The organism is Burkholderia sp. MR1-5-21 (assembly GCF_053427715.1).
In genome coordinates this window covers 227,802-283,197 of record NZ_JBSAXD010000006.1, presented here as the reverse complement: position 1 = coordinate 283,197, position 55,396 = coordinate 227,802, and the positions used below count along the sequence as shown (strand labels likewise).

Below are 55,396 nucleotides of genomic sequence, written 5' to 3'. Positions count from 1 at the left end.
GGTAGCCAAGCGCGCGCGCCGCGGCCATCACGCGCTCGCGCGTTTCGGGTGCGATGCTGGCAGTCGGCGAGAACGCCCGCGACACTGCCGAGCGCGACACGCCGGCCCGCACCGCGACATCGGACGCGGTCACCCATGGTTTCTTCTGTTGGTTTGTCATCGGCTCATGATCCTTCCACGCCACGATTCACGCCTGCCGCTCGCCGACTGGATGTCGGCGCTCGACGACGGGCAACCGCTGCATAGGCTGACCGTACCGGGCAGTCATGACACCTGTGCGTATACCGTCGACGATGCGCTCGTTCGTACGCAGCATGCGCCGCTCGATGCGCAACTGATGCACGGCGTGCGGATGCTCGACATTCGCTGCCGGCACGTGCGCGATACGTTCGAGATTCATCACGGCGGGATCGCGCTCGGCATGACGTTCGACGACGTGCTCGCGAGCTGCGCGCGCTTTCTGGCCGCGCATCCGCGCGAGTGCATCGTGATGTCCGTGAAGGACGAATGGCCCGCACAGGCGTGCCGGCGCGGTTTCGATGCGACGTTCGATGCGCATCGGGCGCGTCATCCGGCGTTGCGCTGGCATTCGGGCGGCGCCATTCCCGCGCTGGGCGACGTACGCGGCTCGGTGGTGCTGCTGCGGCGCTTCCGCAGCAGCCGTCCGCTCGGCATCGACATGACCGCGTGGCCGGACAACCAGACCTTCATGATCGATCATCCCGATTCGGCGTTCCTGATCCAGGATGAATACCGGGTGCCGGTCGCGGCGTCGATCGAACACAAATGGCAGGCGATCGATGCGCTGCTCACGCACATGCCGTCTGCCGACAGCGGGCGCTGGGCGATCAATTTCTGCAGCGGCACCGGGATGGGCGCGAATCCGTCAGTCGTTGCGCGCGGCGACGGCAGAGTCAAAGGGATTCATGCGCGGCTCGCGCAACGGCTGCGTACGCATCGCGAGCCGTGCGGGATCGTGCTGCTCGACTTCTGCGATGACGACGATTGGGCGCTCGTGCGCGAACTGGTGGCGCGGAACGGGTAGCGATGCCCCGTGCGCGCACGACGAGTGTCGGCCGGACGTGTGCGGCCTGTTTCGACGTCGAGCGGATCACAAGGAATGGTCGCGATCCGCGACACATCGAAAGGCAGTCCGTCCCAACGCGTCAGTCACCACCACGCGGACTGAACGTTCGCGGAAACACCACGACCGTACCGCGATCCACGAGGCGATACCCGAGCGCCGGCCGGTTCGATTCCCCGGCGACATGACCGTCTTCCTTCAGGAATCCCGCCGCGAGCATCCGCGTGCGGAACCCGCTTTTGTCCACCGGCCGGCCGAGCACGACCTCGTACATGCGCTGCAGCTGCGGCAGCGTAAAAGGCTCCGGCAGCAGGAAAGCGGGCAGGGACGTGTACTCGACCTTGCTGCGCAGCCGTTCGACCGCCGCCTGGAAGATGTCGTCGTGATCGAACGCGAGTGCGTGCGTCTGCGTCACCGTATCGACCGCGAACCATCCGACCTCGGCGGCATTCGCCCCCTTCGCGAGCGTCACGTCCCGGGCCGGGATCAGCGCGAACCACACGTGCGTGGCCGACCAGCCGCGCGGGTCGCGCGTCGCGCTGCCCCAGCTGCCGAGCTGTTCCAGATACGGACTCTTCACGCCGGTTTTCTCGAACAGCTTGCGGCGCGCGCAATCCTCGAGCGTCGCGTCGACGGCCACGTCGACGAAGCCGCCCGGCAGCGCCCATTGCCCGGGAAACGGCTCGCCGGCATCGGCCGGCCGCTGCACGAGCAGGACCTGCAGCGTGTTGTCGAGCACCGTGAAGATCACGACATCGACGGTCGTGTAGGGCTGCGCAAACGCGAGCCCTTGCCCGGTGCGTCGTCCGGACGGGGGTTTCTTCTGGGTCATGGCGAACCGGCAAGAACTTGACGGCCCTCATTCTAGGTTGTATTGTGCAACTCATACAAGTTGTACTATACAACTCAAAGAGGAGCCCACCATGTTCGGGATTCGATTCATCAAGTCGCAGCCGACCGTTCACCTGATGCAGTTCCGCGCGGGCAAGGTGGTGCGGGAGGGCGCGGGGCTGTCGTTCTTCTACTACGCGCCGGCGACGACGCTGGTGTCCGTGCCGGTGGCGAGCCAGGACCGGCCGTTCATCCTCGAGCTCGTCACCGCGGATTTCCAGAGCGTGACGGTGCAGGGGCAGGTGACCTACCGTATCAGCGACCCGCGGCGCACGGCGGCGATGATGGATTTTTCGCTGGGAAAGGACGGCAGGTCGTACGTGTCGGAGGATCCGAAGCGGCTCGGCGATCGCGTCGCGATGCAGGTCGAGGTGATCGTGCAGCAGGCCGTGCAGGCGCTGGGCCTGAAGGAAGCGCTGCGCGCGTCGGCGGCCATCGCGCACACGGTGCAGACGGGGCTCGCGAGCCAGCCCGAAATCGGCGCGCTGGGCCTGGAGATACTCGGCGCCTCCGTGATGGCGGTGAAGCCCACGCCGGACATTGCCCGCGCGCTCGAAGCCGAAGCGCGCGAATCCAACCTGAAGGCGGCCGACGACGCGATCTATCTGCGGCGCATGTCGGCTGTCGAGAACGAGCGCGCGATCCGGCAGAACGAACTGGACACCGACATCGCGGTCGAGCGGAAGAAGCGGCAGATCCGTGAGACGCAGATGGACGCGAAGGCCACGCTGATGCGCCGGGAAAACGCGCTGCGCGACGAGCAGATGGCGGCCGACATCGCGCTCGAGGACAAGCGCAAGGCGTTCGTCGCGGGACAGGCGCACAACAGCCGGACGCTGGCGGAGGCCGAAGCGCACCGGGTGGGGGCCGTCATGCAGGCGCTGGAGAAGGCCGATCCGCGCATCGTCAACGCGCTCGCGGCGGCCGGCATGCAGCCGGGCCAGCTGATCGCGCAGGCGTTTGGCGGCATCGCCGAGCGGGCGGAGCGCATCGGGCAGCTCAACGTGTCGCCCGAACTGCTGCAGGGCCTGTTGGGCGCCGGCGCGCGGGCGACGTCATGAGCACCGGCGCTCGCAAGGTCGTGCTGGTGACGCGTCGCACGCGGCTCGACGAACTGGTTGCGCGGCATCACACGCTCGCGCAGGCGAAGTTCTACATCGAGCACCTCGGCGCGGATTTCTCCGATTACGTCGCCGAGCATGCCGCGTACGCAAGCAGCATGGCACTGACCGTGCGCGTGCTCGAAGGCTGGGGGCGCTACCAGATCGTCGATCGCAGCTATCTGCCGAACTTCGTCTTCGCGGCCGACGATATCGTCGTGTCGCTCGGGCAGGACGGTCTGGTCGCGAACGCGATGAAGTACCTGGACGGACAGCCGCTGATCGGCGTGAATCCGGAACCGGGGCGATGGGACGGCCTGCTGCTGCCGTTCGAGCCGTCGGCGCTCGGGACGGTGCTCGCCGATGTCGCGCGCGGCCGCCGTCCGACGAAGGCGGTCACGATGGCGGAAGCGCGGCTGTCGGACGGGCAGGTGCTGCGTGCCGTCAACGACCTGTTCATCGGCCCGCGCACGCATGCGTCGGCGCTTTACGAGATCGAGCTGGGCGAGCGGCGCGAGTCGCAATCGTCGTCGGGCGTCATCGTGTCGACGGGGCTCGGTTCGACCGCATGGCTGAAGAGCGTCGTGACGGGGTCGCTCGGCGTCGCGCACGCGATGCAGGACGCGGCCGGCGATGTCGAGTACCGCCCGCAACCGTGGGACAGCCGTCGACTGACCTTCGCGGTGCGCGAGCCGTTTCCGAGCCGGGCGTCGAAGGCCGGGCTGGTATTCGGTTACGTGGACGCAGGAGAGCCGCTGCGGTTGCGTTCGCGGATGCCGGAGAACGGCGTGATTTTTTCCGACGGGATGGAGGCCGACTATTTGCGGTTTACGGCGGGAATGGAGGCGACGGTGACCGTCGCGGCGACGCAAGGGTGTCTGGTCGTGTAGCTTCATTACACAACTTTAATGCGCGCCACATCGATATATGACGCCGTCTTTACGTGCTTTTGTCTAGGATTTCCTCTGTCGATAGCCGATCAACGGAGAGATCCGCATGCGAATACCCGAGGCCGCCAGCGGCGGCCAGTTCAGTCTTCCCCGCCGATACGAAGGGGCACCGGCAACAACCGGCCTGGCCCGCATCTGTCCTCGGGAGAACATCCTGCTCGATGTGCCGATCGAGAGCCCGAACCAGTTGTTCGAGCATGCCGCGCTGCACATCCAGAACCGCCACGGGTATTCCGCCGAGCGGATCAAGTCCCGGCTGACGGAGCGGGAACGGCTGGGTTCGACGGGCCTCGGCCAGGGCGTGGCGATTCCGCATGCGCGCGTCGGCGGGATCCGGTCCGCGGTCGGTCTGTTCATCCGCGCGCTGTATCCGTTTGTGTTCAATGCGCCCGACAGAAAGCCCGTGGGCGAGTTCATCGTGCTGGTCATCCCCGAAGAAGACAACCGGGAGCACCTTGAATTACTGGCCGATGCCGCCCGGCTCTTCGGCGACCGCAGCTTCAGAATGGCCTCGCGCGCCGCGCAGACGCCCGACGACATTCGCAGGCTGATGCAGCGCGCGCGTTGAACTTGCGCCGCACGGCCACAGGCAGCCGCACCTTCCATTCATCGAGTTCCACTCATGTCCCCAGACCCTGAAAACAAGCCGTTTTCACCACGGCAGGCGGCCGGACTGGCCCGCTCGCTTCCGTTCATGCAGGCACTGCACGAGCAAACCGTCGTCATCGTCTATGCCGGCCCGGCCGTCTTTACCCCGCGCTCCCGCATGTCCTTCTCGCAGGACGTGGCACTGCTTGCGCTGACCGGCATCCGTCCCGTCGTCGTGCACGGCGGGCTACCGCAACTCCGGAAGGCCTCGCATCCCGGCATGGCCGAAGCGCTCGCCGTTCACGGGGCCCGGGCCGCCATGGCCGAGGTCAACCTCGAACTGGTCCGGCTGATCGGCAGCCACGGCGTCAAGACCCTCGGTGTCACGGGGCAGGACGGCGGCCTGATGACCGCCGGCGCCGAGTCCGACGACGCGCACACGAGTCCGATCGAGCAATTCGACGCAGCCGTGTTCGACGCGTTCCGGCAAAGCGGGCTGGTGCCCGTCGTGATGCCCCTTGCACCGGATGTTGCCGGCGAGGACCGGTTGCTGTGTCCGCAGCGTCTCGGCAGCCTCGTCGCGCAGCGCGCGGGGGCGGTGACGCTGGTCATGATGGTCGAGCACGCGGTCCTGCACGAACTGGGCGACCTCGCGGGCCTTTACGGCATCACGGAACTGGAGCGATGGCTGGCCGAGCATCCGCTGGCCGACGCCGCGCGCTATGTCCGCGAAGCGCTCGTCGCGCTGACGCACGGCGTGCAGAACGTCCATCTGTGCGACATCGGGCAGCCGCAATCGCTGGTCGACGAACTGCTTACCGAAGAAGGCTCGGGCGTCGTGTTTTGCCGGCGAGGCAACGCGGACCTGCTGTCGGAAACCAGCCGCTACTTCGCCGACTCGACGAGCATCATGCGCGAGGGTTTCAGCGTCGAACGCAAGACGGTCGTGCGTTTCTGACCGGAACAGCCGTCTCGCCCGTCATCCGTATGCCGGTGTGCGCGCGGTGCTAGATCTCGACCCGCGCGCCGACCTCGATCACGCGATTGGCCGGCAGCTTGAAGAAGGCGGCGATATTGCCGACGTTGTGCAGCATCACCGCGAACAGGCGTTCGCGCCATAGCGCCATCCCGTGGCCTGGCGTCGGCACGACCGACGCGCGGCTCAGGAACCACGATGCCTCCGCCGGCTCGAACGTGAGCCCCGCCGCCTTGTAGTCGCTGAGCGTCTTCGGCAGATCGACTTCGTCCTTGAATCCGTACGTGATTGTCATCTGATGACAGCCGGGGCAGAGCAACTGCGCGCGCACGCGCTCGCTGTCGGGCACCCACGGCACATCCGCGGTGATCACCGTCACGAACATCACGCGTTCATGCAGCACCCGGTTATGCATCAGGTTGTTGACCAGCGCATGCGGCACGGCCTCGGGGGTCGGCGTCAGGAAAATCGCGGTGCCGCTCACGCGAGCCGGCGAGCGCGCAAGCAGCGATGCGAGGTAAGGCTTGAGCGGCGTCGTGCCGGCGCGCACGCGTGCTTCCGCAAGCAGCATTTCCCAACCGCGGCCCCAGGTCGCCATGATCGTGAACACCACCGTGCCGATCGCGAGCGGGAACCAGCCGCCCTCGACGATCTTCAGCAGGTTCGCAGAAAAGAACATCGCGTCGATCACGAAGAAGAACGCGGTCGCGAACACGCAGAGCACCCAGTTGTAATGCCATGCGTAGCGGACCACGAAGAACGTGAGGAACGTCGTGATCAGCATCGTGCCGGTGACGGCGATGCCGTAGGCGGAGCCGAGCGCGGTGGACGAGCCGAAGCCGAGCACCGCCGCGACCACCGCAACGAGCAGTGTCCAGTTGATGCCGGGTACATAGATCTGGCCCATTTCCTTCCCCGACGTGTAGACGATGTTCATCCGCGGCAGGAAGCCGAGCTGCATCGCCTGTTTCGTCATCGAGTAGGTGCCGGAGATCACGGCCTGCGACGCGATGACCGTCGAGACGGTTGCAAGCGCAATCATCGGGAGAAGCGCCCATTGCGGAAAGAGCAGATAGAACGGGTTCTTCAGCGCGCCGGGGTGGGCGAGCAGAAGCGCGCCCTGGCCGAGGTAGTTGAGCGCGAGTGCGGGGAACACGACGCCGAACCATGTGGCGCGAATCGGCCGTTTGCCGAAATGGCCCATGTCCGCATACAGGGCTTCGGCTCCCGTCAGCGACAGCACGACGGCGCCGAGCGCGACGAACGCGAGCCAGCGGTGATGCAGGCAGAAGCCGAGGCCGCGCAGCGGATCGAGCGCGGCGAGGATGGCCGGCGCGTCGGCGATATTGGCGAGGCCCGCGATGCCGATCACGACGAACCATGCCACCATCACCGGTCCGAACACGGCGCCAATTCCGCTCGTGCCATGCTTCTGCATGATGAAGAGTGCGATGAGGGCCGCCAGTGTGACCGGAATCACATAGGTTTTCAGCACCGGCGCCACGACCTCGAGGCCTTCGACGGCGCTCAGTACCGAGATTGCCGGCGTGATCACGCTGTCGCCGAAAAAGAGCGAGGCACCCATCACGCCGACGACGAGCAGCGTGCGGCGCAGCCGCGGGCGCGTCGCGACCGACGACGCGGCCAGTGCGAGCAGCGCCATGATGCCGCCTTCGCCATGGTTGTTCGCGCGCAGGATCAGTGCCACGTACTTCAGCGAGACGACCACCATCAGCGACCAGAAGATCAGCGACACGATCCCGACGAGATTGAATGCGTTGAGCGCCAGCCCGTTGACCGGATCGAACACGGTCGACAGCGTGTAGAGCGGGCTCGTGCCGATGTCGCCGTAGACGACGCCGAGCGCGGCAAGCGCGAGCCCCGGGAGGGCCGGCTTGTGAGGGCCGGGCATGCCGAGCCGCTCGGCCTCGGACGAGTCGGATACAGAGTGTCCCATCTGTCCCTCCGGATTCTGTCGCGCGGCAGCGAAATGGCTGCACGGACCGATGTGCTGCGTCGTGCGTTTCTTTATCGGGGTGCGATCCGAATGCCGACAACGTCGCCGCTCACGGCGCTGGGCGCTGCGGTAAGAGAAAGTATAGGAACAGCGGACCCAACATTGGGAATGGGAAGCGACGCGGCGGGCGGGGCGCTGGCCGCGAGGAATCCCTTTCCGGTGTCACGACCGGCGGCCGTCACACCGGCCTGGCTCCGCCTTCGAGCCCCGCGACGATCTCCTGCGCGGCCCGCTGCAGTTCGGGCACGAAGCGCCGGATCGCTTCGGCCGACGTGATCGCCTTCGACAGGTAGATCACGTTCAGGCTGCCGAGCACATGGCCGTGCGCGGCGATCGCCACCGCGACCGCGCCGATCTTCTTCTGCGCGCCCCAGTCGCTCGCATTGAGCCCGAAGCCGTCCGCACGCGTCTGACGGATCAGGTTCGCGACATAGGTGTCGTCGAGCGCGAGGCGGCGCTGTTCGTCGTCGTCGGCATTCACGCGCAGCAGCGCGAGGATGTCGTCGCGTTCCGCATCGGGGCAGGCCGCGAAGTACGCGCGACCGGCTGCGGTCAGCAGCATCGGCAGCCGGCGTCCGACCATCGACCGGTGAAACGACAGCGGGCTGAAACGGTGCGTGGTCTCGCGGATGATCATCGCGTCGCCGTCGGGCGTCGTCAGGTCCGACGGCCACACGACGCGCTGCGTGAGCTGCGCCATCACCGGCGGCGCGACCGTCGAAATCCATTCGTCATCCGTAAAGCCTTCGCTCAGCGCGCGCACGCCGAGCGTCAGCCGGAAGCTGTCGTCGGACGGGCTGCGCCGCACGCAGCCCTCGTCGACGAGCGTCTCCAGCAGCCGCCGCACGGTGGTCCGGTGCAGCCCGGTGGCCTCGCTGATCTGCTGGCTCGTCGCCCTGCCGTTCTCCATCGCATTGAGCGTGCGCAGCACCTGCAAGCCGCGTGCGAGCCCGCGCACGCTGGTGTATTTCGACACAATAAAGTCCTTATGAATCAACGATGTGCATCAGATGCACGTTCCGCTCAAATTGTTGAGGCGCGCGATTGCGCTCCTTAGACTTTGTTCGAAACCGGATGCCCGGGCAGCGAGGAAGGCCCGGTGGATGGCGTCGGCGAAGACCCGTTCATCGTAGCAGAGCCTGATTTGCCCGAGCCGGCCGGAAGGTGGAGACGCGCGGCGGCCGCATGCCGCGCCGGACAGAAACAGGAGACAGAGATGCCCGCCCAACACGAGGCTGCGCCCGCGTCGGCCAGCCCCCACGTCATCGCGACCGACGTCGCGATCATCGGCGCCGGCCCGGTCGGCCTGATGATCGCGAACCTGCTGGGCCAGCAAGGCGTCGGCACGGTCATCATCGAGAAACTCGAGCAGATCATCGACTACCCGCGCGCGATCGGCCTCGACGACGAGGCGCTGCGCGTGTTCCAGACCGTCGGCCTCGCCGACGCGCTGCTGCCGCACACGACCCCCGATCACTGGATGCGCTTCGTCACCGGCAGCGGGCATTGCTTCGCGTCGATCGAGCCGCGCACCGACGAGTTCGGCTGGTCGCGCCGCAACGCATTCATCCAGCCGCTCGCGGACCGCGTGCTGTACGACGGCCTGAAGCGCTTCGCGCACGTCGACGTGCTGTTCGGGCACAGCGTCGACACGTTCGCGCAGGACCGCGACGGCGTGACGATCGGCATCGTCGACGCGCACGGTGCGAAGAAGACCGTACGCGCCGCGTACCTGGTCGGCGCGGACGGCGGCAACAGCTTCGTGCGCCGCGCGCTGGACGTGCCGTTCGAAGGCCGCACGAAGCCGAACCAGTGGATCGTCGTCGACGTGCGCAACGACCCGCTCGGCTCGCCGCACGTGTACCTGCACTGCGACGCGGAACGGCCGTACGTGTCGGCCGCGCTGCCGCACGGGATCCGCCGCTTCGAGTTCATGGTGATGCCCGGCGAGACCGAGGAGCAACTGTCGCGCCCGGAAAACCTCGCGGCGCTGATCCGCAAGGTGGTCGCCGATCCGGACAAGGTCGACTACATCCGCAAGCGCGTGTACACGCACAACGCGCGGCTCGCGCGTCGCTTCGACATCGGCCGCGTACTGCTCGCGGGCGACGCCGCGCACATCATGCCGGTCTGGCAGGGGCAGGGCTACAACAGCGGGATTCGCGACGCGAGCAATCTCGGCTGGAAGCTCGCGATGGTCGCGAAGGGGCTTGCACGGCCCGAGCTGCTCGCGAGCTATACGCTCGAACGGCGCGACCATGCGCGTTCGATGATTCACCTGTCGGAAGTGGCCGGCGACCTCTTCGCGCCGACGACACGGTTCGGCCGCTTGGTGCGCGACGGCTTCGTGCGTGCGCTCGGCGCGGTGCCGGCCGCGAAGCGCTACTTCGTCGAGATGCGTTTCAAGCCGATGCCGCGCTACGAGGCCGGCGTCGTGATGCTGCCGCAACGCAGCAGGCGCGACGGCGGCGTGCTCGCGCGGCTGCTCGAACGCGCAGGCGGCACCGCGCCGGGGCGGTTGCTCGGCCTGATGAGCCAGAAGCGCGGTTCGTGGTTCGGGCAGCTCGTCTACGGCCGCGACGCGTTCGGCCAGTCGCCGGTCGGCCGGATGTTCATCCAGCCGCGCGTGCGCATGGCCGACGGCCGTACGGTCCGGCTCGACGACGCGATCGGCAACCGCTTCGCGGTGATCGGCTGGGGCAGCGACCCGACCTTCGGCCTCACCGACGCGGCGCGCGCGGTGTGGGAACGGCTCGGCGCGTGCTTCGTGCTCGCGAAGCCGGACGTGCAGCTCGACTATGCGGCGGACGTGCCCGACGGCGTGATCGCGATCGGCGATGCGACGGGCCGCCTGAAGGACTGGTTCAGCCGGATTCCGCAGTCGGTCGTGCTGCTGCGTCCGGACCGTTTCGTCGCGGGCGTATGCGCGCCGCAGGAAGTGTCGGATGCGATCGTCGAACTGGCGTCGCTGCTGCAGTTGTCGGACAGCGCGCCGGCCGTGCGGTCGGCGCAGGCCGAGGCGCTCGCGCATGCGGCGGCCGCGCAGCCGGCGGGAGCGTGACATGCCGATCCAGCTCGAATGCCTGTCCCATACGCCGCTGCATGGCTATTTCGATCCGGCGCCGGACGTGGTCGCCGAAGTCGAACGCGTGCAGGCCGCGGCCCGCGCGCGCGTCGAAGCGTTCGACCCCGAATGCATCGTGCTGTTCGCGCCCGATCATTACAACGGTTTCTTCTACGACCTGATGCCGCCGTTCTGCATCGGCATCGCTGCTGAATCGGTGGGCGACTACCGGAGCCTCGCGGGCCCGCTGAACGTGCCGTCCGTGCTCGCCCGCGCGCTGGCCGAGGCCGTGCTCGACAGCGATGTCGACGTGTCGGTGTCGTACCGGATGCAGATCGATCACGGTTTCGCGCAGGCGCTCGAAGTGCTGACGGGCGGCCTCGACCGCTACCCGGTGATTCCCGTGTTCGTGAACTCGGTCGCGGCGCCGATGGCGACGCTGCGCCGCGCACGGCTGCTCGGCGACGCGATCGGCCGTTTCATCGCCCGCACCGGCAAGCGCGTGCTCGTGGTCGGCTCGGGCGGCATCTCGCACGAGCCGCCGGTGCCGGAACTCGCGACCGCGAGCCCCGAGATGGCCGAGCGGCTGATCGCCGGCCGCAACCCGGACGCCGACGCGCGCGCCGCGCGCCAGGCGCGCACGGTTGCCGCCGCGCGCGCGTTCGCGGCCGGCGACAGCCCGCTGCACGCGCTCAATCCCGAATGGGACCAGGCGTTTCTCGACGTGCTCGCGCGCGGCGAGCTGAAGGCGGTCGACGGGATGACCAACGACGCGATCACGCGCGACGGCGGCAAGTCCGCGCACGAGATCCGCGCGTGGGTCGCCGCGTTCGCCGCGCTGGCGGCCGCGGGCCCCTATCACGCGGTGCGGGATTTCTACCGCCCGATTCCGGAATGGATCGCGGGCTTCGCCGCGATGCACGGCTGGTCCGCGGGCGAATCCGCGCCGCAATCCTCAGACAAGGAGTGACGACATGCTGACCCAACCACAGATCGACGCGCTGGCCGAGCGCCTGCGCGACGCCGAACGCGAACGGACCCCGATCGATCCGCTGCGCGCGCAGATCGGCGAGCAGAACGCCGACGACGCATACGCGATCCAGCAGGCGAACACCGCGCTGCGGCGCGAGCGGGTGGTCGGCCGCAAGATCGGCCTGACCTCGCTCGCGGTGCAGCAGCAGCTCGGCGTCGACCAGCCCGATTTCGGCACGCTGTTCGCATCGATGGCCTATGGCGATGCCGAACCGATGCGCCTGTCGCAGCTGATCCAGCCGAAGGTCGAAGCCGAGATCGCACTCGTGCTCGAACACGATCTCGTGCACGAGAAGCACACGTTCGCCGACCTGCAGCGCGCAACCGCGTATGCGCTCGCGGCGATCGAAGTTGTCGACAGCCGCATCAAGGACTGGAACATCCGCTTCGTCGACACCGTCGCGGACAACGCGTCGAGCGCGCTGTTCGTGCTCGGCAGCCGGCCCGTGCCGCTGAAGGACGTCGATCTCGCGGGCTGCGAGATGACGCTCGCGTCGAACGGCGAAGTGCTGTCGCGCGGCAGCGGCGCCGCGTGCCTCGGCAATCCGCTGAACGCGGCCGCGTGGCTCGCCGACCGGATGGTGCGGCACGGCACGCCGCTGCGCGCGGGCGACGTGATCCTGACCGGCGCGCTCGGTCCGATGGTCGCGGTCACGCAGCCCGGCACGTTCACCGCGCAGATCGCCGGCCTCGGCAGCGTGCGCGCCACCTTCATCGATTGAGGATTTCCATGAGCGTTCAGAAACTGAAGGCCGCAATCATCGGCTCGGGCAACATCGGCACCGACCTGATGATCAAGATCATGCGGCATGCGAAGCATCTCGACGTGGCCGCGATGGTCGGCATCGATCCGGCGTCGGACGGCCTCGCGCGCGCGGCGCGCCTCGGCGTCGCGACGACGCACGAAGGCGTCGAAGGCCTCGCGCGGCTCCCGGTGTTCGACGACATCGACTTCGTGTTCGATGCGACGTCGGCCGGCGCGCACGTGAAGAACGACGCGTACCTACGGACGTTGAAGCCCGGCATCCGCTGCATCGACCTGACACCCGCGGCGATCGGCCCGTACTGCGTGCCGGTCGTCAACCTCGACGCACATCTCGACGCACCGAACGTGAACATGGTCACCTGCGGCGGGCAGGCGACGATTCCGATGGTCGCGGCCGTGTCGCGCGTCGCGAAGGCCCACTACGCGGAGATCGTCGCGTCGATCAGCAGCAAGTCGGCCGGGCCCGGCACGCGCGCGAACATCGACGAATTCACCGAAACGACGTCGAAGGCGATCGAGGCGGTCGGCGGCGCCGCGCACGGCAAGGCGATCATCATCCTGAACCCGGCCGAGCCGCCGGTGATGATGCGCGACACCGTGTACGTGCTGTCCGAGCCGGCCGATCGCGCGAAGATCGCTGCCTCCGTCGAAGAGATGGCGCGCGCGGTGCAGGCCTACGTGCCCGGCTATCGGCTGAAGCAGTCCGTGCAGTTCGACGAGATTCCCGTCTCCGCGCCGCTGAACATCCCGGGTCTCGGCCGCGTGAGCGGGCTGAAGACGTCGATCTTCATCGAGGTCGAGGGCGCCGCGCATTACCTGCCTGCGTATGCGGGCAACCTCGACATCATGACGTCCGCCGCGCTCGCGACCGCCGAGCGCATGGCGCAGTCGCTGCAACGCGTGAGCGCGTAAGGAAGCTTCCCGATGAGCAAGAAACTCTACATCTCCGACGTCACGCTGCGCGACGGCAGCCATGCGATCCGGCATCAGTACTCGATCGACAACGTGCAGGCGATCGCGCGTGCGCTCGACCGCGCGAAAGTCGACAGCATCGAGGTCGCGCACGGCGACGGCCTGCAAGGGTCGAGCTTCAACTACGGCTTCGGCGCGCACAGCGATCTCGAATGGATCGAGGCGGTGGCCGACGTCGTCGAGCACGCGAAGATCGCGACGCTGCTGCTACCGGGCATCGGCACGATCCACGACCTGAAGGCCGCCTGCGACGCCGGCGCGCGCGTCGTGCGTGTCGCCACGCATTGCACGGAAGCGGACATCTCGAAGCAGCACATCGAATACGCGCGTGAACTCGGCATGGACACGGTCGGCTTCCTGATGATGAGCCACATGACGACGCCGGAGAACCTGGCCGTCGAGGCGAAGAAGATGGAAAGCTACGGCGCGACCTGCATCTACGTCGTCGATTCGGGCGGCGCGCTCAACATGAGCGACGTGCGCGATCGCTTTCGCGCGATCAAGGCCGTGCTGAAGCCGGACACGCAGACGGGCATCCATGCGCACCACAACCTGAGCCTCGGCGTCGCGAACTCGATCGTCGCCGTCGAGGAAGGCTGCGACCGCGTCGACGCGAGTCTCGCGGGCATGGGCGCCGGCGCCGGCAACGCGCCGCTCGAAGTGTTCATCGCGGCGGCTGAGCGCATGGGCTGGCACCACGGTACGGATCTCTACACGCTGATGGACGCGGCCGACGACATCGTGCGCCCGCTGCAGGACCGTCCGGTGCGCGTGGACCGCGAGACGCTCGCGCTCGGCTATGCGGGCGTGTATTCGAGCTTCCTGCGCCATTCGGAGGCGGCCGCGAAGAAGTACGGGCTGAAGACGGTCGACATCCTCGTCGAGCTCGGCAAGCGCCGGATGGTCGGCGGGCAGGAGGACATGATCGTCGACGTCGCGCTCGACCTGAAGCGCGCGCACGGCTGATGCCGCGAGGGGCCGCGGCGGCGGGGCCCTTCGGCTTGTTTTCTGAATCCGCCGCACATTCATCGACATCGCCGCAAAGAGCGATGCACTTCACATTGGAGACTTTTCATGAACACGTCGGAACACGGCCGCGCTGGCGGCGCACGCACGATCGGCTTATGCCTGCTCGTCGCATTGCTGGAAGGGCTGGACCTGCAATCGGCCGGCATCGCCGCGCCACGGATGGCGCACGAATTCGCGCTCGGCGCCGCACAGATGGGCTGGGCGTTCGGGATCGGCGCGCTCGGCCTGCTGCCGGGCGCGGCGCTCGGCGGGCGGCTTGCCGACCGTCTCGGCCGCAAGCGTGTGCTGATGCTGTCGGTCGCGCTGTTCGGCGTGTTCTCGCTGGCGACCACCCATGTGTGGAACTTCGAGAGCCTGCTCGCCGCGCGCTTCCTGACCGGCCTCGGGCTCGGCGCGGCAATGCCGAACCTGATCGCGCTGTGCTCGGAAGCAGCGCCGCCGCAACAGCGCAGCACGGCGGTCGGCGCGATGTACTGCGGCATGCCGTTCGGCGCGGCGCTCGGCGCCGCAATCGGCGTTGTCAGCACCGATCCGGCCGGCTGGCGGCACGTGTTCTACGTCGGCGGAATCGGCCCGCTGCTGGTATTGCCGCTGCTTGCGTGGTGGCTGAACGAGTCGGCGCAGTTCGCCGCGACGCGCACGGCGGCGGCGCAGCCGTCCGACGCGAGCGTTGCGCACGCGTTGTGGGGCGAAGGCCGCGCAGCGACGACGGCCGCGCTGTGGGTGAGCTATCTCGGCACGCTCGTCGTGCTGTATTTCCTGATGAACTGGCTGCCGTCGATGGTGATGACGCACGGCCTCACGCATGCGCAATCGAGCTTCGTGCAGATGATGTTCAACGTCGGCGGCGGGCTCGGCGCGATCGGCATCGCGAGCCTGATGGACCGCATCGGCCGGCGCCGCACGGTGGTCGGCATGTATGTCGGCATCGCGTGCGCGCTCGCGCTGCTGACCGGCGCGCGGGACGCCGCGTGGCTCGCCGGCGGCGCACTGCTGTGCGGGATGTTCCTGGTCGGCGGGCAGTCGGTGCTGTATGCGATGGCAAGCGCGATCTATCCGACGCGCATGCGTGGCACGGGCGTCGGCGCGGCCGTCGCGGTCGGGCGGCTCGGTTCGATCCTCGGGCCGTTCGTCGCGGGGCAGCTGCTCGCGCTCGGCGAGAGCACGACGATGCTGATGGCGTCGAGCATTCCGCTCGTCGTGGTCGCGGCGCTGTCCGCGCTGGCGGTGGTCGCGCGCGATCGTGCGGGCGCGCCCGTGCTGGCGGCCGAGTAGGGGTTGTCTTTCAGGGGACGAGGCGGCCGCAGCGCGCCGCTTCGCGTTTTTCAGTGGCGGATGCGCAAGCGTGCATTCGCGTGATCGATGCATGAACGAACGAGGTTCAACATGACGCAGCAAGGACACACATTGACGGAAGAAGGCACGAGCCGGTTCGTGCAGGTGAAGGTCGGCGAGCACGACCTGAAGCTGCACTACAACGACGCGGGGCAGGGCCGCGAAACAGTCGTGATGCTGCACGGCTCCGGGCCCGGCGCGAGCGGCTGGGCGAATTTCCACCGCAACGTCGGCGCGTTCGTCGATGCCGGCTTTCGCGTCGTGCTGCTCGACTGCCCGGGCTGGAGCAAGAGCGACACGATCGTGAACACGGGCTCGCGCTCCGAGCTGAACGCGCGCGCGCTGAAGGCGCTGCTCGATGCGCTCGACATCGAACGCGTGCACATCGTCGGCAACTCGATGGGCGGCCATAGCGCAGTTGCATTCGCGCTGCTGTATCCGCAACAGGTCGGCAAGCTCGTGCTGATGGGCGGCGGAACCGGCGGCCCGAGCCAGTTCGTGCCGATGCCGACCGAAGGCATCAAGCTGCTGCAGAAGGTGTATCGCGAGCCGACGCTCGACAACCTGAAGCAGATGCTGAACATCTTCGTGTACGACACGAGCAGCCTGACCGACGAGCTGATGCAGGCACGCCTCGCGAACATCCTCGCGCACCGCGACCATCTCGAGAATTTCGTGAAGAGCCTCGCCGCGAATCCGAAGCAGTTCACCGACTACGGCCCGCGCCTCGGCGAGATCGCCGCGCCGACGCTCGTGATCTGGGGCCGCGACGACCGCTTCGTGCCGCTCGATATCGGCCTGCGTCTGGTGTGGGGGATGCAGAACGCCGAGCTGCACGTGTTCAGCCGCTGCGGCCACTGGGCGCAGTGGGAGCATGCGGAGAAGTTCAACCGGATGGTGCTCGAGTTCCTCGGCGCCTGACGGCCTGCATCAGGCGTGACGGTCACGCATGACCGTCGGGCCGCGCCGCGTGCTGCAGCGTGCAGCATGTGGCGCGGCGTTCGCACGTCTGCATGCTGCGTTCAGCCGTGACGCCGGAACGGCGCACGGCGCATCAGGTCGATCAGCGCGTCGAGCTCCGGTGAATGCGGCTCGGTGCGCGTGACCATCAGCAGGTCGATGTCGGGCGTGGGCGGCGCAAGCGGGCGGCAGCACATCGATTCGCCCGCAAGCGCCTCGACATACGCGGGCAGCAACGCGACGCCGAGCCCCATGCCGACGAGGTTCAGGTTCAGCAGGATGTTCGTCGCGACCTGCACGACGTCGGGCTCGATCCGATGCTCGGCGAAATACCGCCCGACGATGTCGTAAAGCTGGCCCGCGTACGCCGGGTTGGTCTGGATGAACGGCTGGCCGTCGAGCATCGCCGCTTCGACCTGCGCATGCGCGGCGAGCGGGTGGCCGGCGGGCATCAGCACGACGAGCGGTTCGGTGAGCACGACTTCCGCATGCAGTTCCGGCGCGTGCACGGGCCGGCGCATGAACGCGATGTCGATGTCGCCGCGCAGCAGCGCGTCCTCCTGTTCCATCGTCGGCAGGCTGCGCAATTCGACGTGCACGCCGGGAAACTGCATGCGCAGCTTCGGCAGGATCGCCGGAAAGATCGCGACCTCCGCCGCGGGCACGAATCCGATCTTCACCGTCAGCGCCTGCTGGCGGCCCGCCTGCCGTGCGCGTTCGACCGCGCGATCCGCTTGCGCGAGCACGAGCCGCGCTTCCGCGAGAAACACGCGGCCCGCTTCCGTCAGGTCCACCTTGCGCTTCGAGCGTTCGAGCAGCTGCGTGCCGATCTCGTCTTCGAGATCGCGGATCTGCTGGCTCAGCGACGGCTGCGCGGTGTGCAGCCGCTGCGCGGCGCGCGTGAAGTTCAGCTCGTCGGCGACGGCCACGAAATAGCGCAGGTGTCGGAGTTCCATTCGGCTGTCATCGTCAAAACGTCTAACGGCAAACAAACAAACTATTTCACAACGGATGCTCGGCCGACGATCATCGTCGCGAGCCTGTCCGTATGGAACGGATGGTGCCACGGAGGAGACGCAAATGACAGAGAAGCTTGATATCGACGCGCTCGTCGACGCGAAGAACGGCCGCGTGACGTCGTCGATCTATACCGACCCGGCGATCTACGCGCTGGAGCTCGAACGCATTTTCGGCCGCTGCTGGCTATTCCTCGCGCACGTCAGCCAGATCCCGAACGCCGGCGATTTCTTCAACACGTACATGGGCGAGGATCCGGTCGTCGTCGTGCGACAGAAGGACGGCTCGGTGAAGGCGTTCCTCAATCAATGCCGGCATCGCTCGATGCGCGTGAGCTTCGCCGATTCCGGCAACACGCGCTCGTTCACGTGCCCGTATCACGGCTGGTCGTACGGCACCGACGGCGCGCTGATCGACGTGCCGCTCGAGGAACGCGCGTTTCCGCATGGGCTCTGCAAGCAGCATCTGGGGCTGCAGGAAGTGACGCGCGTCGCGATCTACAAGGGGCTCGTGTTCGGCAACTGGGACGCGGACGCGCCCGATCTCGACACATACATGGGCGACATCGCGTGGTATCTGGACGGCGTGCTCGATCGCCGCGCGGGCGGCACCGAGATCATCGGCGGCGTGCACAAGTGGGTGATCGACTGCAACTGGAAATTCCCGGCCGAGCAATTCGCGAGCGACCAGTATCACGCGCTGTTTTCGCACGCATCGGCGGTCGAGGTGCTCGGTGCGAAGGCCGGCGGCGGCGACAAGGCGCTCGGCGCGGGACAGACCGCGCGCCCCGTGTGGGAGACCGCGAAGGACGCGCTGCAGTACGGCCAGGGCGGGCACGGCAGCGGCTTCTTCTTCACCGAGCAGCCGGACGCGAACGTGTGGGTCGACGGCGAAGTGTCGCAATACTTCCGCGATACGTACGACGAAGCGAAGGCACGCCTCGGCGAGGTGCGCGCACGGCGGCTCGCGGGCCACAACAACCTGTTCCCGACGATGTCCTGGCTGAACGGCACCGCGACGCTGCGCGTGTGGCATCCGCGCGGCCCGAACCAGGTCGAGGTGTGGGCGTTCTGCATCGCGGACAAGGACGCGTCCGACGACGTGAAGGCCGCGTTCGAGCGCAGCGCGACGCGCGCGTTCGGGCCGGCCGGCTTCCTCGAGCAGGACGATTCGGAGAACTGGGTCGAGGTACAGAAGGTGCTGCGCGGCAGCCGTGCGCGCAAGACGCAGCTCTGCGTGGAAATGGGACTCGGCGGCGAGCGCGTGCGCGGCGACGGGATTCCCGGCATCACGAACTACATCTTCTCGGAGACGGCCGCGCGCGGGATGTACCGCCGCTGGGCCGACCTGCTGCTGTCGGAGACCTGGGACGAGGTCGAGCGGCGCACCCGCGAATACGAACAGGAGCTCGTGAAATGAACGACATGGCAACGATCGAACGCGAGCCGGTGACGCTCGTGCTGCATCACGACATCACGCAATTCCTGTACCGAGAGGCCGAATGCCTCGACGCGTGGTGCTTCCGCGACTGGCTCGCACTGCTGAGCGACGACGTTCACTACACGATGCGCACGACCGTCAATGCGCAAACGCGCGACCGCCGCAAGGGCGTGCAGCCGCCGACGACGTGGATCTTCAACGACACGAAGGCGCAGCTCGAACGCCGGATCGCGCGGCTCGAGACGGGCATGGCGTGGGCCGAGGAACCGCCGTCGCGTACGCGGCACCTGGTCACGAACGTGCGGATCGAGCCCGCCGATGCGCCGGGCGAATATGACGTGCAGGTCAACTATCTGCTGTACCGCTCGCAGAAGGAGCGCGACGAGACGTTCTACGTCGGCGCGCGGCGCGACCGCGTGCGGCGTGCGGACAACGCCGCCGGCTGGCAAGTGTGCCGCCGCGAGATCGTCCTCGACCAGGCGGTGCTGTCTTCCCATAACCTGAGTGTGCTTTTCTGATCATGGCTCGAATTCTCGTAGGCCCCGTCGATGCGCTTGCCGACGGCGAGGCGACCAAGGTGGCCGGCGCGCACGGCGCGATCGCGGTGTTTCATGTGCAGGGCGCGTTCTATGCGATGTCGGACCGATGCAGCCACGGCAACGCGTCGATGTCGGACGGCTACGTCGAGGACGACGCGACCGTCGAATGCCCGCTGCATGCCGCGCGCTTTTGCCTGAAGACCGGCGCTGCGCTGTGCCAGCCCGCGACGGAAGCGCTGCGGACGTTCCCGGTCGTCGTCGACGCGGGCGCGCTTTACGTTGACGAACCGGAGGTGGCATGACCTGGCTCCAGGGAGAAGTCGCACTGATTACCGGCGGCGGGTCGGGCCTCGGGCTCGCGCTCGTCGAACGTTTTCTCGCGGAGGGCGCGCACGTCGGCGTGCTCGAGCGCTCGGCGGAGAAGGTCGATGCGTTGCGAACGCGATTCGGGTCGGACGTCGAGGTCGTGCAAGGCGACGTGCGCGCCTATGACGACAACCGGCGGGCGGTCGAGTCGACCGTCGCGCGCTTCGGCAAGCTCGATACGTTTGTCGGCAACGCGGCATTGTGGGATCACGGCGCGAGCCTGCTCGACCTGCCGCCCGAGCGGCTCGACGCAGGTTTCGACGAGCTGTTCGCGGTCAACGTGAAGGGCTATCTGCTCGGCGCGAAGGCGGCGGCCGACGCGCTCGTCGCGTCGCAGGGCAGCATGATCTTCACGCTGTCGAACGCGGCGTTCTATCCGGGCGGCGGCGGTCCGCTGTACACGGCGAGCAAGCATGCGGCGGCCGGCCTGATCCGCGAGCTCGCGTACGAACTCGCGCCGCGCGTGCGCGTGAACGGCGTCGCGCCGTGCGGCATGGCGAGCGACCTGCGCGGCCCGGAGGCGCTCGGCCAGTCGCAGCAGCGCATCATGGATTCGCGCACGCCCGAGGCGATCGCGAGCATCCTGCCGCTGCAGTTCTTCCCGGCGCCGGCCGATTTCACCGGGCCGTTCGTGCTGCTCGCGTCGCGTGCGAACAACCGGACGCTGTCCGGCGTGATGATCCAGGCCGACGCGGGGCTTGGCATCCGAGGGATCCGTCATGTCGCGGGAGGCCTGCATGGATGACGCGCGCAAGAACGGCGATTGCGTGATCGTGGGCGCCGGACAGGCCGGCGCGACCGCGGCCGCCGAGTTGCGGCGTCGCGGCTTCGACGGTCGCATCGTGTTGATCGGCGATGAGCCGCATTTGCCGTATGAGCGTCCGCCGCTGTCGAAGGACGTGCTGCTGAAACCCGACGACGTGCGTGCGCCGCTGTTTCCCGCAGCGTTCTACGACGCGCAGCGGATCGAGCTGCGGCTCGGCACGCGTGTCGCGGCGATCGATCCGGCGCGGCACCGGCTGACGCTAGCCGACGGCACGTCGCTCGGTTTCGGCAAGCTGCTGCTCGCGACCGGCGCGCGCGTACGCCGGTTGCCGATGCTCGATCGTCTCGGTGACGGCGTGCATACGCTGCGCACGCTCGACGATGCACATGCGCTCGGCCGTGCGTTGCGGGCGGGGGCGCACGTGCTGATCGTCGGCGGCGGCGTGATCGGCATGGAGCTGGCGTCGAGCGCGGTCGAACTCGGCGCGCGCGTGACCGTGATCGAGCAGGCGCACGACGTGATGGCGCGTTGCGCACCGCCGCCGGTTCGCGCGCATCTGCGCGCGCTGCATCATGCGCGCGGCGTCGACGTGCTGACGGGGCGGCGGCTCGTCGACGCGTCGCGTGACGGCAATACCTTCGTGCTGACGCTGGCCGACGGAGCTGTGCTGCGCGGCGATGCGATCGTCTACGGCATCGGTGTCGAACCTGACGATGCGCTCGCGCGGGATGCCGGCTTGCGCACGGACGGCGCGATCCTGGTCGACCGTGCGTGCCGGACCTCGCATCCGGACATCTACGCCGCCGGCGACAACGCGGCCGAACCGGATGTGCAAACCGGCGCACACGTGCGCCGCGAGAGCTGGGACAACGCGAACCGGCAGGCGGCGCGGGCCGCTGCCGCGATGATCGACGTGGACGAAGATACGGCGTACGTGCCGTGGTTCTGGAGCGACCAGTGCGGCGTGAACGTGCAGTTCGCCGGGGACATGTCCGCGGACGAATGGATCGTGCGCGGCGACCTGTCGGCATCCGCATGCGCGCTGTTCGGGTTGCGCGACGGTGTGGTGACGGCCGGGGTGACGCTCAATCGCGGGCAGGACATGCGGAGCATCCGCACGTTGATCGAGCGGCGCGCAGTGCTCGCGCCGGACGTGCTGAGCGATCCCGCGCAGAACCTGCGCGCGCTGGCGAAGGGCGCATAGCGGCCGGCCCCCGCTGCGCGGACGCGACGCTTGCTCAGCGCGTCGCGATCGCGACGGCCGCGCCGGCCATTGCAGCCGCGCTCGTGCGGTTCGCGATCTTCATCGCGCGCCGCGTCATGATGAACTTGCGGACGCGCGTGGCGACGAACGCCCATGCGCAATCCGAGATGATCAGCACTGCAAGCATCGTCGCGACGAGCTCGGCCCAGCCGGTCACGCTGACGTGCGACAGGTCGATGATGGTCGGCAGCAGCGCCAGGTAGAAGAGAACGATTTTCGGATTTCCAAGCGTCACCAGCAGGCCGGCGGCGAACATGCGCGCGGCCGATCGGCCGCGGGGGATGTCGTCCATTGCCGGGTCGGTCGGCGCGGTCCACATCTTCCATGCGAGGAAGAGCAGATAACCGACGCCGGCGAGCTTCAGCACGTAGAAACCGGCCGCGAACGTGTGCGCAACGACGGCGAGGCCGCCCACCGCGCAGGTCAGCCAGACGGCTTCGCCGAGCCACATCGCGACGAGGAACGGCAGCACGTCGCGGAAGCCGTTCGTGAGCACGCGCGCGACGAGCGCGGCAACGCTCGGGCCGGGCGTGCCGGCCAACACGAACAGGGCGATCGCGAATGCGACGAGGCTTGAGGCGCTCATGGATCTCTGGCTCCGGAGGGGCTTGGCAGGCGATCAGGCGGCCGGGCCGGAATCGCGCCGGCCATCCGCATGGAAATCGTCCTGCGACCTGCCGGTGAACGCGGACACCATCACGCGGACCTCGCCGGCAAGCGTTCGAAACGTATGAAGTTTCGATTATAGTGACGGCCGTTCCAGCCGCCTACCCCCGACGCCATGACCGCTCCTGTCACGATCCGCCTGGCCACCCCGCACGACGCCGCCGCGATGGCCGCCGTGGAAGTCGCCGCCGCCGAGCGCTTTCGCGCGATCGGCATGCCGGATATCGCCGACGGCGAGCCGACCGACGCGGCGGCCGTGCGCGTGCGCATCGATGCGGGTCATGCCTATGTCGCGCTCGACGCGCACGGCACGTGCGTCGGCTTCGCGTTCTACCGGCTGCTCGACGCGCGGCGGCTGTATCTCGAGGAACTGGATGTCGCGCCGTCGCACGCGGGACAGCGGATCGGCGCGTGCCTCGTCGAAACGGTGGCCGCACGCGCGGCGGCGGACGGGGTCGACGAGATCGTGCTGTCGACGTTCCGCGCACCGCCGTGGAATGCGCCGTATTACCGGCGCCTCGGTTTCGACGATATCGATGATGCGACGCTTGACGACGCGCTGCGCGAGATCCGCGCGCATCACGTCGCGCGCGGCCTCGATGAAACGCAGCGCGTGTTCATGCGGCGCGGCTTGCGCGCATGAACACGCGCCGGACGGCCGTCAGGCCGCGTCGCTGAGCGCGGGGTAGTCGGTATAGCCCGTTTCGCCTTCCGCATAGAAGGTTTCAGGCACAGGAGCGTTGAGCGGCGCGTCGATTTCGAAACGGCGCGGCAGGTCGGGGTTCGCGATGAACAGCTTGCCCCACGCGATCGCATCGGCTTCGCCGCTTTCGAGCACCTGCTGCGCGCCGTCGAGCGAGAATTGCTCGTTCGCGATCAGCGGGCCGCCGAACGCCTTCTTCAGTTGCGGGCTCAGGTGATCGCCCGAGTACGACTCGCGCGTGAAGATGAATGCGATCTTGCGGCGGCCGAGCTCGCGCGCGACATAGCCGAACGTCGCGGCCGGATCCGAGTCACCCATCGTGTGTGAGTCGCCGCGCGGCGCGAGATGCACGCCGACGCGCCCCGCGCCCCAGACGTCGATCGCCGCGTCGACCACTTCGAGCAGCAGGCGCGCACGGTTCTCCACCGGGCCGCCGTACGCATCGGTGCGGTGGTTGGTGCTGTCCTGCAGGAACTGGTCGAGCAGGTAGCCGTTCGCGCCGTGGATCTCGACGCCGTCGAACCCTGCCGCCTTCGCGTTTTCCGCGCCCTTGCGGTACGCGGCGACGATCCCCGGGATCTCGTCGAGGTCGAGCGCACGCGGCGTCACGTACGGACGCTGCGGACGCACGAGGCTCACGTGGCCGCTTGCGGCGATCGCGCTCGGCGCGACCGGCAGCTCGCCGTCGAGGAAGATCGGATCGGAGATCCGGCCGACGTGCCAGAGCTGCAGCACGATGCGGCCGCCCGCGTCATGCACTGCACGCGTGACGCGCTTCCAGCCTTCGACCTGCTCGTCGGACCAGATGCCCGGCGTGCCGGCATAGCCGACGCCGTGCGGCGTCACCGCAGTCGCTTCGCTGATGATCAGGCCGGCCGATGCGCGTTCCGCGTAGTAGCGGGCCATCAGCTCGTTGGGGATGCGCGTGTCGCCCGCACGGGAGCGGGTGAGCGGCGCCATCACGATGCGGTTCGGCAGGGTCAGGTCGCCGAGAACAACGGGGTCGAACAGCGTAGGCATACTAAATACCTCTTCAGGATTGGCGGGGTGAAGTCCCGCTGGCCAGTCAGCCGGGTTAGAGTTCGCGGCGCAGCGCGTCGAGAAATGCGTCGATGACGGCTTCGTTGCGCTTGAAGAACGCCCACTGGCCGACCCGGGTCGACGTCACGAGGCCCGCGCGCTGCAGCGTCGCAAGATGCGCGGATACTGTGGACTGCGACAGCCCGCAGCGCGCGTCGATCTGGCCCGCGCAGACGCCGTGGTCGAACGACAGCGTCTGTTCCGGGAAATGCGCGCCGGGCGTGCGCAGCCACTCGAGGATGTCCCGGCGGACAGGGTTCGCAAGCGCCTTGAGGATCGCGTCGATATCGAGGTCGGTCGGCATTTGAGGGGAGATTCTTCAGGCAAATCAGCATCGTCGATGGACGAATCTTATATCGGATTTTGACGATATGCACGAAGACACTGTTTGCAATGGGGGTGATAGCTGTGGACCTACCGGGTCCGGCGTTTCAGGGGGCTGATCCCGGACCATTCAGCGATACAAATCTCGGCTTGGGCGCAGATCGACAAACGGGTAAGACTCAAGTAAGAATGGGCATCTACAGTCGGTTGATCCACGAAACACCATCGCGGCAGGTAGCAGGTCACTCTCATGGAAACGCCATTGAATCAGATGAAAGCGGGGCGCGTGGCAGGCCGGACGGCCATGAGCGATGTCTGCACGATTGCTCCCGACGGTACCCGGGTGAACTGGCAGCCGCCTTCGAAGTGGAAAAGACGATCCATCGCACCGTCGTTCTCCGCTGTCACGATCGACCACTACCTCGCGGGCGCCTCGGAAATCGTCGATCTGGAGACGACCGGCGCGATGTTCGCCATGTACCTGAGGGTACCGACAACGCTGGAGCTTCGAACGGACGGCAACGGGTGGGCCTCGAAGCGTCTTCGGACGCCGTTGATGTACGTGCCGGCCGGATTTTCGTTTTCCAGCAGATGGTCGAAGGAAACCGAATGGATCACGGTTCACTTCGAGCCGTCATGGTTGGCGCGATCGGGTCTGCCGATGAACGAGCAGCAACGCATCTCGACCGCGCCGCGCTTCGACGTGAGTGACGATCTGCTCATGCAGATCGTCAAAAGCATCCATGAAGACGCATTGGCGGGGATGCCACTGGGGCCGATGTACGCGGAAGCGCTGGGCGCGGCCGCCCTTCGTCGCGTGGCGTACCTGGAATCGAGGCCGCGGGCTCGAGAGTACGCCCATGCGCCAATGATGCAAAAGGCCATCGAGTACATCCAGGATAACTTCCAGGACGATTTGACGCTCTCGATGGTTGCCGATGCAGTGGACTATCCTGGCGATCTGTATTCGTTCATCAGAAGCTTCAAGAAGGTCAACGGGGTGACGCCGCATCAGTACATCATCGAAAGCCGCTTGCAAGCGGCGCGCACCCTGATCGTAAGTGGGCAGTGCGATATCACGGAAGCGGCGCTCACCTGCGGTTTTTCGACGGCCAGCCATTTCTCGGCAACGTTCCGCAAGCGGTGGGGGATATCTCCCTCCGAGCTCAAGCCAGGTGCCGCGATCATGACGCGAGAGGAAGCGAGAGAATCCATAGGCTACTGATCGTCAATGCAATTGTCGGAACAAGCAGTGGCAGTTGATTGAATGCGTCAGTTCCAGATGGCCGATGTCGGCAACGGATTCCAGCCGAGCCCGTGTGGATCGGACAAGCGCGCAATCGGCAACAGGGCGAAGCAACCCGCTCTTTATCGAACAATGGCCATGCCACCACCTGCGAATGGTGCGGATAGAATCCAGAGTCCGGTCGTCGTGTAGAGCAGCATGACGACGAGAGTCGGAAATTGACTGAGGGCCGCCATTCTTCCCGTACCAAAGATCTGCAACGCGATCCGGTGCGCTGAAATGATGCCGGCCACATGGCCGATCAATATCGCCGCGACTTGAACATGCCAGACGAAATTTGCAGGCAGAATGAGCGCGGGAAGATGGTGATCTGCAGTCCAGAATAGATTCCATCCTTTCCCGAAAGGATCCGAGGCGAGCCGGACGACATCGGGCCCTTGTGACGCTACCAGCGTGAAGTAATGTGCGACGTTATAGCCGACCGCCACCGGGATGATCGCCGGAGAGAACGCGCGAACGAGCAGGGCGGACGAAATCTCCGTCCTCAGCGCTGCCTTTCCGCATAGGCAGGCGAGCCAAAGCACGAACGCGAACGGCAGTGGCGACAGGAACAAGGCTGCGTACTGAAATGCATGGTATCCCGCCTGCAGAAGAGGAAAGGACTTCGTGATGTCCGAGCCGACAAAAGGTGTCAGCAGCCGATAGATGCCGACCCAGTAAAAATCGACAAACACGCGCGTATCACGAAAACCGTCGAACGCCGTTGAAGACAGCAGAAAGAGGATGCAGAGCACGAGCCCGGCAGGCGGGACGCGCAAGACGCCACCCTCCGCGCGCGGAACCATGATCGGACCGACGATCTTCATTCGTCGTTTCGACGGCCGCAGAAGCGAGAGTGAGCCGACGATGTTGAATACCACCTCGAACAGTTCAAAGCATCCGAACCAGTTCCTCGAGCCAAGAACGGCTGCCCCGAGCAAATTGATGGCGGTGTAGGCAAGCAATGCGATGCCGAGTTCTCGCGGGCTTCCAGTCCCGAACAACTCGATGCCAATCAGGCCGTACATGAAGACGAACGCGACATAGTATCCGCGAGAATCAACCGGACGCAGCGCATGCGCTTTCATCTCCGTGATTCCCGTCATTCGTGCGGCCGTCCGCCACGGATTGACGCTGCGATAGAGATTGCCGACGAATGCGCAAAGATACTGAAAGCCCAGAACAAAGATGATCCAGAACAACGTCATGCTGAGGTTCGCGCTGGCAACCTGCGACCCGGCAAGACCGCACACGATGCTCAGAAGCAGGGCGGCAACCCAGACAACCGGGAGTATCCGATGTCTTGGCATGCTGCGCCGGCGATTCCTGCGTTTGGCGTTGTCCGGCTTCAACCGGAGCAGCGAGCCGAACCAGAGCCCATCGCGTCCGATGCCAATCGCAATGGCAAATGACGCGACCAGTGCGGCGACGCATCCGTACAAATACAACCAGAGAGGCAGCGGAAGGGTGTAGGTTGCGCCGAATGCGTGCGCGTGCGCGGCAGCCGGGATGCCGCAAGGAATGGCGAGGAAGCCTTTCGCATATCCGCGCAAAAGGCTCCGCGTTCGATCGAGGATCTGCATTGCCACGGCCGGATCAGTGGACAGTCAGTCCGTTCGGACCGGCCGAGGCGGTGACGTGTGCTGCGTAAAACCCGCCATTCACTCCCGCGAACCAGATGTTTCCCGAGCGCGTGTCGTAATGAACGTCGCTCATCAGATACTCGTTCTTGGTTGCGCACATCAAGCCGCAGAATACGTTGTTGGGATGCGCCGGCGGGTTGTAGTAGGCAAATTCCTTGATGTGCAACGGATCCCGAATGTCGAGCAGGCGCAAGCCGGAGCCATACCATGTGACGAACAATGCGGTGGCATTCGCTACGTTGTCGACGCCGGTGTAGTGGCCCCAGTACGTTACGTTGTCGTTCGCCACCGCAGCCGCGTTTTTCGGATCGCTGGCCTCGGTTGTATAGGTCGCGGCCACTTTCATGTGCGCGGGATCGCTTACGGGAATGACGTGGTATTGCACGCCCGCGCACTCGGCCCCTGCGAAGATGTACGGTGTGCCGTTGACGATCGCGAATTGAACCGTGTGTCCCTGCGAGTCTCCGCAGTCCGTCCAGTCGACTTTCCCGAGCAGCTTGAACGAAGCATTGGCAGAGCGGTTCTGGATCGACGTGACGTCGAAGGTGCGGACGCCTGTGTGCTTGACCGTCTCTGTCGAGAAGCTCGCGACGGTTCCCCAGTAAAGCGTATTGCCATCTGCGCTGATGTCGCCGTCGTGCCAGGCTTCGGCGCCGGTGTTCTCCGGATCGTCGCTCCAGTTCCAGGTTGCGATGACCTTCGGGGCGGCGGGCACCGAGATATCGACGGCAGCGAGCGTGGCCTGTGATGCCGGCGCGGAAAACGCCTTGATCGTCGAAATATAGGCGGTCTTGCCATCCGGAGAGATTTTCAAGCCGTGGATGCCGCCGGGGAAAAGATCTCGCGTGTTCAGCGTGGCGACGCGAACGGGATTGCGACAGTCTTGCGAGAGGTCATAGACGTCCAGCGCGTCGGCGGCGATGCCATCGATGCTCGGATTGTCTGCACCGAAAAGGCTCGTATACAAAGGATTCGTGCGCGAGGTCGCGAAGGCCACCATGACACCGGTGGCCGAACCCGCTTCGAGTCCTTCCCAGCTGTTGCGCCCGGTCGGGCTCGACACGATCCTGACCAGGGAGGGCTTCGCCGGATCGCTGACATCGACCACCGCCAACCCCTCGAGCGGGTGGTTCCCCGCCGAGCCGTTGTCGAGGTACGCGCAGTTTTTGTACCACGCCATTTGCATGTTGCCGCCTCGATCCATCAGCGTTGACTGGCCGACGAGCGTCACGCCTTTGCGATAGCCCTCCATCGAACGGCCGCTGTTCTGGTCGGCAATGGGTACTTGCCCTTGAAGCCCCGTTTCCGGCAGGTCGTCTGCCGCAAGTGTCGAGGCGGTGATGTTGTCTCCGCCATGGCCACTGCAAGCGGCAAGGCAAGCGGCAATGACTGAAACCACCAACAGGGCCGTGGTTAGCGCCTTGTAACGTCGCATGAATGTCTCCCGGGAGTCGTCGCTCCATCTGGTTTTCGTGGCAGAACGCTGGTTACTCGTTCGATGACTGCAGATTTCCCCCGGTCAGCGGGGGTATATCTCGATCGTGGCGACCTCGATCTGGTCGCCCCTTCCGTTATGAAAATGGAGAGAAAAGCGCCCGGTGATGCCGACCGGGAAGATGTCAAGTGATTGCTCGCCGCCGGACGAGCAGGCTGCGAAGGCGCCGGGGATTTCATGGACCATCAGGACGCCGGCCTCGCGCGAATGCACGTCGAGATGCGCAGGCACACCTTCGCGAATCGCGATCACGGGGCGTTCCCAAGGTGCGTTGCTCCGGTCGACGTAGACCGAGAAGTGCTGTTGGTCCGGAAGCGCCGAGGCGGCCCAGGACAGGTGCCTTGCGACGCCGTAGGTGAGCATCAACGCCGCCGCGGTGGAGATCAGCGCGATGTACAGGCTCCGCTGCCGCGGCTTCGTTTGCTCCACACGGGTGTTTCGTTCCATGAACGCTCGCGCCACTCGATCGACTCTGTTGCCCGGCCCGCTACGAGGGCGGGTATCGTTCGATGGATGTTAGTGACCGGCGCGGCGCGGAGATATCTGCTTATTGCGAACTGTCGAGAAATTGCGTACTGAGTAACCCCAGTAGCTGCGGATCTGCATCAGGAAATCCGGACCGAAGCGAAGCTCGTTGTTCGCGTACCGGGAGGCCAGAGTACGCGGATTTGCGTGTCTTCAGACGGGACGAGCCGGCGTGATGTGCGTGGGTGCGCACTTTGGAGTGTGTTGACAGCCTCGCACGCGGACGGATCGAGCGAATCCCGAGGCAGGCGCGCGGACAGCCGGGGCGGCACATCCGCGCGTCGCGACGTTTGTGACAGAGCCGTCGCCGCTGCCCTGTTCGGGTACCGCGCCTACTGGCGGGTTTGCGTGGACATGCCTGACTGCGGGGCGGCGGCCGCCGCCGCCGCTTGCGCTGCCTGCTGCGCGGCAACCTTGGCTTCCGCGGCCTGAATGTCGGCGGGATAGTTGCCCTCGTCGCCGGCGGAAGGATTGTACCCGGCGGCTTCCAGCCGATACAGTTCTTCCATCACTTGCGCACGGGTGAGTGGCGCGGGCGACTGGGCCATGGCTGCGCGGCCCGCGAGCAGCGCGACAAAAATAAGAAGTGCGAAATGATATTTCATGATGATGCTCCTGGAACGTTGCGTGAGTCGGCACGACGGTGCCGAATCAACCCGCCGAGTCAACTGCCGAAATACGGCGTGCAAAAGCTCACGGGACCTGCGCACGGCGCCGTGCCCGGCATCGCCGGCTCGGTTTCACGCTTGCCTGCATCCGACGAACCGGCCGACTGGCTGCCTGATCCGCTCTGGTCCGGCTGATCGCCCATGCGCTCCGCCTGCTGCTGGAATAGCGGGCTCACATCGGGATAGGACGTATCGGTCACGAATTGCATTCCGTGTTGTTGTGCATCGATCAACGCCTGACGGACTTCGGCGCGCGTCCTGACTTGCGCCGATGCGTGCGTTGCGAATCCGGTCGCGGAAAGGACGGCAATGGAAAGGCCGATCATCAGATGCTTGCTCATGTCACGCTCCTTCGAAAAACGAACGATGGGTACTACATCCGTTTCAACTTCGCGTGACGCGCGTTTATTCCACACATGCAGCGTGCTGCGAGCATTCGTCGAATGCGTGCGGCGATCGGGAATAGAAACCGTGGTCCGGCGGTTATCACTTGTGCGGGTGCAGTTTCGATCAAGTGACGATCCGGGTTCGGAATGGACGAGCAATCTTCAGCCAGGCGCTTCGAGGTGCTGCTGCTGCCTCACATGAATTCCGCGTACAACGTCGCGCGATGGCTGGCCCGCAACGACCAGGACGCGCAGGACATCGTTCAGGACGCGTATATCCGGGCATTCCGGTTCATCGACCGGTTCGACGGCGACGACGCGCGTGCGTGGCTGCTGCGCATCGTTCGCAACGTGTTCTGTACGTGGTATCGGCAGAACCGGCGGCACACGGCCGAATCCCTGTCGCCCGACGACGATGGCGAGATGGACATCAGCGACGAATGCGCAGGCAGCCCGGAAATGTTGCTGATGCGCGATCAGGATCGTCAGCGGGTGATCAGTGCGCTTGCACGCCTGAGCGTCGAACACCGCGAGGTCATCGTGCTGAGAGAAATCGAAGGGTTGTCGTACAAGGAAATCGCGAGCGTCGTCGGCGTGCCGATCGGAACCGTGATGTCCCGTCTGGGGCGCGGTCGCCAGCAGCTTGCCGCGATTCTGACGAGCGTGGGCCAGGAGGCGTGATGGATCATCAACAGGCAGTTGACATGCTGTCCGGGTATCTCGACAACGCGCTGAGTCTGACCGAGAGCGCGGCGTTCGAGCGCCATCTGGCTCGCTGCAGCACATGCCGGCAGGCGTTCGAAGCGCAGCAGCGGGTCGGCGCGCTGATGAAGGCGTGCGGCCTCCGATTCCGCGCGCCTGACGCGCTGCGCGCGCGGATCGTCGCCGATCTGCGCGTGCACAAGACCGTCCTGCAGCGCATTTCAGGCTGGCTTGCGCCGCGCAAGACGATCGGCGTGCCGGTCTGGGCCCCGGCCGGTGCACTGGCCGTCAGTGCGTTCGCGCTGGTGTGGAGCGGGGCGTTTTACCTGTCCGCGCCTGGCGCCGATGTGCGGCTCAGGTCGGAACTCGTCGACAGTCATGTGCGTTCGCTTCAGGCGAGCCACCTGACCGATGTCGTGTCGACCGACCGGCACACGGTGAAGCCATGGTTCGACGGGAAAATCGATTTTGCGCCGCCGGTGCTGGATCTCGCGAGCGACGGCTATCCGCTTGTCGGCGGGCGGCTCGACTACATGAACGGCCACGCGATCGCGGTGCTCGTGTACCGCTACAAGCTGCATCCGATCAACGTGTACGTGTGGCCCGCGGACAGCGCGGCAGAGCCGACGCGCATCTATGTGCAGCACGGCTACCACCTTGCCCACTGGGTGGCCGCGCACATGAACTACTGGGTCGTCACGGACGCGGACGGCCGCGAACTGGGCGGATTCGTCGAACGCCTGCGCACGCGGGCCGGGTCGTAGAGGTACCTGGGAGGATCGCGTCGCACGCGATGTACTTGCGCGGCGGGCGGCGGGCACAGCCGACACGCCGTCCGGCGACGCATCCCGATGAGGAGTGCGCCGCCGGACGGCATGGACGGCGAGGGCCTGCGTCACTCAACCGTGATCGTCTCCTTCATGAACGGGTGGATCCCGCAGAACACCTTGTAGACCCCCGGCTTGTCGAACTTGAACGAGTACGTCTCGTCCTGGTCGAGCGCCTTCGAATGGAAGATGCCGGCGTCGTTGACGATGGTGTGCGGCTCCGCGTCGAGATTCTTCCATGTGAGCGTCGTGCCGGCCTTGATCGTGGTGGCCATCGGCGAAAACATGAAATTCTTGATCGTGACGACCGTGTCGTCCGTGTTCTGCGCGAATGCCGGGACGGTGGCCCCGGATGCCGCGAAGCAGAACGCGACGGCGATGACCGAACGGAATAGCGATTTTTTGTTCACGATGATGCACTCCTTGCGCCTAGGCGATCGTCGTGTCGCGAAGCGCCGACGCCACCGGATGGCCGGCGAACTCGACGGTGGTCACCCCGAGCATCTTCGCGAGCTGGTCGCGCGGCACCGTGAGCGGCAGCGGGCCGGGGCCGTTCCCGGCGGTGGGCTGCGGGTATGCGGTCGAACGCGCGGTGTGGAACGTGATGTTGCCTTCCACTTTCGAGACGATCTGATGGATGTGCCCGTTCAGCACGGTGACCGAACCGAAGCGCTTCAGGTTGTCGATTACCTGCGGCGCATCGCCTGTTCCCCATCCCCACGGCTCGTAGATTGTCCACATCGGCATGTGCGAGAACACGACGATCGGCGTGCTCGACGAGCGGCCCTTGAGATCCTGTTCGAGCCACGCGATCTGATCGGCGCCGAAGCTGCCGAGCCCGTTCGGCTTGAAGTGCATCACGTTGACGAGCCCGACGAAGTGCACGCCGTCATGATCGAAGCTGTAATAGCCGCGGTTGTCCGACGCCTTGCCGAAGCGGCTGAAATACTCGGCGCCGTTGCCGTCGGTGACGTCGTGCTCGCCCGGAACCGTATGAAGTTCGGGAATGGCCAGGCCAGACAGGATCTGCGACGCGAGATCGAATTCCGCCGGTTTCGACAGGTGGGTGATGTCGCCGGTATGAATCGCGAGCGCGGGCTTCACGGGCATTCCGTTGACGAGTTCGATCGTCCGCTTGAGCGTGCTTGCGACGTCCGGGTTGGCTTCCTTGTTGAAGCCGATGTGCGAGTCACTGATCTGCAGGAACAACGGCTTGCCGAGGTTGGCCGGCGACGCGCTGCCTTCCTGCGCCAACGCCAGGTCGAACGGCGTGAGGACGCCGCCCGACAGCGTGAAGAGTGTCCCGAGTCCGCCGAAGGCCATGCACTGCAGGGCCCTCCGACGTGACGGACTGGATGGATTCTGTGAAGACATGAGAGCCTCGCGAGCGATCGAGAATGGCGGACGGCCGGTACGTCCGGGAAGAAACCGGCGCCTTCAGCCGGATATACCGATGGGGCCGTCGATTTATTCCCGCTGCGCGAACGGAATGAACGCAAGTTCTGGTGAATGCCTGATGAATTCCCGGCTGGGGGCGAGGGGAGGTGGTGTCGGCCGGTTGCAAGCTTGCGGCGAGCCCCCTGCAACGGCGGTGTGGCGCGATCAGGCCGCCTCGGCCGCGTCGAGGCAGTCCGCCAGGATCATCGCGCCCGCATTCCCGGGCGTCGACCCGAGCAGTTGCGGGGAATACACGCTGTCGCCGATCTCGATCGGCCGTCCGGACAGCGCGCACGCGCCGCGGCGGCGCGTGACGAACAGCCGCCATTTCTGGTAGCCGTAGCGCCCGGTGCACGCGTCGCACCACGAAATCATCACGCTATCGGGCGCCGGCCGTTCGAGCACGCCGATCGTCGGCCGGCTCGACGGGTTCCACGCCGGCAGCTTGTCGCGCGTCATGCCGCGTCGCCGAGCCGCCGACGTCGTGACCGGCGGCATGCCGACGCTGCCGATCGCCGCGACGGTTCGAAGCCAGGGGGCTGAGCTGTCATCCATGATGTCTGTCCTTTCGAATCGATACGCGATGCGGCGCAACGCGGCGCTACGACAGCCTGATCCGCGGTTGCACGCGGCCGAGGCGGGTTGCGAACTGCAAACCGGCGATGCCGCCGCCGACGATGACAATGCGTACAGGTTCGGACATGGTTAAATCATCACGCGATGAATAAGGTATGATCCTAGCGCGTCGATGCTTGACGTGTCAATCGAAGGGGGAGACCGTCCGGTTCCGGAATTCGGGTCGGACGTGCGGTCGAGGCAGGTAAATACAGGAAGGGAGCAGGAAGACGTGAGTGATGTTTCTGAGCGGTCGCCGTCGAAGCGGCGCGCGCGCGGACGGCCGTTGCCGGGCGCATCCGTCGGTCCGGACGTGATTTTGCGGGCGGCGCGCCGAATGTTTGCGAAACGTGGCTACGACGCGACGAGCGTGCGCGAGATCGCGCGCGAACTGGACGTGGATGCGGCGCTCATCGCGCACCATTTCGGGACCAAGGAAACGCTGTGGCTCGCGGTCGTCGAACAGATCGCGGAACTCGCGGCGCCGCTGTTCGACGCGCTGGGCGCGTTGCGAACGTCGTCGCTGTCACGCCGCGCGCGGGTCGAGCGCGCGCTGGAGCTGGGCATCGACATGGTGTTCGCCGAGCCGGACATCGGCATGTTCTTTTCCACCGCGACGACGGAGGAGGGTGAGCGGCTTAACCGCCTGCTCGAACGGCTGGTGCGCCCGTACCATGCGGTCATGGTGCCGCTGCTGGCCGATGCCGCCGAAGCCGGCGTGATTGCAATGACGGATCCCGACGTGATGTTCTTCATGCTCGAGAACGCGATCGGCACGACGGTGGCGTACAGCCACCTGATGCACGAATTCACGTCGCTGCCTGCGCGGCCGGAGCAGTTCAAGGCAGCCGTGCTCAACACGGCGATCAATCTGCTGGGGCGGTGAGCGACGAGGGCGGAGCAGGCGTCGGCCGCCAGCCGCGGGCAGTCGTTCGCCGAAGCATCACGAGATGCCCCGGCGTCCGTTTCAATGAGCAGGATTCCGTAACGTGTGCGCCCGCACGATCGTCAAACCGGCGGCGGATCCCCCATCCACCGCCGCGCGCCCGGCCCGCGCCGGCCGGCCCGATCCTCGGGGTTCGTCAGCTTGCAGCGCTTCAGCGACAGGCAGCCGCAGCCGATGCATTCGTCGAGATTGATGTAGAGCCGCTGCAGTTCCTCGATGCGGTCCGCGACGCGCTTCTTCCATCCTCGTGACAGCCGCTGCCAGTCCTTGTTGGTCGGCAGCGTGTCGGCCGGCAGGCTCACGAGCTGCTCGGCGATCTCGTCGAGCGAATAGCCGATCTTCTGCGCGAACACGATGAACGCGACGAGCCGCAGCACGGAGCGCGGATAGCGGCGATGGCTCGAGCCGTTGCGCTGCGAGCGGATCATCCCGCGCGATTCGTAGAAGCGCAGCGTCGAGGCCGGCACGCCGCTGCGCGCGGCCACTTCGCGGATCGACAGCAGCGGCAATTTCGTGTCTTCGGTGATACCCATGAAAGCCTCCGGGAATTCTTGACTTAAAGTTAACTTCAACTTTTAAGCTACGCGGCAGTTTAACGTACCGCGAGGCTCCATGCTTTCTTTCCCTGTCCGCAAGGCGTTGTTTCCAGGTGCCGTCTGCGCGCTGCTGCTTGCGCTGTCCGGCTGCCATGACGGCAACGGCGATCCGCCGGCCCAATCTCCTCCCGAAGTCGGCGTCACGACGGTCGCGCCGCGCACGGTGCGGCTCGCCGACGAGTTCAACGGCCGCGTCGAGGCCGTCGACGCAGTCGAGTTGCGGCCGCGCGTGAGCGGCTATCTGGAACGCGTCGCATACAAGGAGGGCGATCTCGTGCCGCAAGGCGCGGTGCTGTTCATGATCGATCCGCGTCCTTACCGGATCGCGCTCGATCGTGCGACCGCGCAGCGTCAGCGGGTGCGCGCGGCGGCCAGTCTCGCGCAGGTGCAGTTCAAGCGCGTGCAGACGCTGATCGACGCGCATGCGACGTCGCAGGAAGAACTCGACAATGCGCGCGCGACCGATGCGCAGGCGCGCGCCGACCTGCAGGCGGCGGAAGCCGCCGTCGCCGACGCGCAGCTCAACCTCGGCTTCACCGAAGTGCGCGCGCCGATCGCGGGCCGCGTCGGCCGCGCGCTCGCGACGGTCGGCAATCTCGCGCGCGCCGACGACACGCTGCTGACGACGGTCGTTTCACAGGATCCGGTCTACGTGTATTTCGATTGCGACGAGCAGAGCTACCTGCGCTACAACGCACGGCGCGCCGATCCCGCGCATCGCGCGATCGGCGCCGATCCGGTGCGCGTCGGCCTCGCGAACGAGACGGGCTTCCCGCACGCGGGCACGGTCGATTTCCTCGACAACCGGCTCGATCCGGCGACGGGCACGATCCGCGCGCGCGTGCGGCTGTCCAACGCGGATCACACGTTCACGCCGGGGCTCTATGCGCGCGTGCAGCTCGTCAGCAGCCGTGACCAGGATGCGCTGCTGGTCGACGACAAGGCCGTGCTGACCGACCAGGACCGCAAGTACGTATACGTGGTCGGCGCTGGCGACAAGGCGCTGCGCCGCGACGTGACGATCGGCCGCGAGCTGGACGGCGAGCGGATCGTCGAGAAGGGGCTGCAGGCCGGCGACCGCGTGATCGTCGAAGGCGTGCAGCGCGTCTACTATCCGGGCGCGCCGGTGAAGCCGAAGGCGTTCGCCGCGCAACCGGTCGCCGCAACGCAGCCCGCATCCGCCGAGGCTGGCGCTGCGGCAGCGCAATGACGGGAGGCACGTGATGGATTTCTCCCGTTTCTTCATCGACCGGCCGATCTTCGCGGTCGTGCTGTCGATCGTCATCTTCGCGCTCGGGCTGATCGCGATTCCGATGTTGCCCGCGGGCGAGTATCCGGAAGTGGTGCCGCCGAGCGTCGTCGTGCGCGCGACCTATCCCGGCGCGAACCCGAAGGCCATCGCCGAGTCGGTTGCGGAGCCGCTCGAGGAGGCGATCAACGGCGTCGAAGGGATCATGTACATGAAGTCGGTCGCGGGATCGGACGGCAGCCTGCAGGTGGTCGTCACGTTCGTGCCGGGCGTCGACCCGGACACGGCCGCGGTGCGCGTGCAGAACCGTGTGAGCCAGGCGCTGTCGCGCCTGCCCGACGAAGTGCGCCAGTACGGCGTGACGACGCAGAAACAGTCGCCGACGCCGCTGATGTACGTGAGCCTGTACTCGCCGGACGACAGCCGCGATTCGCTGTACCTGCGCAATTACCTGACGCTGAACGTGAAGGACGAGCTGTCGCGGATCACCGGCATCGGCGACGTCGGCGTGTACGGTTCCGGCGACTACGCGATGCGCATCTGGCTCGACCCGAACCGGCTTGCGTCGCGCGGGCTGACCGCGAGCGACGTGATCGCGGCGGTGCGCGAGCAGAACGTGCAGGTGTCTGCGGGCCAGCTCGGCGCGGAACCGTCGCCGAAGGCCGCCGATTTCCTCGTGTCGATCAACGTGCGCGGCCGACTGCGCACGGTGCAGGAGTTCGGCGACATCGTGCTGCGCAGCGGCGACGACGGCCAGGTCGTCAAGCTGTCCGACGTCGCCCGGCTCGAACTCGGCGCGGGCGACTATACGCTGAAGTCGTTCTTCAACGACAAGCATTCGGCCGTGGTCGGCATCTTCCTGTCGCCCGGCGCGAACGCGCTCGACGTCGCGAAGTCCGTGTACGCGAAGCTCGACGAGCTGTCGAAGCGCTTCCCGCCCGGCATCGCGTACCGGCCCGTGTGGGACCCGACGGTGTTCGTGCGCGAGTCGATCCGCGCGGTGCAGCACACGCTGATCGAGGCGGTCGTGCTGGTCGTGTTCGTCGTGATCCTGTTCCTGCAGACCTGGCGCGCGTCGATCATTCCGCTCGTCGCGGTGCCCGTGTCGGTGGTCGGCACGTTCGCGTGGCTGCTGCTGCTCGGCTACTCGATCAACACGCTGACGCTGTTCGGGCTCGTGCTCGCGATCGGGATCGTCGTCGACGATGCGATCGTCGTCGTCGAGAACGTCGAGCGCAACATCGCACAGGGGCTGAGCCCGCGCGACGCCGCGCACCAGGCGATGCGCGAAGTGTCCGGCCCGATCGTCGCGATCGCGCTGGTGCTGTGCGCGGTGTTCGTGCCGATGGCGTTCATGTCGGGCGTCACCGGCCAGTTCTACCGGCAGTTCGCGGTGACGATCGCGATCTCGACGGTGATCTCGGCGATCAACTCGCTGACGCTGTCGCCCGCGCTTGCCGCGAAGCTGCTGCGGCCGCACGGCGCGCCGAAGGACGCGCTCACGCGCGCGCTCGATCGTGGGTTCGGCTGGCTGTTCCGTCCGTTCAACCGCTTCTTCGACCGCAGTTCGGACTGCTATCACGGCGTCGTCGGCCGCACGCTGAAGCGGCGTGGCGGGGTGTTCGTCGTCTATGCCGTGCTGCTCGGGGCGACCGCACTGCTGTTCAACACGGTGCCGGGCGGCTTCATTCCGATCCAGGACAAGCTGTACCTGTTCGCGGGCGCGAAACTGCCGGAAGGCGCGTCGCTGTCGCGCACGAACGCGGTGGCCGAGCAGATGACGAAGATCGCGCGCAGCACCGACGGTGTGGAGATGGTGCCGGGTTTCGCGGGGCTGAACGCGTTGCAGGGCGTGAACACGCCGAACATCACGACCTCGTACATCATCCTGAAACCGTTCGACCAGCGGCATCGCAGCGCCGCGCAGATCAACGCCGAGCTGAACGCGCGCTTCGCGGGCATCGGTGGCGGCATCGCATACGCGATGATGCCGCCGCCGATCCAGGGGCTCGGCAACGGGTCCGGCTACGCGCTGTACCTGGAGGATCGCGCGGGCCTCGGCTACGGCGCGCTGCAGAACGCGCTGGCCGCATTCCAGGCCGCGGTCGCGAAGACGCCGGGCATGCGCTATCCGGTCAGCTCGTACCAGGCGAACATCCCGCAGCTCGAGGTGAAGGTCGACCGGCTGAAGGCGAAGGCGCAGGGCGTTGCGCTGACCGACCTGTTCAACACGCTGCAGGTCTACCTGGGCTCGACGTACGTGAACGACTTCAACCTGTTCGGGCGCGTCTACCGCGTGATGGCGCAGGCCGACGCCGGCCATCGGCAGACCGCGGCGGACATCGCGAACCTGCGCACGCGCAACGCGAAAGGCGAGATGGTGCCGATCGGCTCGATGGTGACGGTCGAGCCGACCTACGGGCCGGACCCGGTCGTCCGCTACAACGGCTTTCCGGCCGCAGACCTGATCGGCGACGCGGACCCGAAGGTGATGTCGTCCGCGCAGGCGATCGCGAAGCTCGAGCAGATCGCGAAGGACGTGCTGCCGCCCGGCATCACGCTCGAATGGACCGACCTCAGCTACCAGCAGGTCACGCAGAGCAACGCGGCGATCGTCGTGTTCCCGCTCGCGGTGATGCTCGTGTTCCTGGTGCTCGCGGCGCTGTACGAGAGCTGGACGCTGCCGCTCGCGGTGATCCTGATCGTGCCGGTGTGCATGGCCGCGGCGCTGTTCGGCGTGTGGCTGTCGGGCGGCGACAACAACGTGTTCGTGCAGGTCGGTCTCGTCGTGCTGATGGGCCTTGCGTGCAAGAACGCGATCCTGATCGTCGAGTTCGCGCGCGAACTCGAGATCCAGGGAACGGGGACCGTCGAGGCCGCGCTCGAAGCGTGCCGGCTGCGGCTGCGTCCGATCGTGATGACGTCGGTGGCGTTCATCGCGGGCTCGGTGCCGCTGCTGATCGGCAGCGGCGCGGGCAGCGAGGTGCGCGCGGCGACAGGCGTCACCGTGTTTGCCGGCATGCTCGGCGTCACGCTGTTCGGCCTGTTCCTGACGCCGGTGTTCTACGTGGCGATCCGCAGGCTCGCGGGCGGCACGCCGGCCGTGTGGGGCGAACAGCACGGCACCCTCGAAGGAGAACGTCAATGAGCGCAGCTTTCCGTCTTTCCGCGCTCGCGATGTCGGTGACGCTCGCCGCTTGTGCGGTCGGCCCCGATTTCAAGCGGCCCGAAACGGCCACTTCCGCGCGGTTCGCGCGCGACACGCATCCGGCGACGCAGCAGGACGCGTCGCCGCCCGACGCATCGGTCGATGCCGATACCGCGTTCTGGCGCGGTTTCGGCGATCCGGTGCTGACGCGCCTGATCGACGCGGCGCTCGCGGCGAACCAGGATCTGCAGGTTGCCGTGTCGCGCTACGACGCGTCGAACGCGCTGCTGTCGCAGGCGACTTTCGACCGCTATCCGACGATCACCGCGAGCGGCCAGATCGGCCATCAGCTGATGAGCAAGGACCAGGCGTTCGGCGCGCCGCGCAGCCAGCGCGACACGCCGATTTCCAGCGTCGGGATCAATGCGGCATGGGAGCTCGACCTGTTCGGCCGCGTGCGGCGCTCGATCGAGTCGCAGCGCGCGGAAACGGCCGCGAGCGCCGCGGACGTTCGTGCGGTGCGTGTCGCGATCGCGGGCGAGGTCGCGAGCACGTACGTCGATCTGCGCGGGTCGCAGGAGCGGCTGCGGATCGCGCGCGAGAATGCCGGCAACCAGCAGCAGACGCTCGCGCTGATCAATGCGCGCGTCGGCGCGGGGCGCGGCTCCGAACTCGATGCGGCGCGTGCGCGGGCGCAGTTCGAATCGACGACGTCGCGGATCGCCGTCTACCAGGCCGCGATCGGCGTCGACGAGCACCGGCTCGCGGTGCTGACGGGCCAGCGGCCGGATGCGCTGATCGGGATGCTCGACGCACCCGCGCCGCTGCCCGCGCTGGCCGCCGACGTCGATCCCGGCACGCCGGGCGATCTGCTGCGCCGGCGTCCGGACGTCGCGGCCGCCGAGGCGCGGCTGCATGCGGCGACCGCGCGGGTCGGCGTCGCGACGGCCGACCTGTTCCCGCGCTTCACGCTGTCGGGGCTGCTCGGCAGCGCGACGAGCAGCTACGGGTTCTTCCGCGCGGGCAGCGACACGAACCTGATCGCGCTCGGCATCGATTGGTCGTTCCTCGACGTCGGCCGCGTGCGCGCGCGAATCGCCGCGAGCGACGCGGAGGCGGCCGGCCAGCTCGCGCAGTACCGTCAGACCGTGCTCGGCGCGCTGGAGGAAACCGAGAACGCGCTGCTGCGCGTCGCGCGCACCCGTGACGAGACGACCCACCTCGTGCGCGCCGCGGACGACAGCGCGCGCGCCGCGCAGCTCGCGCATGCGCGTTTCGCGGCAGGGGCGATCGACTACTACGAGGTGCTCGACGTGGAGCGCACGCTGCTGCAGGCGCAGGACGCGGCGGCCGACGGCCGGATGCGCAGCGCGACCGCGACGGTCGCGCTGTACAAGGCGCTCGCCGGCGGCTGGCCGTCGGGTGCGGGCACGGATGCGCCGTTCGCGCGGCAGGACGCGACGCAGGTGCGGTGACATGAAGCCGGCGCATGATCCGCGGCAGCGTGGATATGCGCCGAAGTCGCACCGTCGCGGGTGCGCTGAAGCATGTGCGCTGAAGGCCCTCCATCGGAGGGCTTTATTTGTCCGGAATCGGCCGGCCGTAGCAGACTCGACCCGGCGACTCGACCCAGCGACTCGACCCAGCGACTCGACCCAGCGGTTCAACCCAGCGGCTCAACCCAGCGGCTCAACCCAGCGACTCAACCCAGGTCGGCGCGCAACCGTGCGAGGGCGGCCTCGTGCGTTCGCTCGAACTTCAACGGGGTCACGGTGATATGGCCGGAACCGAGCGCCACCGTCTCCGAGTCGGGCGCGTCGTCAGTCGGGCCGCGGCTCAACTTCAGCCAGTGATAGTCGATGTTGCGCGGATCGCTGAGCGAGACCACTTCGACGCCCCGCAGCAACCCGGCACCTTGGCTTGTCACTTTGAGCGGCCCGACATCCTTCGCCGGGATGGGGGGGAAATTCACGTTGAGGCACGCATCGCTGTCCCAGCCCTGTGCGACGAGCCGGCGGATGACAGCCGGCGCGTGCTCCAGGGCCGTGTTCCAAGGCACCGCGTTGCGGTCCGTGAACGCCTGGCTCAGCGCGATCGCAGGGACGCCAATGAGCATGCTGGTCATCGCAGCGCCGACGGTGCCGGAAAACACCGTCTCCGTGCCGAGATTCGCGCCGCGATTCACCCCTGACAGCACCAGCTCGGGCGGGTGATCCGCCATCAGGCGGCCGATGGCGACGGCCACGCAATCGCCCGGCGTACCGCGAACCGCGAAGCGTCTTTCCCCTTTGCGATGGATCCGGAGCGGCTCGTGCAGGCTGATCGAATGCGAGGTGCCGCTCTGGTCCTCCATCGGCGCGACGATCCAGACTTCGCGCGCCAGCGTGATCGCGACTTGTTCGAGCACCTGCAGGCCGGGCGCATCGAACCCGTCGTCGTTCGTGAGCAGGATGCGGTCGAAAATCGGGCTGGTTCCTTGCATGGGAAGAATCCTCTCGGAGGTGGACAAAAAGGGGAGGCAAGCATTGCGACGCGTGATGACGATGCTATCATCACATAGCTATGATTATGTAGATAAATTCGAGGCCGACGTGGATATCTCGTTGTTTCGCATGCGGTTGAGCCGGTTGGGCAGACGCCTGCGTCAGGAGGCGCGCAACACGCCCGATACATGGACGCGCATGCTGGTGCTGAGCGCGGTCGACCGGCTGGGCGCGGAGGCGACGCCGTCCGCAATCGGCGCCGCCGAGAGTCTGAGGTCGTCGAATCTGGCCGCGTTGTTGCGGGATCTGGAAGCGGACGGACTGGTGACGCGCACGCGCGACACGATCGATCGGCGCAAGGTCCGGGTTCAGCTTTCTGCCGCGGGCAGGGCAAGCCTGCAGCTCAGTCGGCAACGGCGCGACGAATGGCTCGAGCGGGCGATCGGCGCTTGCCTGAATGACGACGAGCGCCAGCGGCTCGTCGCCATCGGTCCGATCCTGGAGAAGCTCAGCGCGTACAGCGAGCCGCCGGAGCAGGATCAGTGATCTTCGTTGCGAGGGGGAGCGGCACGCCTTCGTTGAATCCATGCGCACGACGGTACCCGCGATCACCTGCAACCGGCGTCGGCGCGACGCCGCCCGTCACGCCGCCTGACGGCCCTTGACCGTCATCCGGCAGACGGTCGCGAGCGCGAGCAGATTCGGGTCGCGCTCGCGGCGATGCAGGAAGCTCAGGCCGATGGTCTGCCGCATCGGCTGCCCGGCAAGCGGCACCAGCGCGATCTTGTGCGCGAACAGGTCGCGCACGCGACCCGGCAGCAGCGTATAGCCGACGCCGCCGCCGACCAGGTTGATCAGCGAGAAGATGTCGCCGACGCGCATCACGACGTTCGGCGTGAAGTCGGCGACGCGAAACGCTTCGACGAAACCCTGGTGGGTCGCGAAGCCTTCGCTGAGCGACACGAACGGCGCGTCGCGGCACGCGGCCAGATCGATCCTGTCGAGCTGCGCATACGGCGAATCGACCGGCGCGGCGAAAAACATGTCATCGTCGAACAGCTCGATCGATTCGACCTCGGCGTCCTGCCCGGGCACGGCCATCAGCGCCGCATCGATCGCACCTTGCCTGAGCTTGTCCAGCAGGTCCGCGTTCGAGCCGAGCACGAGTTCCGCCTGCAGCTCGGGCCGCCGTTCCTTCAGTGCGATCACGACTTCCGGCACGGTGCGGATCGTCAGCGAATAGAGCGAGCCGATCTTCAACTGTCCGGCGCCGTAGCCGGCGGCCTCGCGCGTCGCGCGAATGCCGTCGGTCATCGTCTTGATCACTTCGCCCGCGACTTCGGCGAGCACCTGGGCGGCTTCCGTCGGAATCAGGTTGCGCCCTTCGTGGCGGAACAGCGCGCAATGCATGCCTTCTTCGAGCGTGTGCAGCGCACGGTGCACGCTGACCGTGCTGACGTTCAGCGCGTCGGCGGCCTTCGCGAGGCTGCCCGTTTCCATGAAGGCGAGGAGCACTTCGAGCTTGCGGAAGGTGATCTCTTCGTTGATGCGATTGCGCATGGTCGGAGCGCCGGGAGGATGTCGACCGGAAATTCTGCCCCGGAACCGCGGCGACACACAATGCGGGCATTGCACGACCCCGCGCACTGCGTAACGGGCCTGGTGACGACGCGGTGCTCGACGGCCCAGGCGACGTCGCATTTGGGCCGATCGCAACGGTTTCGCGCAACGGCGGGACATTTAGTCTGCGGCTAACGCTTTGCCTTTCGGATTAATTGATGCGGCTTTTCGGCATGCCTATTATCGGTCGACGCCGGGCGTGCGCCGGCAGGTGGGCATGCCCACCGCACGCGCGCGCATATCGCGGTGCGGTATCGGGCGCGGGCGGCCCGTGCCGGTTCCATTGGACAGCATCGAAGGAGGGCAGACATGCGCACTGATTCGCATCGGAATCCGCGGCATCGGCAGGTAGTTGCCGCCGTCGTCGGCAATACGCTCGAGTGGTACGACTTCATCGTCTACGGATTCTTTTCCGGAATCATTGCGCGCCTGTTCTTTCCCGCCGAAAGCCAGTACGCGTCGCTGATGATGTCGCTCGCGACGTTCGGCGTCGGATTCTTCATGCGCCCGGTCGGCGGCGTGCTGCTCGGGCTCTATGCGGACCGCAAGGGCCGCAAGGCGGCGATGCAGCTGATCATCTTCCTGATGACGCTGGCGATCGCGCTGATCGCGTTCGCGCCGACCTACGCGACGATCGGCCCGGCCGCGCCGGTGCTGATCGTCGTCGCGCGGATGCTGCAGGGGTTCGCGACCGGCGGCGAATATGCGAGCTCCACCGCGTTCCTCGTCGAGAGCGCCCCTGCGCACCGGCGCGGCCTGTATGGATCGTGGCAGCTGATCGGCCAATGTCTCGCGGTGTTTGCCGGCGCGGCGATGGGGGCGTGGGCGACCCGCAACCTGTCGGCCGACGCGCTCGACAGCTGGGGCTGGCGCGTGCCGTTCGCGATCGGCCTGCTGATCGGGCCGGTCGGGTTGTGGATCCGCCGTCATATGGAGGAGACCGAAGCGTTCCTCGATGCGAGCAAGGCGGCCGGGCAGGCGGTGACCAGCGTGTCCGGCGTGCTGCGCGACAACCTGCGCGGCGTACTGGTGTCGATCGGCCAGACCGTGACGGGGACGGCCGTGTTCTACGTGATGCTCGTGAACTTGCCGACGTTTGCGCACAAGACGTTCGGATTGCCGCTCGACCAGGTCTTCAAGGTGCAGATGCTGGCGGTGGCCCTGCTGACCGTGACGATTCCGGTTGCCGCGTCGGTATCCGATCGCATCGGGCGGCGGCCGGTCCTGCTTGCCGGCATGCTGGCGCTGCTGACGGTGACCTATCCGCTGTTCTCGTGGCTCGCCGCGGCGCCGAGCATCGGTCGCCTGCTGGTCATGCAGCTCGTCATCTGCGTGAACATCGGCGTCATCTACGGCCCGGCACCCACGACGCTCGCGGAGCAGTTCACGACGCGCGTGCGTTCGACCGGCGTCGCGCTCGCGTACAACGTCGCGGTGATGCTGTTCGGCGGCTTCGCGCCGTTCATCGTCACGTGGCTGACGCAGGCGAGCGGCTCGCCGGTCGCGCCCGCGTGGTACGTGTTGTTCGCGGCGTTATTCGGGCTGGCGGCGAGCGTGTTCATGCATGAAGGCGCGCCCGCCGTCATCGAGCGCCGGCGGTTTCGCGGCGATACGATCGTGAGTGCCGAATAGCGAGGCTGATTTCCGGCGGATCGGTGGTCGCCCGGCGCGGGTTTGCGGTCGGCGTCCGATCCGTCGATGGGTGGTACGGGGTGCGTGCCGTCCTTTCCGTTGATGGACACGTCGCGTTCAATTGGCCCGATCCTTTCTGATGTTGTCCCGCAGGGCGCTGTCGCGCATTGCCGCATCGCACGACACTGGCGCCTCGCAGCAATCGCTGCGAACGGCGTGCGCCGGCGGATGTCCGGCGGCGCCGTCCTGTTCGATTCCAACATCGAGAGAGCTCGCATGCACCATCCCACCATCCGCACGATGGCCGGCGCGACTGCGCCGAAATCGATCGAGGCCGCCCGCACGGCGCTCTTCGTGATCGACTTCCAGAACGAATACTTCGGCGGCAGATTGCCGATCCCGGACGGCCCGCACGCGCTGGCCAATGCGCAGCGCGTGATCGCGCTCGCGGATCGCGCGGGCATCCCCGTGTTCCACATCCAGCATGTCGGAGCGGCAGGCGGCGGGTTGTTTGACGAAGCGGGCGACGGCTTCCGGTTCCACGCCGACCTGCAGCCGGCATCGCACCATGCGGTCGTGAAGAAGACGTCCGTCAGCGTGTTTCCGACGACCGACATCGACGCACGGCTGAAGGCGGCCGGGATCGATACGCTGATCGTGACGGGGCTGATGACGCACGCATGCGTGGCCGGAGCGGCACGCGACGCGGTGCCGCTCGGCTACGCGGTCATCGTCGTGGACGACGCGTGCGCGACGCGCGACCTCGATACCGCGGACGGCAGCGTCGTGCCGCACGACGTGCTGCATCGCGCGACGCTGGCCGCGCTCGACGATACGTTCGCCGATGTCATGACGACCGGGCAGGTACTGGAGCTGGATGTGGTCTGACGTCACGTGCGTGCGACATGGCCGCCGACGTGAGCGGGCGTGTCGCGCGCGGGGCGGTGTGACGTGTTGAAGCTGGACATGATCTGAGCTCATGTGCGCGCGACATGCCTGCCGAAGCGTGCGTGCGTGCGCGCGTGGCCCGCGTGGCGACGTGCGCGGCAGCTCATCCGGCATGCCGCGCATAGCCGGGCGCGGGCCGCCGCCCGGCCTCGCGCCGCAGGCCCGCTCGATCAGTCCTTCCAGCCCGGCGCGGCAAAGACCACTTCGCCGCGGAAGCACGTCTCGATCACGCGCGCCTGCGCAAATGTTTCGACCGGATGCCGGAACGGGTTGCGATCGAGGATCGCGAAGCTCGCATCCTTGCCGGCTTCGAGCGAACCCGTGTAATCGTCGAAGCGCAGTGCATACGCGGCGTTCACCGTATACGCCTCGAGCATCGTGAGCAGGTCGAGCCGTTCGTGCGGGTTCCACGGCGGGCAGCCGGGCTGGTCGATCAGCGCGTGCGTGACGCCGGTCTGGATGATCGGCAGCGGATTCATCGTGCTCACCGACCAGTCGGAGCCGGCCGCCAGCATCGCGCCGGCATTGCGCAGGCTGCGGAACGGATAGTTGCGCGCGGTGCGCTCCGGTCCGAGCAGGTCGCAATAGAGCTGCTGCTGTTCGGGGCGGGCGGCGGTCCACAGCGCCTGCATGCTCGCGATCGCGCCCAGCTGGTTGAAGCGGCCCATGTCGGCCGGATCGACGATCTGCAGATGCGCGAGCTGCGCACGCCGGTCGCGCACGCCGTTGCGGCGCTGCACGTATTCGAGCGCGTCGAGCGTCATGCGTACCGCGCGGTCGGCAAGCGTGTGGAAGTGCAGATCGAAGCCGGCCGTATCGGCGAGCAGGCAGATCTCGTTGAGCGCGTCCTGGCTCCACAGCGTGAGGCCGCAGTCGTCGGTGCCCGCGTACGGTTCGAGCAGCGCGGCCGTCTTCGATTCGGGCACGCCGTCGACGAAGATCTTCACCGTGTGCAGGCGCAGGTTGTCACACGCGTATTCGCGTCGCCATGCGACGAAACGGTCGATCTGCTCGCGCGGGTCGCGGCGCGGGTTCGCATACAGGCCCGCGCTCATGTACGCCTTCAGCGTGCCGGCGCGCTGGGCGGCGGCGTAGGCCTTGAGTTCGGCTTCCTCGACGCGTGCATCGAACCAGCCGGTGATGCCGAAGCCGTGCGCCATCGCATGCGCCTTCGCGAGCGATTTCGGATAGCCGGCCGGGCTCAGTTGCGGAATGATCGGGCAGATGCGATAGAACGCCGCCTCGTGCACGACGCCGGTGGGCGCGCCGGACGCGTCGCGCTCGTGCACGCCGCCGGTCGGATCGCGCGTCGCCGCCATGATGCCCGCGGCTTCGAGGCCTTTCGTGTTGAGGCAGCCGCTGTGCACGTCGAAGCCGACCACGAGGAGCGGACGGTCCGGCACGATGCGGTCGAGCAGTTCGCGGGTGGGATAGGCGCCGAACGCAGCGAGATTGGCGCCGCCGAGATACACCCACGGCTCGTTCGGCGTCGCGTCGGCGCATGCGCGGATGCGCTGCAGGATCGCGTCGGGCTCGTTGATGCCGGACAGGTCGAAGTCGCCGAGGATCTGATGGCCTTCGAGCGGATGCACGTGGCCGTCGATGAAGCCGGGCAGCATCAGCCTGCCGGCGAGATCCACGACACGCGTGGCCGGGCCGGCCAGCGGGCGGATGTCGTCGTCGCGGCCGATCGCCAGGATCTTGCCGTCGCGGGTCGCGAGCGCCTGCGCAAAGCGGCGCTGCGCATCGCCGGTGTAGAGGATTCCGTTCAGATAGACGGTATCGGCGTATTGCATGGTGTCTCCTCCGGTTTGAGGTCGATTTGCCGGGCGCACGCATCCAGCGGGCGGCCCGTCGGGCTCGTCCGGTCGCGTGGGTCCGGGAGGGGTGGGAATGCGTTGCGCGGCGGGTTGACCGCGCTGGCCGTCGGGGGGCGGCGCGTTACGTTCGGGGCGGCGTGGGCGTCGCGAGATCGCAGTGGCCTGACCGGTCACGGGCGGGCGGCATGGTTTGCCGGTCGCGGCACGTCGGCCGGCGGCCGGAGCTGGCGTCTGCGGCCGCGTGGGCTCGCATCGATCCGGTGATCGGCATCTATGTCTCCGTTGTGTACGACGTGTTCAGATCGTCGGGTGACTCAGATACTAGGGCCGGGGCGGTGGACTGTCTGTCGTCGATTTGAGGACAAGGCGCGACAAAGTGGATGGCGCGTTGGGGGGAAGGCAGAAGGCAGAAGGCAGAAGGCAGAAGGCAGAAGGCAGAAGGCAGAAGGCAGAAGGCAGAAGGCAGAAGGCGGGCCGACGCCATCCCGCATCGGCCCTGGCGTTCATTCGCGATTGACGACGCGCGCAAACGCGTCGCCGTCGGCCACGCACCAGGCGAACAGTCCGGCCCGGTTCGCGACGCCGAGCTTCGCGAGCGCGCGATCGAGGTAGGTGCGCACGCTGGACGGCTTGACTTCGAGCGTGTCGGCGATCCGCGGGACCGGCTGGCCCTGCAGCACCGCGCGGCACACGAGCCGCTCGCGCTGCGACAGCGCCGCGCCGCTCGCCGACAGGCGCTGTTCGAAGCGCTGCAGCAGCGCTTCGTCGTCGGAGCGCGGCGTCACGCTGGCGAGCCGCGCATGCTGGACCAGCAGCGGCAACAGGAAATCGCCGAACTGCCGCAGCAGGCTCAGTTCGGCGAGCGTAAACGAAGCCTGGCCGCGTCGGCGAAACAGCGAGAACGCATAGACATAGTCGTGCTCGCTGCCGAGCAGCGTGCAGTCTTCGCCGAGGTCGCCGAGCACGAAGCAGCGGCCGTACTCGGTGGCCGTGTCGATGTCCTGGTTGCACGAGAACACCAGTTGCGAATCGGTCAGGCGTTCGACATGGGGCAGGATCGCATCGGAGCGCCAGTCGCCGCGCATGTACAGGTCGAGCGCGTGGCGTGTGCCGTCGGGATCGTCGCCGCCAGCGAAGAACAGCACGTCGACGCCGTCGACCGAGCCGGACGGTGCGTCGCGCCGGTAACGGGTGGCAACGCTGTAATACGAATGCGGATCGACCGTCTCGCGCAGCCACTCCCACAGCCGGGCGGGAAACCGCGTACTGCCGAGACTGGCGACCAGGTCGCCGGCGCTGCTCAGGGAAATGTTGGCGGGGTTCATCGGTAACACCATCTTCACGAACGACGGCCGCCTGCGTTCAGCGTGGCTGTTCCTCCGGTGTGCACGGAGCGGCGGGCCGGGGCCGGCCCGGCCCTGCCTTGCGGCCTGCGCGGGACCAAGCCGCGCAGGCGATCTTGGCGGCGGGTTCGATTGTAGGAAACTTCGACGATCTCGAACACTTCCGCGCGCGACGTTGGAGGCGGCGGGCAACTGCCGGATCACTGGCTCTGGGTCCAGCGCGCGTGCGGATCGTCGGGACGGTGCCGGATGAGGGGCCGCGCCGGCCGTCCGGTCGTGTCGTGCATCCGATACGCGCCGGAGCGCGGGTGCGCGTGCGCCTGTGGAAGGGGATGCCGAACGCGCAGTATCAGAACATCGTGTTCGCGTTCGCGGCCTGCTCCGGTACGGGCTGGATCACGTCCCAGTGCTCGACGATCCTGCCGTCCTTCACGCGGAAAATGTCGACGATTGCCTGGCCGCGATCGCCCGGGTGCTCGGTCGAATGGACATGCAGACAGACACGGTCGCCGTCGGGCCGACGCGACCGCCGGCCCGGCCCCCGCGCCACGCTCAGCGCCAATACCCGTTGACGTACACCCAGAACTGTCCCTGGCGCCGCCAGTAACCGGGAACCCAGCGATGGCCGGGGTGACGCGAGACCCAGCGACCGGGGATCCATACATATTGTCCGCGCTTCCATCCCCAGTAGCCGTCGGTCCAGACATAGCCGCCCGGCCGCGGCGGCGGCGGGCGCCGTTCGTACCGCATCGGCGGCGGGGCGACGCGCGGACGATCGTCATATGGCGGACCGCCTGGATTGCGGTATGGGCCGGACGGTCTGTATACAGGGGGCGCAGGCTGTGCCGAGGCGGCGCGCAACCAGGTCGCGGTGCTGACGAACGCAGCGGTCAGTCCGAGGGCGCGCAACAACGAGCGTCGATTCATGGCGTGTCCTGTTGTGTTGTCGTGTTTCTCGTACCTTAGCGTGCCCGGCGACAGGCCGGGTTACGCACGCCGTTAGGGCTGTAACGGCGTGTCACGGCCGCTGCGGTGCAGGCCGCGGTGCCGGTCCGCACGGGCGTCCGGTGTGCGACAGCCGGACTCCGTCGATTTCCGGCCATTCCTCGGATGTTTCGCGCCTGCAGCATCCGTTGTGGAAGCGCAAAGCCCAATATTTGAGACGAAAACAGGTAAAAAATGCCGATTTCGAGGGGGTTGCAGGATTTCGCTTGTTGTTTCTATGCAACCGTCAAGACGATGACATGTAAGAATGATGGGATGAAGGTGGCCAAAAAGCGGCCGTCAAGAAGCCAAAAACAAACGTCAAAACAAATACTTATAAGGCGTCCCCATTTCTATTATTTCTAGTTCTGGAAAAGCTTATTTCTTTATTTGCGGATCGCTCCCCTAGGGTACACCCCTAAACTCACGGTTCCCAAACGGGCAACTATCCGGACGCAGCCAGCAGGACCGATGGCCTTTCCGGGCGGTTGCAGACCGTTTATGAACAAGGTCGCGAGACCTGCCTCTTTTTAGAAGGGAGCTCCACGAATGAACAAGACTCTGATCGTTGCAGCAGCTGCAGCATCGTTCGCAACCGTCGCTCACGCGCAAAGCAGCGTCACGCTGTACGGCGTGCTGGACGCAGGCATCACCTACCAAAGCAACGTCGCTACGGGCGTCAACGCCAACGGCCAGCTGGTGAACGGCAAGTCGCGTTGGGCAATGGGCAGCGGCATCGACCAAAGCCGCTTCGGCCTGCGTGGTTCGGAAGACCTGGGTGGCGGCCTGAAGGCAATCTTCACGTTGGAAAGCGGCTTCAACATCGGTAACGGCAAGCTGTCGAACAACAACGGCATGTTCAACCGTCAGGCTTTCGTCGGCCTGTCGAGCCAATACGGCACGGTCACGCTGGGCAAGCAGTATGACTCCGTTCAAGACTACCTGGCTCCGCTGACGGCAACGGGCTCGTGGGGCGGCACGTACTTCGCTCACCCGCTGAACAACGACAACCTGAGCACGAACGGCGGCTACTCGCCGAACAACACCGTCAAGTTCACGAGCGCGAACTACGCTGGCCTGCAATTCGGCGGCACGTACTCGTTCTCGAACAACACGAACTTCGGTAACAACCGTGCATACAGCGGCGGCGTGTCGTACCAGTTCCAAGGCCTGAAGCTGGCTGGCGCATACTCGCAAGCGAACAACCCGAACCAGACTGCTGGCGGCGCGATCGACAGCGGTATCTCGGCACAAGGCCGCGTCCGTACGTACGGCGCAGCTGCAGCGTACGCATTCGGCCCGGCACAAGTCGGCGCAGCATGGACGCAATCGCGTCTGGACAACAGCGTCGCGCTGGGTACGTCGGTCCGTGCTGACAACTACGAAGTCAACGCAAAGTACAACCTGACGCCGGCTCTGGGCCTGGGCGCTGCTTACACGTACACGAACGCGAAGCTGGGTTCGGAAAGCGCGCACTGGAACCAATTCGGCCTGCAGGCTGACTACGCGCTGTCGAAGCGCACCGACGTGTACGCACAAGCTGTGTACCAGCGTTCGTCGAAGAACACGACGGCGTCGATCTACAACGGCGACGCAACCACGCTGCCGAGCTCGTCGATCAACCAAACCGCAGCAACGGTTGGTCTGCGTCACCGCTTCTAAGCGTGACTGCTGGGTAACCAGCTCTGAAAAAGGCGCCTTCGGGCGCCTTTTTTTTCGCCCATGCGATGCGAAGGTGGCGGAGAAGCCGGCGAACGCGCGCCAGGCGTTGTCCGGACACAAAAAAAAGCGAGGCATCCGGTCCGGATGCCTCGCTGGCCTCTTGTGTGGCGCGATGCGGCGCTGGCGGCAGGCTGCCGCGCGGCGGCGATGTCAGCGCGTGTATTCGCCGTTGGCCTCGGGCTGGAACACGATCGCGGCGACCTTCATCAGCTTCTCGGCGCCGCTCGGCTGCATCACCTTCACCAGCTGGCCGCGCTGCGTGCCCAGCAGCGCCATGCCGACCGGCGAGAAGACATTCAGGCGCCCGTGCTCGAGATTGGCGTCGTCCGGATAAACAATCGTCCAGGTGGTCTGTTCGTTGTTCGCTTCGTCGAGCAGCGTGATCTGCGAGTTCATCGTCACGACGTTTGCCTTGATGGCGTCGGACTGGACGATGTCGGCCCGCTCCAGCAGGGTATCGAGCATCGCCTGGAAGCGTGGGTTGTGCTCGGCGTGCTTTTCGAGTCGTGCGACGTCGAGTTCGGTCAACTGGCACAGACGTTGTTTCATGGCAATTCTCCAAATGATCGGCAGGGACAGGCGTGGCAAACCTACGTGGATCGCCCGGAGCCTGTCTGACGGGCTCCGGGTGGAGACTGGGCCGTCAGATCAAGCGCCGGGCAGGGGTGAGCGGAGCCAGGACCGTGCGTCGAGCGAGGGGGTGCGCCGGTTGACCGGCGAGCGCGCGCATGCCGGCCGGGCCGGAAGGCGAAACGACGGGAAGCATGAATGCGCGCATGGTGTGAAAGGGATCGTCAGACGATAAAACTTTACGATTCTACAACGAATCACCCGGCGCCGCTGATCCGTGTGTCAGCCATTCGTCAGGGATTGTTGTCGAAATGGTTTAAGTGGCGGCGCCACTGCCGCACAGCCCCTCATGATAGTTGCCAAAAACGCAACGCAGTATGTTCAAACTAAGGGTTTCCCCTTGGTGATGCGGAGACTAGACTGGTTTCAATCGCTTCAGACAGACCTGCCGGAAGCGACGTGAAGTCAGAACATCGCAGAACATATATCGGAGGTAAATCATGAAGTCGATCATCTACGCAGCGATTGCCGCAACCGTCCTAGCCACCCCGATCGCGTCGTTTGCGCAGTCGGATCAGGGGCTTACCCGCGACCAGGTCAAGGCGGATCTCGTGCAGCTCGAACAGAATGGCTACAAGCCGCAGGCTAGCGACGGCGCGGAATATCCGGCCAACATCCAGGCTGCCGAACAACGCATCCAGCCGAGCCAGCAAGTGCTGACGCGCGCAGATACGAGCGGCTACGGTGCCGCAGCCACCGGCGCGGCACAGTCGGGCGGCCGCCGCATGACGGAAGCGCCGAATCCCGTCAATTCGGTCTACTTCGGCAACTGATATTCCGGGTCTGCCCGCACGCACCAACACCGACGGGCGGCGCGCGATATGTGCACCGCCCGCAAACAGGCGCAGAACCTCCGTCGCCGCATTCCGGCGGCTTTCAGCCCAGACGCTCGCGCGTTTGGGCCTTTTTTGCTGGGGCGCGGTCAGGCGGACGTGACGGCGGGGATCCCGTGAATATAGTGCTCGAGCTGGCTGATCGTGAATTGCTGGTCGGCAATCACGCTTTTGACGAGGTCACCGATCGAGACGAGGCCGATCAGCTTGCCGTCGTCGAGGACGGGCAGGTGGCGCATCCGGTGCTCGGTCATCAGCGCCATGCATTCTTCGCTCGACTGCGTCGGTTCGACGTAGCGGACCTTGGAGGTCATGATCTCCTCGACACGCGTGGCTTTCGACGAGCGGTCCTGCAGCACGACCTTGCGCGCGTAATCGCGTTCGGTGACGATGCCGGCGATGTCGTCGCCCTCGACGACCAGCAGTGCGCCGATGCCCTTTTCGGCCATCAGCTTGATGGCGTCGTAGACGAGATCGGTCTTCCTGACGGTGTAGATGGTGCGGCCGGAGTCCGGCTTGGCTTTGAGAATCTGCGCGACAGTCGTGCTCATTCGCTTTCTCCGTGTGCAGGGCAATCCAGGGAAGGCTGGGCGTGATGCGCGTCACCCGATGGATCGAGTATAAACGGGCCTCGGTGGCAGCCGCGTACTAATTCCAGATTAGCGGTAAACTTCCGTCACGTGCCATCCAGAAAATTCCTACATTCCTGATCGTTCGATTGATTTCATGATGTCTTCGCGTCCCCAATCGCCCACCTCGGGCAACGGCCAGGCCGAGTGCGTGACGCTCGTGGCCACCGCCTCGCTGCCCACGCGCTACGGCACGTTCACGTCATATGCATTTCGTGTGTCGGGCAGCGATGCCGAACATCTCGCGCTCGTCATGGGCGACGTTTCCGGCGAGCAGTCCGTGCTGACGCGGCTGCATTCC

Annotated in this window: 55 protein-coding genes and 1 pseudogene (2 of these 56 only partly in view); 31 read left to right on the top strand and 25 right to left on the bottom strand. The window is 66.4% G+C overall.

Translation table 11 applies throughout. The features are described 5' to 3' along the window. Positions 1-160: the start of a LacI family DNA-binding transcriptional regulator gene (locus ACV229_RS11545; RefSeq protein WP_448083255.1), read on the bottom strand. The gene continues 878 nt to the left of window position 1, outside the view; the window shows 160 of its 1,038 coding nt (coding positions 1-160); the start codon lies at positions 158-160; its stop codon lies beyond the left edge, outside the window. A 6-nt stretch (positions 161-166) separates the two neighbouring features. Between ACV229_RS11545 and ACV229_RS11540 the strand changes: the two genes are divergently transcribed. Then, positions 167-1,045, top strand: coding sequence for a phosphatidylinositol-specific phospholipase C (locus tag ACV229_RS11540; protein ID WP_448083254.1), 879 nt, complete (start codon positions 167-169; stop codon positions 1,043-1,045). Positions 1,046-1,166: 121 nt separating this feature from the next. On the opposite strand, the gene ACV229_RS11535 is transcribed toward ACV229_RS11540, so the two are convergent. After that, positions 1,167-1,916 carry an NUDIX hydrolase gene (locus ACV229_RS11535; protein WP_448083253.1) on the bottom strand — a complete coding sequence of 250 codons (750 nt, stop codon included), beginning with the start codon at positions 1,914-1,916 and terminating at the stop codon, positions 1,167-1,169. 91 nt (positions 1,917-2,007) lie between these two features. Between ACV229_RS11535 and ACV229_RS11530 the strand changes: the two genes are divergently transcribed. From ACV229_RS11530 to ACV229_RS11515, 4 genes are all read left to right on the top strand, one after another. Continuing rightward, the gene (locus ACV229_RS11530; RefSeq protein ID WP_448083252.1) at positions 2,008-3,036 is read left to right on the top strand and encodes an SPFH domain-containing protein; all 1,029 of its coding nucleotides are present in this window, start codon (positions 2,008-2,010) and stop codon (positions 3,034-3,036) included. Beyond that, positions 3,033-3,965, top strand: coding sequence for a sugar kinase (locus tag ACV229_RS11525; protein WP_448083251.1), 933 nt, complete (start codon positions 3,033-3,035; stop codon positions 3,963-3,965). Before ACV229_RS11530 ends, ACV229_RS11525 begins: the two co-directional genes overlap by 4 nt. Before the next feature lie 106 nt (positions 3,966-4,071). After that, entirely contained in the window at positions 4,072-4,593 is a 522-nt protein-coding gene (locus tag ACV229_RS11520; RefSeq protein ID WP_448083250.1) for a PTS sugar transporter subunit IIA, read from the top strand. A 54-nt stretch (positions 4,594-4,647) separates the two neighbouring features. Then, positions 4,648-5,571 (top strand): amino acid kinase family protein, encoded by a 924-nt coding sequence (locus ACV229_RS11515; RefSeq protein WP_448083249.1) that lies wholly within the window; start codon positions 4,648-4,650, stop codon positions 5,569-5,571. Positions 5,572-5,620: 49 nt separating this feature from the next. Here the strand turns inward: ACV229_RS11515 and ACV229_RS11510 are convergent, their stop codons facing one another. Together ACV229_RS11510 and ACV229_RS11505 are read right to left on the bottom strand one after the other, a co-directional pair. After that, positions 5,621-7,546: a potassium transporter Kup gene (locus ACV229_RS11510; protein WP_448083248.1), complete on the bottom strand. Its 1,926-nt coding sequence runs from the start codon at positions 7,544-7,546 to the stop codon at positions 5,621-5,623. A gap of 238 nt (positions 7,547-7,784) precedes the next feature. Then, positions 7,785-8,582, bottom strand: coding sequence for a DNA-binding transcriptional regulator (locus ACV229_RS11505; RefSeq protein ID WP_448083247.1), 798 nt, complete (start codon positions 8,580-8,582; stop codon positions 7,785-7,787). A 240-nt stretch (positions 8,583-8,822) separates the two neighbouring features. On the opposite strand from ACV229_RS11505, the gene ACV229_RS11500 reads away from it, so the two are divergent. The 7 genes from ACV229_RS11500 to ACV229_RS11470 all read left to right on the top strand — a co-directional run bounded on the left by ACV229_RS11500 (position 8,823) and on the right by ACV229_RS11470 (position 16,725). Further along, entirely contained in the window at positions 8,823-10,667 is a 1,845-nt protein-coding gene (locus ACV229_RS11500) for a bifunctional 3-(3-hydroxy-phenyl)propionate/3-hydroxycinnamic acid hydroxylase (RefSeq protein WP_448083246.1), read from the top strand. 1 nt (position 10,668) lies between these two features. Beyond that, positions 10,669-11,640, top strand: a complete 972-nt coding sequence (locus ACV229_RS11495) for a 3-carboxyethylcatechol 2,3-dioxygenase (protein ID WP_448083245.1) — start codon at positions 10,669-10,671, stop codon at positions 11,638-11,640. 4 nt (positions 11,641-11,644) lie between these two features. Then, positions 11,645-12,424: a 2-keto-4-pentenoate hydratase gene (locus tag ACV229_RS11490; protein WP_448083244.1), complete on the top strand. Its 780-nt coding sequence runs from the start codon at positions 11,645-11,647 to the stop codon at positions 12,422-12,424. An 8-nt stretch (positions 12,425-12,432) separates the two neighbouring features. Next, the gene (locus tag ACV229_RS11485; protein WP_448083243.1) at positions 12,433-13,380 is read left to right on the top strand and encodes an acetaldehyde dehydrogenase (acetylating); all 948 of its coding nucleotides are present in this window, start codon (positions 12,433-12,435) and stop codon (positions 13,378-13,380) included. A gap of 12 nt (positions 13,381-13,392) precedes the next feature. Continuing rightward, the gene (gene dmpG, locus ACV229_RS11480) at positions 13,393-14,406 is read left to right on the top strand and encodes a 4-hydroxy-2-oxovalerate aldolase (protein WP_448083242.1); all 1,014 of its coding nucleotides are present in this window, start codon (positions 13,393-13,395) and stop codon (positions 14,404-14,406) included. Between the two features lie 108 nt (positions 14,407-14,514). Continuing rightward, on the top strand, positions 14,515-15,744 hold the full coding sequence (gene mhpT / locus ACV229_RS11475; RefSeq protein ID WP_448083241.1) for a 3-(3-hydroxy-phenyl)propionate transporter MhpT: 1,230 nt from the start codon (positions 14,515-14,517) through the stop codon (positions 15,742-15,744). Positions 15,745-15,855: 111 nt separating this feature from the next. Further along, positions 15,856-16,725, top strand: coding sequence for an alpha/beta fold hydrolase (locus tag ACV229_RS11470; protein WP_448083240.1), 870 nt, complete (start codon positions 15,856-15,858; stop codon positions 16,723-16,725). Positions 16,726-16,826: 101 nt separating this feature from the next. Here ACV229_RS11470 and hcaR read toward each other — a convergent pair whose 3' ends face one another. Then, on the bottom strand, positions 16,827-17,720 hold the full coding sequence (gene hcaR / locus ACV229_RS11465; protein ID WP_448083239.1) for a DNA-binding transcriptional regulator HcaR: 894 nt from the start codon (positions 17,718-17,720) through the stop codon (positions 16,827-16,829). A 124-nt stretch (positions 17,721-17,844) separates the two neighbouring features. Here hcaR and hcaE point away from each other — a divergent pair, with 124 nt between their 5' ends. Genes hcaE through hcaD form a run of 5 tightly spaced genes read left to right on the top strand, consistent with a single transcriptional unit; the run spans position 17,845 to position 22,096 of the window. Further along, positions 17,845-19,200, top strand: a complete 1,356-nt coding sequence (gene hcaE, locus ACV229_RS11460) for a 3-phenylpropionate/cinnamic acid dioxygenase subunit alpha (RefSeq protein WP_448083238.1) — start codon at positions 17,845-17,847, stop codon at positions 19,198-19,200. Next, a complete protein-coding gene (gene hcaF, locus ACV229_RS11455; protein WP_448083237.1) occupies positions 19,197-19,739 on the top strand; it encodes a 3-phenylpropionate/cinnamic acid dioxygenase subunit beta in 543 nt (180 codons plus the stop codon). Before hcaE ends, hcaF begins: the two co-directional genes overlap by 4 nt. Positions 19,740-19,741: 2 nt before the next feature. Beyond that, positions 19,742-20,062 carry a 3-phenylpropionate/cinnamic acid dioxygenase ferredoxin subunit gene (hcaC, locus tag ACV229_RS11450; protein ID WP_448083236.1) on the top strand — a complete coding sequence of 107 codons (321 nt, stop codon included), beginning with the start codon at positions 19,742-19,744 and terminating at the stop codon, positions 20,060-20,062. Continuing rightward, positions 20,059-20,871, top strand: a complete 813-nt coding sequence (hcaB, locus tag ACV229_RS11445) for a 3-phenylpropionate-dihydrodiol/cinnamic acid-dihydrodiol dehydrogenase (protein WP_448083235.1) — start codon at positions 20,059-20,061, stop codon at positions 20,869-20,871. The genes hcaC and hcaB overlap by 4 nt, the downstream gene beginning before the upstream one ends. Beyond that, positions 20,864-22,096, top strand: a complete 1,233-nt coding sequence (gene hcaD, locus ACV229_RS11440) for a 3-phenylpropionate/cinnamic acid dioxygenase ferredoxin--NAD(+) reductase subunit (protein ID WP_448083234.1) — start codon at positions 20,864-20,866, stop codon at positions 22,094-22,096. Before hcaB ends, hcaD begins: the two co-directional genes overlap by 8 nt. Positions 22,097-22,130: 34 nt before the next feature. On the opposite strand, the gene ACV229_RS11435 is transcribed toward hcaD, so the two are convergent. Further along, on the bottom strand, positions 22,131-22,742 hold the full coding sequence (locus ACV229_RS11435; RefSeq protein WP_448083233.1) for a LysE family translocator: 612 nt from the start codon (positions 22,740-22,742) through the stop codon (positions 22,131-22,133). 195 nt (positions 22,743-22,937) lie between these two features. Between ACV229_RS11435 and ACV229_RS11430 the strand changes: the two genes are divergently transcribed. Beyond that, complete coding sequence (locus tag ACV229_RS11430; protein WP_448083232.1) at positions 22,938-23,465, top strand: GNAT family N-acetyltransferase; 528 nt, start codon at positions 22,938-22,940, stop codon at positions 23,463-23,465. 18 nt (positions 23,466-23,483) lie between these two features. Here the strand turns inward: ACV229_RS11430 and ACV229_RS11425 are convergent, their stop codons facing one another. Together ACV229_RS11425 and ACV229_RS11420 are read right to left on the bottom strand one after the other, a co-directional pair. Beyond that, on the bottom strand, positions 23,484-24,545 hold the full coding sequence (locus ACV229_RS11425; RefSeq protein ID WP_448083231.1) for an alkene reductase: 1,062 nt from the start codon (positions 24,543-24,545) through the stop codon (positions 23,484-23,486). 55 nt (positions 24,546-24,600) lie between these two features. Further along, positions 24,601-24,909 (bottom strand): ArsR/SmtB family transcription factor, encoded by a 309-nt coding sequence (locus tag ACV229_RS11420; RefSeq protein WP_448074605.1) that lies wholly within the window; start codon positions 24,907-24,909, stop codon positions 24,601-24,603. A gap of 270 nt (positions 24,910-25,179) precedes the next feature. On the opposite strand from ACV229_RS11420, the gene ACV229_RS11415 reads away from it, so the two are divergent. Continuing rightward, entirely contained in the window at positions 25,180-26,154 is a 975-nt protein-coding gene (locus ACV229_RS11415) for a helix-turn-helix transcriptional regulator (RefSeq protein ID WP_448083230.1), read from the top strand. A gap of 143 nt (positions 26,155-26,297) precedes the next feature. Here ACV229_RS11415 and ACV229_RS11410 read toward each other — a convergent pair whose 3' ends face one another. From ACV229_RS11410 to ACV229_RS11390, 5 genes are all read right to left on the bottom strand, one after another. Beyond that, on the bottom strand, positions 26,298-27,797 hold the full coding sequence (locus ACV229_RS11410; RefSeq protein WP_448083229.1) for a hypothetical protein: 1,500 nt from the start codon (positions 27,795-27,797) through the stop codon (positions 26,298-26,300). A gap of 13 nt (positions 27,798-27,810) precedes the next feature. Then, positions 27,811-29,292, bottom strand: a complete 1,482-nt coding sequence (locus tag ACV229_RS11405; protein WP_448083228.1) for an LVIVD repeat-containing protein — start codon at positions 29,290-29,292, stop codon at positions 27,811-27,813. A gap of 84 nt (positions 29,293-29,376) precedes the next feature. After that, complete coding sequence (locus tag ACV229_RS11400) at positions 29,377-29,799, bottom strand: hypothetical protein (RefSeq protein WP_448083227.1); 423 nt, start codon at positions 29,797-29,799, stop codon at positions 29,377-29,379. 410 nt (positions 29,800-30,209) lie between these two features. Further along, complete coding sequence (locus ACV229_RS11395) at positions 30,210-30,482, bottom strand: DUF4148 domain-containing protein (RefSeq protein WP_448083226.1); 273 nt, start codon at positions 30,480-30,482, stop codon at positions 30,210-30,212. A 59-nt stretch (positions 30,483-30,541) separates the two neighbouring features. Beyond that, positions 30,542-30,886, bottom strand: a complete 345-nt coding sequence (locus ACV229_RS11390; RefSeq protein WP_448083225.1) for a DUF4148 domain-containing protein — start codon at positions 30,884-30,886, stop codon at positions 30,542-30,544. A 192-nt stretch (positions 30,887-31,078) separates the two neighbouring features. Between ACV229_RS11390 and ACV229_RS11385 the strand changes: the two genes are divergently transcribed. Further along, positions 31,079-31,612 (top strand): sigma-70 family RNA polymerase sigma factor, encoded by a 534-nt coding sequence (locus tag ACV229_RS11385; protein ID WP_448083224.1) that lies wholly within the window; start codon positions 31,079-31,081, stop codon positions 31,610-31,612. After that, the gene (locus tag ACV229_RS11380) at positions 31,612-32,397 is read left to right on the top strand and encodes an anti-sigma factor family protein (protein WP_448083223.1); all 786 of its coding nucleotides are present in this window, start codon (positions 31,612-31,614) and stop codon (positions 32,395-32,397) included. The genes ACV229_RS11385 and ACV229_RS11380 overlap by 1 nt, the downstream gene beginning before the upstream one ends. Positions 32,398-32,528: 131 nt before the next feature. Here ACV229_RS11380 and ACV229_RS11375 read toward each other — a convergent pair whose 3' ends face one another. From ACV229_RS11375 to ACV229_RS11365, 3 genes are all read right to left on the bottom strand, one after another. After that, on the bottom strand, positions 32,529-32,840 hold the full coding sequence (locus ACV229_RS11375) for a cupredoxin domain-containing protein (protein WP_448083279.1): 312 nt from the start codon (positions 32,838-32,840) through the stop codon (positions 32,529-32,531). A 49-nt stretch (positions 32,841-32,889) separates the two neighbouring features. Then, complete coding sequence (locus tag ACV229_RS11370; RefSeq protein ID WP_448083222.1) at positions 32,890-33,834, bottom strand: metallophosphoesterase family protein; 945 nt, start codon at positions 33,832-33,834, stop codon at positions 32,890-32,892. Between the two features lie 228 nt (positions 33,835-34,062). Next, positions 34,063-34,452 carry a DUF3331 domain-containing protein gene (locus ACV229_RS11365; protein ID WP_448083221.1) on the bottom strand — a complete coding sequence of 130 codons (390 nt, stop codon included), beginning with the start codon at positions 34,450-34,452 and terminating at the stop codon, positions 34,063-34,065. A gap of 292 nt (positions 34,453-34,744) precedes the next feature. Here ACV229_RS11365 and ACV229_RS11360 point away from each other — a divergent pair, with 292 nt between their 5' ends. Then, positions 34,745-35,398, top strand: coding sequence for a TetR/AcrR family transcriptional regulator (locus tag ACV229_RS11360; RefSeq protein WP_448083220.1), 654 nt, complete (start codon positions 34,745-34,747; stop codon positions 35,396-35,398). Between the two features lie 122 nt (positions 35,399-35,520). On the opposite strand, the gene soxR is transcribed toward ACV229_RS11360, so the two are convergent. After that, complete coding sequence (gene soxR, locus ACV229_RS11355) at positions 35,521-35,991, bottom strand: redox-sensitive transcriptional activator SoxR (protein ID WP_448083219.1); 471 nt, start codon at positions 35,989-35,991, stop codon at positions 35,521-35,523. Between the two features lie 79 nt (positions 35,992-36,070). Here soxR and ACV229_RS11350 point away from each other — a divergent pair, with 79 nt between their 5' ends. Genes ACV229_RS11350 through ACV229_RS11340 form a run of 3 tightly spaced genes read left to right on the top strand, consistent with a single transcriptional unit; the run spans position 36,071 to position 41,926 of the window. Next, complete coding sequence (locus ACV229_RS11350) at positions 36,071-37,264, top strand: efflux RND transporter periplasmic adaptor subunit (protein WP_448083218.1); 1,194 nt, start codon at positions 36,071-36,073, stop codon at positions 37,262-37,264. 13 nt (positions 37,265-37,277) lie between these two features. Continuing rightward, positions 37,278-40,451, top strand: a complete 3,174-nt coding sequence (locus tag ACV229_RS11345; RefSeq protein WP_448083217.1) for an efflux RND transporter permease subunit — start codon at positions 37,278-37,280, stop codon at positions 40,449-40,451. Next, complete coding sequence (locus tag ACV229_RS11340) at positions 40,448-41,926, top strand: efflux transporter outer membrane subunit (protein WP_448083216.1); 1,479 nt, start codon at positions 40,448-40,450, stop codon at positions 41,924-41,926. Before ACV229_RS11345 ends, ACV229_RS11340 begins: the two co-directional genes overlap by 4 nt. 227 nt (positions 41,927-42,153) lie before the next feature. On the opposite strand, the gene surE is transcribed toward ACV229_RS11340, so the two are convergent. Then, entirely contained in the window at positions 42,154-42,933 is a 780-nt protein-coding gene (gene surE / locus ACV229_RS11335; RefSeq protein WP_448083215.1) for a 5'/3'-nucleotidase SurE, read from the bottom strand. 109 nt (positions 42,934-43,042) lie between these two features. Between surE and ACV229_RS11330 the strand changes: the two genes are divergently transcribed. Continuing rightward, complete coding sequence (locus ACV229_RS11330) at positions 43,043-43,480, top strand: MarR family transcriptional regulator (RefSeq protein ID WP_448083214.1); 438 nt, start codon at positions 43,043-43,045, stop codon at positions 43,478-43,480. 96 nt (positions 43,481-43,576) lie between these two features. On the opposite strand, the gene ACV229_RS11325 is transcribed toward ACV229_RS11330, so the two are convergent. Next, on the bottom strand, positions 43,577-44,494 hold the full coding sequence (locus ACV229_RS11325) for a LysR family transcriptional regulator (RefSeq protein WP_448083213.1): 918 nt from the start codon (positions 44,492-44,494) through the stop codon (positions 43,577-43,579). A gap of 369 nt (positions 44,495-44,863) precedes the next feature. Between ACV229_RS11325 and ACV229_RS11320 the strand changes: the two genes are divergently transcribed. Together ACV229_RS11320 and ACV229_RS11315 are read left to right on the top strand one after the other, a co-directional pair. Next, positions 44,864-46,186, top strand: a complete 1,323-nt coding sequence (locus tag ACV229_RS11320) for a citrate-proton symporter (RefSeq protein WP_448083212.1) — start codon at positions 44,864-44,866, stop codon at positions 46,184-46,186. A 276-nt stretch (positions 46,187-46,462) separates the two neighbouring features. Beyond that, positions 46,463-47,074: a cysteine hydrolase family protein gene (locus ACV229_RS11315; RefSeq protein ID WP_448083211.1), complete on the top strand. Its 612-nt coding sequence runs from the start codon at positions 46,463-46,465 to the stop codon at positions 47,072-47,074. Between the two features lie 230 nt (positions 47,075-47,304). Here ACV229_RS11315 and ACV229_RS11310 read toward each other — a convergent pair whose 3' ends face one another. The 4 genes and pseudogenes from ACV229_RS11310 to ACV229_RS11295 form a co-directional block, all read right to left on the bottom strand. Beyond that, complete coding sequence (locus ACV229_RS11310) at positions 47,305-48,930, bottom strand: amidohydrolase (RefSeq protein ID WP_448083210.1); 1,626 nt, start codon at positions 48,928-48,930, stop codon at positions 47,305-47,307. Positions 48,931-49,457: 527 nt separating this feature from the next. After that, complete coding sequence (locus ACV229_RS11305; protein WP_448083209.1) at positions 49,458-50,279, bottom strand: helix-turn-helix transcriptional regulator; 822 nt, start codon at positions 50,277-50,279, stop codon at positions 49,458-49,460. Positions 50,280-50,646: 367 nt separating this feature from the next. Further along, positions 50,647-50,817 (bottom strand): annotated as a pseudogene (locus ACV229_RS11300) (nuclear transport factor 2 family protein); the annotation flags it as partial. A 32-nt stretch (positions 50,818-50,849) separates the two neighbouring features. Beyond that, positions 50,850-51,224, bottom strand: a complete 375-nt coding sequence (locus ACV229_RS11295) for a hypothetical protein (protein ID WP_448083208.1) — start codon at positions 51,222-51,224, stop codon at positions 50,850-50,852. A 606-nt stretch (positions 51,225-51,830) separates the two neighbouring features. Here ACV229_RS11295 and ACV229_RS11290 point away from each other — a divergent pair. Then, positions 51,831-52,943, top strand: a complete 1,113-nt coding sequence (locus ACV229_RS11290) for a porin (protein WP_448083207.1) — start codon at positions 51,831-51,833, stop codon at positions 52,941-52,943. Positions 52,944-53,153: 210 nt separating this feature from the next. Here ACV229_RS11290 and ACV229_RS11285 read toward each other — a convergent pair whose 3' ends face one another. Beyond that, complete coding sequence (locus ACV229_RS11285) at positions 53,154-53,552, bottom strand: GreA/GreB family elongation factor (RefSeq protein WP_448083206.1); 399 nt, start codon at positions 53,550-53,552, stop codon at positions 53,154-53,156. Positions 53,553-54,073: 521 nt separating this feature from the next. Between ACV229_RS11285 and ACV229_RS11280 the strand changes: the two genes are divergently transcribed. Continuing rightward, positions 54,074-54,406 (top strand): DUF4148 domain-containing protein, encoded by a 333-nt coding sequence (locus tag ACV229_RS11280; protein ID WP_448083205.1) that lies wholly within the window; start codon positions 54,074-54,076, stop codon positions 54,404-54,406. A gap of 149 nt (positions 54,407-54,555) precedes the next feature. On the opposite strand, the gene ACV229_RS11275 is transcribed toward ACV229_RS11280, so the two are convergent. Next, on the bottom strand, positions 54,556-55,017 hold the full coding sequence (locus ACV229_RS11275; protein ID WP_448083204.1) for a CBS domain-containing protein: 462 nt from the start codon (positions 55,015-55,017) through the stop codon (positions 54,556-54,558). A gap of 175 nt (positions 55,018-55,192) precedes the next feature. Here ACV229_RS11275 and ribA point away from each other — a divergent pair, with 175 nt between their 5' ends. Continuing rightward, positions 55,193-55,396: the beginning of a GTP cyclohydrolase II gene (ribA, locus tag ACV229_RS11270; RefSeq protein ID WP_448083203.1), read on the top strand. It continues 444 nt past the right edge of the window; only the first 204 of its 648 coding nucleotides appear in the window; it begins with the start codon at positions 55,193-55,195; its stop codon lies off the right edge, out of view.

Excerpts from the sequence above, each read along its gene's own strand:
- ACV229_RS11540 (WP_448083254.1), top strand. The coding sequence starts at position 167 with ATGATCCTTCCACGCCACGATTCACGCCTGCCGCTCGCCGACTGGATG.
- ACV229_RS11535 (WP_448083253.1), bottom strand. The coding sequence starts at position 1,916 with ATGACCCAGAAGAAACCCCCGTCCGGACGACGCACCGGGCAAGGGCTC.
- ACV229_RS11530 (WP_448083252.1), top strand. The coding sequence starts at position 2,008 with ATGTTCGGGATTCGATTCATCAAGTCGCAGCCGACCGTTCACCTGATG.
- ACV229_RS11525 (WP_448083251.1), top strand. The coding sequence starts at position 3,033 with ATGAGCACCGGCGCTCGCAAGGTCGTGCTGGTGACGCGTCGCACGCGG.
- ACV229_RS11520 (WP_448083250.1), top strand. The coding sequence starts at position 4,072 with ATGCGAATACCCGAGGCCGCCAGCGGCGGCCAGTTCAGTCTTCCCCGC.
- ACV229_RS11515 (WP_448083249.1), top strand. The coding sequence starts at position 4,648 with ATGTCCCCAGACCCTGAAAACAAGCCGTTTTCACCACGGCAGGCGGCC.
- ACV229_RS11510 (WP_448083248.1), bottom strand. The coding sequence starts at position 7,546 with ATGGGACACTCTGTATCCGACTCGTCCGAGGCCGAGCGGCTCGGCATG.
- ACV229_RS11500 (WP_448083246.1), top strand. The coding sequence starts at position 8,823 with ATGCCCGCCCAACACGAGGCTGCGCCCGCGTCGGCCAGCCCCCACGTC.
- ACV229_RS11495 (WP_448083245.1), top strand. The coding sequence starts at position 10,669 with ATGCCGATCCAGCTCGAATGCCTGTCCCATACGCCGCTGCATGGCTAT.
- ACV229_RS11490 (WP_448083244.1), top strand. The coding sequence starts at position 11,645 with ATGCTGACCCAACCACAGATCGACGCGCTGGCCGAGCGCCTGCGCGAC.
- ACV229_RS11485 (WP_448083243.1), top strand. The coding sequence starts at position 12,433 with ATGAGCGTTCAGAAACTGAAGGCCGCAATCATCGGCTCGGGCAACATC.
- dmpG (WP_448083242.1), top strand. The coding sequence starts at position 13,393 with ATGAGCAAGAAACTCTACATCTCCGACGTCACGCTGCGCGACGGCAGC.
- mhpT (WP_448083241.1), top strand. The coding sequence starts at position 14,515 with ATGAACACGTCGGAACACGGCCGCGCTGGCGGCGCACGCACGATCGGC.
- ACV229_RS11470 (WP_448083240.1), top strand. The coding sequence starts at position 15,856 with ATGACGCAGCAAGGACACACATTGACGGAAGAAGGCACGAGCCGGTTC.
- hcaR (WP_448083239.1), bottom strand. The coding sequence starts at position 17,720 with ATGGAACTCCGACACCTGCGCTATTTCGTGGCCGTCGCCGACGAGCTG.
- hcaE (WP_448083238.1), top strand. The coding sequence starts at position 17,845 with ATGACAGAGAAGCTTGATATCGACGCGCTCGTCGACGCGAAGAACGGC.
- hcaF (WP_448083237.1), top strand. The coding sequence starts at position 19,197 with ATGAACGACATGGCAACGATCGAACGCGAGCCGGTGACGCTCGTGCTG.
- hcaC (WP_448083236.1), top strand. The coding sequence starts at position 19,742 with ATGGCTCGAATTCTCGTAGGCCCCGTCGATGCGCTTGCCGACGGCGAG.
- hcaB (WP_448083235.1), top strand. The coding sequence starts at position 20,059 with ATGACCTGGCTCCAGGGAGAAGTCGCACTGATTACCGGCGGCGGGTCG.
- hcaD (WP_448083234.1), top strand. The coding sequence starts at position 20,864 with ATGGATGACGCGCGCAAGAACGGCGATTGCGTGATCGTGGGCGCCGGA.
- ACV229_RS11435 (WP_448083233.1), bottom strand. The coding sequence starts at position 22,742 with ATGAGCGCCTCAAGCCTCGTCGCATTCGCGATCGCCCTGTTCGTGTTG.
- ACV229_RS11430 (WP_448083232.1), top strand. The coding sequence starts at position 22,938 with ATGACCGCTCCTGTCACGATCCGCCTGGCCACCCCGCACGACGCCGCC.
- ACV229_RS11425 (WP_448083231.1), bottom strand. The coding sequence starts at position 24,545 with ATGCCTACGCTGTTCGACCCCGTTGTTCTCGGCGACCTGACCCTGCCG.
- ACV229_RS11420 (WP_448074605.1), bottom strand. The coding sequence starts at position 24,909 with ATGCCGACCGACCTCGATATCGACGCGATCCTCAAGGCGCTTGCGAAC.
- ACV229_RS11415 (WP_448083230.1), top strand. The coding sequence starts at position 25,180 with ATGGAAACGCCATTGAATCAGATGAAAGCGGGGCGCGTGGCAGGCCGG.
- ACV229_RS11410 (WP_448083229.1), bottom strand. The coding sequence starts at position 27,797 with ATGCAGATCCTCGATCGAACGCGGAGCCTTTTGCGCGGATATGCGAAA.
- ACV229_RS11405 (WP_448083228.1), bottom strand. The coding sequence starts at position 29,292 with ATGCGACGTTACAAGGCGCTAACCACGGCCCTGTTGGTGGTTTCAGTC.
- ACV229_RS11400 (WP_448083227.1), bottom strand. The coding sequence starts at position 29,799 with ATGGAACGAAACACCCGTGTGGAGCAAACGAAGCCGCGGCAGCGGAGC.
- ACV229_RS11395 (WP_448083226.1), bottom strand. The coding sequence starts at position 30,482 with ATGAAATATCATTTCGCACTTCTTATTTTTGTCGCGCTGCTCGCGGGC.
- ACV229_RS11390 (WP_448083225.1), bottom strand. The coding sequence starts at position 30,886 with ATGAGCAAGCATCTGATGATCGGCCTTTCCATTGCCGTCCTTTCCGCG.
- ACV229_RS11385 (WP_448083224.1), top strand. The coding sequence starts at position 31,079 with ATGGACGAGCAATCTTCAGCCAGGCGCTTCGAGGTGCTGCTGCTGCCT.
- ACV229_RS11380 (WP_448083223.1), top strand. The coding sequence starts at position 31,612 with ATGGATCATCAACAGGCAGTTGACATGCTGTCCGGGTATCTCGACAAC.
- ACV229_RS11370 (WP_448083222.1), bottom strand. The coding sequence starts at position 33,834 with ATGTCTTCACAGAATCCATCCAGTCCGTCACGTCGGAGGGCCCTGCAG.
- ACV229_RS11365 (WP_448083221.1), bottom strand. The coding sequence starts at position 34,452 with ATGGATGACAGCTCAGCCCCCTGGCTTCGAACCGTCGCGGCGATCGGC.
- soxR (WP_448083219.1), bottom strand. The coding sequence starts at position 35,991 with ATGGGTATCACCGAAGACACGAAATTGCCGCTGCTGTCGATCCGCGAA.
- ACV229_RS11350 (WP_448083218.1), top strand. The coding sequence starts at position 36,071 with ATGCTTTCTTTCCCTGTCCGCAAGGCGTTGTTTCCAGGTGCCGTCTGC.
- ACV229_RS11345 (WP_448083217.1), top strand. The coding sequence starts at position 37,278 with ATGGATTTCTCCCGTTTCTTCATCGACCGGCCGATCTTCGCGGTCGTG.
- ACV229_RS11340 (WP_448083216.1), top strand. The coding sequence starts at position 40,448 with ATGAGCGCAGCTTTCCGTCTTTCCGCGCTCGCGATGTCGGTGACGCTC.
- surE (WP_448083215.1), bottom strand. The coding sequence starts at position 42,933 with ATGCAAGGAACCAGCCCGATTTTCGACCGCATCCTGCTCACGAACGAC.
- ACV229_RS11325 (WP_448083213.1), bottom strand. The coding sequence starts at position 44,494 with ATGCGCAATCGCATCAACGAAGAGATCACCTTCCGCAAGCTCGAAGTG.
- ACV229_RS11320 (WP_448083212.1), top strand. The coding sequence starts at position 44,864 with ATGCGCACTGATTCGCATCGGAATCCGCGGCATCGGCAGGTAGTTGCC.
- ACV229_RS11315 (WP_448083211.1), top strand. The coding sequence starts at position 46,463 with ATGCACCATCCCACCATCCGCACGATGGCCGGCGCGACTGCGCCGAAA.
- ACV229_RS11310 (WP_448083210.1), bottom strand. The coding sequence starts at position 48,930 with ATGCAATACGCCGATACCGTCTATCTGAACGGAATCCTCTACACCGGC.
- ACV229_RS11305 (WP_448083209.1), bottom strand. The coding sequence starts at position 50,279 with ATGAACCCCGCCAACATTTCCCTGAGCAGCGCCGGCGACCTGGTCGCC.
- ACV229_RS11295 (WP_448083208.1), bottom strand. The coding sequence starts at position 51,224 with ATGAATCGACGCTCGTTGTTGCGCGCCCTCGGACTGACCGCTGCGTTC.
- ACV229_RS11290 (WP_448083207.1), top strand. The coding sequence starts at position 51,831 with ATGAACAAGACTCTGATCGTTGCAGCAGCTGCAGCATCGTTCGCAACC.
- ACV229_RS11285 (WP_448083206.1), bottom strand. The coding sequence starts at position 53,552 with ATGAAACAACGTCTGTGCCAGTTGACCGAACTCGACGTCGCACGACTC.
- ACV229_RS11280 (WP_448083205.1), top strand. The coding sequence starts at position 54,074 with ATGAAGTCGATCATCTACGCAGCGATTGCCGCAACCGTCCTAGCCACC.
- ACV229_RS11275 (WP_448083204.1), bottom strand. The coding sequence starts at position 55,017 with ATGAGCACGACTGTCGCGCAGATTCTCAAAGCCAAGCCGGACTCCGGC.